Annotated in this window: 44 protein-coding genes and 3 pseudogenes (1 of these 47 running past the window's edge); 35 read left to right on the top strand and 12 right to left on the bottom strand. The window is 53.7% G+C overall.

The window, feature by feature from the left end:
- From gluQRS to thpR, 4 genes are all read right to left on the bottom strand, one after another.
- Positions 1-365 carry the 5' end (the start) of a tRNA glutamyl-Q(34) synthetase GluQRS gene (gluQRS, locus tag ACQ29O_RS05115; protein WP_000132295.1) on the bottom strand. 532 nt of this gene lie to the left of the window's left edge, so 365 of the gene's 897 nt are visible here — the first part of the coding sequence; the start codon lies at positions 363-365; its stop codon lies beyond the left edge, outside the window.
- A gap of 68 nt (positions 366-433) precedes the next feature.
- Complete coding sequence (gene dksA, locus ACQ29O_RS05120) at positions 434-889, bottom strand: RNA polymerase-binding protein DksA (protein ID WP_001155232.1); 456 nt, start codon at positions 887-889, stop codon at positions 434-436.
- Between the two features lie 176 nt (positions 890-1065).
- Positions 1066-1770 (bottom strand): DNA/RNA nuclease SfsA, encoded by a 705-nt coding sequence (sfsA, locus tag ACQ29O_RS05125; RefSeq protein ID WP_253336177.1) that lies wholly within the window; start codon positions 1768-1770, stop codon positions 1066-1068.
- Between the two features lie 16 nt (positions 1771-1786).
- Positions 1787-2317, bottom strand: coding sequence for an RNA 2',3'-cyclic phosphodiesterase (gene thpR, locus ACQ29O_RS05130; protein WP_001294179.1), 531 nt, complete (start codon positions 2315-2317; stop codon positions 1787-1789).
- A gap of 72 nt (positions 2318-2389) precedes the next feature.
- Between thpR and hrpB the strand changes: the two genes are divergently transcribed.
- From hrpB to stfH, 12 genes and pseudogenes are all read left to right on the top strand, one after another.
- Entirely contained in the window at positions 2390-4819 is a 2430-nt protein-coding gene (hrpB, locus tag ACQ29O_RS05135; protein ID WP_024136379.1) for an ATP-dependent helicase HrpB, read from the top strand.
- Between the two features lie 140 nt (positions 4820-4959).
- Positions 4960-7482, top strand: a complete 2523-nt coding sequence (gene mrcB, locus ACQ29O_RS05140; RefSeq protein ID WP_000918133.1) for a bifunctional glycosyl transferase/transpeptidase — start codon at positions 4960-4962, stop codon at positions 7480-7482.
- Positions 7483-7771: 289 nt separating this feature from the next.
- Positions 7772-9961: a ferrichrome porin FhuA gene (gene fhuA, locus ACQ29O_RS05145; protein WP_000113218.1), complete on the top strand. Its 2190-nt coding sequence runs from the start codon at positions 7772-7774 to the stop codon at positions 9959-9961.
- A 48-nt stretch (positions 9962-10009) separates the two neighbouring features.
- Positions 10010-10807, top strand: coding sequence for a Fe3+-hydroxamate ABC transporter ATP-binding protein FhuC (gene fhuC, locus ACQ29O_RS05150; protein WP_001157204.1), 798 nt, complete (start codon positions 10010-10012; stop codon positions 10805-10807).
- On the top strand, positions 10807-11697 hold the full coding sequence (fhuD, locus tag ACQ29O_RS05155; protein WP_001205370.1) for a Fe(3+)-hydroxamate ABC transporter substrate-binding protein FhuD: 891 nt from the start codon (positions 10807-10809) through the stop codon (positions 11695-11697). Before fhuC ends, fhuD begins: the two co-directional genes overlap by 1 nt.
- Before the next feature lie 14 nt (positions 11698-11711).
- Entirely contained in the window at positions 11712-13751 is a 2040-nt protein-coding gene (fhuB, locus tag ACQ29O_RS05160; protein ID WP_102047857.1) for a Fe(3+)-hydroxamate ABC transporter permease FhuB, read from the top strand.
- 1163 nt (positions 13752-14914) lie between these two features.
- A pseudogene (locus ACQ29O_RS05165) lies at positions 14915-17509 on the top strand (outer membrane usher protein); the annotation flags it as partial.
- A 17-nt stretch (positions 17510-17526) separates the two neighbouring features.
- Positions 17527-18279, top strand: a complete 753-nt coding sequence (stfD, locus tag ACQ29O_RS05170; RefSeq protein WP_000982725.1) for a fimbrial chaperone StfD — start codon at positions 17527-17529, stop codon at positions 18277-18279.
- A gap of 18 nt (positions 18280-18297) precedes the next feature.
- Positions 18298-18810, top strand: coding sequence for a fimbrial protein (locus tag ACQ29O_RS05175; RefSeq protein WP_001250313.1), 513 nt, complete (start codon positions 18298-18300; stop codon positions 18808-18810).
- Positions 18807-19283, top strand: a pseudogene (stfF, locus tag ACQ29O_RS05180) (fimbrial minor subunit StfF). The gene ACQ29O_RS05175 and the pseudogene stfF overlap by 4 nt, the downstream one beginning before the upstream one ends.
- Complete coding sequence (locus ACQ29O_RS05185) at positions 19283-19813, top strand: fimbrial protein (protein ID WP_001129311.1); 531 nt, start codon at positions 19283-19285, stop codon at positions 19811-19813. Before stfF ends, ACQ29O_RS05185 begins: the two are co-directional and overlap by 1 nt.
- Positions 19813-20655: pseudogene (gene stfH, locus ACQ29O_RS05190) on the top strand (fimbrial adhesin StfH). Before ACQ29O_RS05185 ends, stfH begins: the two are co-directional and overlap by 1 nt.
- Before the next feature lie 108 nt (positions 20656-20763).
- Here stfH and hemL read toward each other — a convergent pair.
- Positions 20764-22044 (bottom strand): glutamate-1-semialdehyde 2,1-aminomutase, encoded by a 1281-nt coding sequence (gene hemL, locus ACQ29O_RS05195; RefSeq protein ID WP_000045261.1) that lies wholly within the window; start codon positions 22042-22044, stop codon positions 20764-20766.
- A gap of 169 nt (positions 22045-22213) precedes the next feature.
- Here hemL and clcA point away from each other — a divergent pair, with 169 nt between their 5' ends.
- Entirely contained in the window at positions 22214-23635 is a 1422-nt protein-coding gene (gene clcA, locus ACQ29O_RS05200) for a H(+)/Cl(-) exchange transporter ClcA (protein ID WP_000845429.1), read from the top strand.
- Between the two features lie 81 nt (positions 23636-23716).
- Complete coding sequence (gene erpA / locus ACQ29O_RS05205; RefSeq protein ID WP_001278668.1) at positions 23717-24061, top strand: iron-sulfur cluster insertion protein ErpA; 345 nt, start codon at positions 23717-23719, stop codon at positions 24059-24061.
- A 100-nt stretch (positions 24062-24161) separates the two neighbouring features.
- Here the strand turns inward: erpA and ACQ29O_RS05210 are convergent, their stop codons facing one another.
- Genes ACQ29O_RS05210 through mtnN form a run of 3 tightly spaced genes read right to left on the bottom strand, consistent with a single transcriptional unit; the run spans position 24162 to position 26313 of the window.
- Positions 24162-24785, bottom strand: a complete 624-nt coding sequence (locus ACQ29O_RS05210) for a TRIC cation channel family protein (RefSeq protein WP_000964234.1) — start codon at positions 24783-24785, stop codon at positions 24162-24164.
- Positions 24786-24821: 36 nt separating this feature from the next.
- Positions 24822-25622: a vitamin B12 ABC transporter substrate-binding protein BtuF gene (btuF, locus tag ACQ29O_RS05215; RefSeq protein ID WP_001118839.1), complete on the bottom strand. Its 801-nt coding sequence runs from the start codon at positions 25620-25622 to the stop codon at positions 24822-24824.
- Positions 25615-26313, bottom strand: a complete 699-nt coding sequence (gene mtnN / locus ACQ29O_RS05220) for a 5'-methylthioadenosine/S-adenosylhomocysteine nucleosidase (RefSeq protein ID WP_000689824.1) — start codon at positions 26311-26313, stop codon at positions 25615-25617. Before mtnN ends, btuF begins: the two co-directional genes overlap by 8 nt.
- A gap of 84 nt (positions 26314-26397) precedes the next feature.
- On the opposite strand from mtnN, the gene dgt reads away from it, so the two are divergent.
- From dgt to cdaR, 3 genes are all read left to right on the top strand, one after another.
- Positions 26398-27915, top strand: coding sequence for a dGTPase (gene dgt / locus ACQ29O_RS05225; protein ID WP_000146450.1), 1518 nt, complete (start codon positions 26398-26400; stop codon positions 27913-27915).
- A 129-nt stretch (positions 27916-28044) separates the two neighbouring features.
- Positions 28045-29472 (top strand): serine endoprotease DegP, encoded by a 1428-nt coding sequence (gene degP, locus ACQ29O_RS05230; RefSeq protein ID WP_000753958.1) that lies wholly within the window; start codon positions 28045-28047, stop codon positions 29470-29472.
- Positions 29473-29620: 148 nt separating this feature from the next.
- Positions 29621-30778 carry a DNA-binding transcriptional regulator CdaR gene (gene cdaR, locus ACQ29O_RS05235; RefSeq protein WP_024138428.1) on the top strand — a complete coding sequence of 386 codons (1158 nt, stop codon included), beginning with the start codon at positions 29621-29623 and terminating at the stop codon, positions 30776-30778.
- An 88-nt stretch (positions 30779-30866) separates the two neighbouring features.
- Here cdaR and ACQ29O_RS05240 read toward each other — a convergent pair whose 3' ends face one another.
- Positions 30867-31253: a DUF3461 family protein gene (locus ACQ29O_RS05240; protein WP_000272193.1), complete on the bottom strand. Its 387-nt coding sequence runs from the start codon at positions 31251-31253 to the stop codon at positions 30867-30869.
- Between the two features lie 246 nt (positions 31254-31499).
- Between ACQ29O_RS05240 and ACQ29O_RS05245 the strand changes: the two genes are divergently transcribed.
- Complete coding sequence (locus ACQ29O_RS05245; RefSeq protein WP_000017195.1) at positions 31500-32801, top strand: MFS transporter; 1302 nt, start codon at positions 31500-31502, stop codon at positions 32799-32801.
- A 36-nt stretch (positions 32802-32837) separates the two neighbouring features.
- Here ACQ29O_RS05245 and dapD read toward each other — a convergent pair whose 3' ends face one another.
- The 3 genes from dapD to map all read right to left on the bottom strand — a co-directional run bounded on the left by dapD (position 32838) and on the right by map (position 37396).
- A complete protein-coding gene (gene dapD, locus ACQ29O_RS05250; RefSeq protein ID WP_001186670.1) occupies positions 32838-33662 on the bottom strand; it encodes a 2,3,4,5-tetrahydropyridine-2,6-dicarboxylate N-succinyltransferase in 825 nt (274 codons plus the stop codon).
- 29 nt (positions 33663-33691) lie between these two features.
- Positions 33692-36364 carry a bifunctional uridylyltransferase/uridylyl-removing protein GlnD gene (gene glnD, locus ACQ29O_RS05255; RefSeq protein WP_001747058.1) on the bottom strand — a complete coding sequence of 891 codons (2673 nt, stop codon included), beginning with the start codon at positions 36362-36364 and terminating at the stop codon, positions 33692-33694.
- 237 nt (positions 36365-36601) lie between these two features.
- Positions 36602-37396 carry a type I methionyl aminopeptidase gene (gene map / locus ACQ29O_RS05260; protein ID WP_001018214.1) on the bottom strand — a complete coding sequence of 265 codons (795 nt, stop codon included), beginning with the start codon at positions 37394-37396 and terminating at the stop codon, positions 36602-36604.
- Positions 37397-37846: 450 nt separating this feature from the next.
- Between map and rpsB the strand changes: the two genes are divergently transcribed.
- The 17 genes from rpsB (at position 37847) to accA (ending at position 57571) form a co-directional block, all read left to right on the top strand.
- The gene (gene rpsB, locus ACQ29O_RS05265) at positions 37847-38572 is read left to right on the top strand and encodes a 30S ribosomal protein S2 (protein ID WP_020936833.1); all 726 of its coding nucleotides are present in this window, start codon (positions 37847-37849) and stop codon (positions 38570-38572) included.
- Positions 38573-38829: 257 nt separating this feature from the next.
- Complete coding sequence (tsf, locus tag ACQ29O_RS05270; RefSeq protein WP_000808106.1) at positions 38830-39681, top strand: translation elongation factor Ts; 852 nt, start codon at positions 38830-38832, stop codon at positions 39679-39681.
- A 144-nt stretch (positions 39682-39825) separates the two neighbouring features.
- Positions 39826-40551: a UMP kinase gene (gene pyrH / locus ACQ29O_RS05275; RefSeq protein ID WP_000224567.1), complete on the top strand. Its 726-nt coding sequence runs from the start codon at positions 39826-39828 to the stop codon at positions 40549-40551.
- Between the two features lie 146 nt (positions 40552-40697).
- Positions 40698-41255, top strand: a complete 558-nt coding sequence (gene frr / locus ACQ29O_RS05280) for a ribosome recycling factor (protein ID WP_000622423.1) — start codon at positions 40698-40700, stop codon at positions 41253-41255.
- A gap of 141 nt (positions 41256-41396) precedes the next feature.
- Positions 41397-42593 carry a 1-deoxy-D-xylulose-5-phosphate reductoisomerase gene (ispC, locus tag ACQ29O_RS05285; RefSeq protein ID WP_000811897.1) on the top strand — a complete coding sequence of 399 codons (1197 nt, stop codon included), beginning with the start codon at positions 41397-41399 and terminating at the stop codon, positions 42591-42593.
- Between the two features lie 312 nt (positions 42594-42905).
- The gene (gene ispU / locus ACQ29O_RS05290; protein ID WP_000947413.1) at positions 42906-43664 is read left to right on the top strand and encodes a (2E,6E)-farnesyl-diphosphate-specific ditrans,polycis-undecaprenyl-diphosphate synthase; all 759 of its coding nucleotides are present in this window, start codon (positions 42906-42908) and stop codon (positions 43662-43664) included.
- A 12-nt stretch (positions 43665-43676) separates the two neighbouring features.
- Positions 43677-44534, top strand: coding sequence for a phosphatidate cytidylyltransferase (gene cdsA, locus ACQ29O_RS05295; protein ID WP_000922422.1), 858 nt, complete (start codon positions 43677-43679; stop codon positions 44532-44534).
- 11 nt (positions 44535-44545) lie between these two features.
- Positions 44546-45898 carry a sigma E protease regulator RseP gene (gene rseP, locus ACQ29O_RS05300; RefSeq protein ID WP_000949017.1) on the top strand — a complete coding sequence of 451 codons (1353 nt, stop codon included), beginning with the start codon at positions 44546-44548 and terminating at the stop codon, positions 45896-45898.
- A gap of 31 nt (positions 45899-45929) precedes the next feature.
- Entirely contained in the window at positions 45930-48362 is a 2433-nt protein-coding gene (gene bamA, locus ACQ29O_RS05305) for an outer membrane protein assembly factor BamA (protein ID WP_020936834.1), read from the top strand.
- A 122-nt stretch (positions 48363-48484) separates the two neighbouring features.
- Positions 48485-48970, top strand: a complete 486-nt coding sequence (gene skp / locus ACQ29O_RS05310; RefSeq protein WP_000758966.1) for a molecular chaperone Skp — start codon at positions 48485-48487, stop codon at positions 48968-48970.
- Positions 48971-48973: 3 nt separating this feature from the next.
- Entirely contained in the window at positions 48974-49999 is a 1026-nt protein-coding gene (lpxD, locus tag ACQ29O_RS05315) for a UDP-3-O-(3-hydroxymyristoyl)glucosamine N-acyltransferase (RefSeq protein ID WP_001139262.1), read from the top strand.
- A gap of 105 nt (positions 50000-50104) precedes the next feature.
- Positions 50105-50560, top strand: a complete 456-nt coding sequence (gene fabZ / locus ACQ29O_RS05320; protein ID WP_000210741.1) for a 3-hydroxyacyl-ACP dehydratase FabZ — start codon at positions 50105-50107, stop codon at positions 50558-50560.
- 3 nt (positions 50561-50563) lie between these two features.
- Positions 50564-51352, top strand: coding sequence for an acyl-ACP--UDP-N-acetylglucosamine O-acyltransferase (gene lpxA, locus ACQ29O_RS05325; protein WP_000565950.1), 789 nt, complete (start codon positions 50564-50566; stop codon positions 51350-51352).
- The gene (lpxB, locus tag ACQ29O_RS05330) at positions 51352-52500 is read left to right on the top strand and encodes a lipid-A-disaccharide synthase (protein WP_000741216.1); all 1149 of its coding nucleotides are present in this window, start codon (positions 51352-51354) and stop codon (positions 52498-52500) included. The genes lpxA and lpxB overlap by 1 nt, the downstream gene beginning before the upstream one ends.
- Positions 52497-53093, top strand: coding sequence for a ribonuclease HII (gene rnhB / locus ACQ29O_RS05335; protein WP_000569411.1), 597 nt, complete (start codon positions 52497-52499; stop codon positions 53091-53093). Before lpxB ends, rnhB begins: the two co-directional genes overlap by 4 nt.
- A gap of 23 nt (positions 53094-53116) precedes the next feature.
- Positions 53117-56599, top strand: coding sequence for a DNA polymerase III subunit alpha (gene dnaE, locus ACQ29O_RS05340; RefSeq protein WP_001294821.1), 3483 nt, complete (start codon positions 53117-53119; stop codon positions 56597-56599).
- Between the two features lie 12 nt (positions 56600-56611).
- Entirely contained in the window at positions 56612-57571 is a 960-nt protein-coding gene (accA, locus tag ACQ29O_RS05345) for an acetyl-CoA carboxylase carboxyl transferase subunit alpha (protein WP_000055753.1), read from the top strand.
- Positions 57572-57671: the final 100 nt, after the last annotated feature.

Consider the following 57671-nt stretch of genomic DNA (forward strand, 5'->3'; position numbering starts at 1 on the left):
AACGTCCGACAATGGCCGTCGTAAATACCGCCCAGACGTTGAATGCGCGAGCGGGGGCAAGTGCAGTAGTAGCTCAGTCCCTGCTCGTGAAGCCAGGCCAGCGCCTCGCGATAAGCCTCATGACGCTGTGATTGCCATAAGACCTCGCCATCCCAGTGCAGGCCGTAATGTTCCAGCTGGCGCAGAATGGTCGCTGCGGCACCGGGAACTTCACGTGGGGGGTCGATATCCTCGATGCGAACGCGCCAAATTCCGCGTTGCGCACGGGCTTGTAGATAGCTGCCGAGGGCGGCGATTAACGAGCCGAAATGCAGTTCGCCGGATGGCGACGGCGCGAAACGGCCAATATAGTGTGAGTCAGTCATGCTGCGGGCAATAAAGAATAAGGCGGGAAAACTCCCGCCTGTCATAAATAGGGTAGAAACGAACGGGATTAACCCGCCATCTGTTTTTCGCGAATTTCAGCCAGCGTTTTGCAGTCGATGCACAGATCGGCTGTTGGACGCGCTTCCAGGCGGCGGATACCAATCTCCACCCCGCAGGACTCGCAATAACCGAAGTCTTCATCTTCCACTTTCTTCAGCGTCTTCTCGATCTTTTTGATCAGTTTGCGCTCACGGTCACGATTACGTAACTCCAGGCTAAACTCCTCTTCCTGCGCGGCGCGATCGACCGGATCGGGGAAGTTGGCGGCTTCGTCCTGCATGTGCGTCACAGTGCGATCGACTTCATCCCGGAGTTGATTACGCCATGCTTCAAGAATACGCTTGAAGTGCGATAGCTGGGCTTCGTTCATATACTCTTCGCCCGGTTTCTCCTGGTACGGCTCCACCCCAGCGATGGCGAGAATACTCAGGGACGATGTTTTACGGTTTTGCCCTTCTTGCATGTTGCTTCTCCTTAACACGCACTATCGATCCCCATGTTCGGGGGAAAATCAGGTCGCTATAAATAGCAGATGCTTTTCCGGATAGCAATTATCTAAACGTAACACTTGACAACCCTGTGAGGAAAAGCGTATTTACGCACGCGGCCAGAATACTTAATAATCAGGCTGTTATTCCACTACAACGTTATGGGTACTGGTTCGTTCAGTTCCATTTTTTGGGCTGAAAGTTCTGCTTTATAAGCTAAAACTTCCACGCCTTTATTCTGAGCCTCGCTCAATAGCTGCGCGTATTTTATATCGATATGACGTGCGGGTGAAAAACGTGTAATGGCGGAGTGCAGCACCGCGAACACCACCACCGCGCGATGACCTGCCGCCGCAACGCCCATCAACTCCCGAAGATGTTTTTGCCCTCGTTCGGTGATGGCGTCGGGAAAATAACCGTTTTCTTTTTCCGCTAACGTGACCGATTTCACTTCAATATAGCAGTCCGGGCGGAAATCTTCCTGTAACATAAAATCTATACGGCTGCGCTCGGCGCCATATTTGACTTCACTTTTCAGAATATTGTACCCCGCCAGCGCCGGCAGGCGATTCTCCTGAATCGCTTCTTTCGTTAGCTGGTTCGCCCGCAGCGTATTCACGCAAATGAATGCGCCGAATTGCGTTTCAGTCAATTCCCAGGTATGCGGATATTTGCGTTTAGTATTTTCTGATGTCGAATACCAGACGGTATCGCCAGGCGTGGCGCAGCCGGTCATCGCGCCGGTATTAGGACAGTGCAGCGTAAGCGTCGTACCGTCAGGGGTGATCACATCGGCTAAAAAACGTTTATAGCGCTGAATCAGCGTAGCGCGTTGTAAAGGGGGGGAGAATAGCATCGACATTCCTTCATTATTATTCGCCCAGCGTCCAGCGCTGCAGCTCGGCATAGCGGGTACGGCCTTGCCCATACGAAGAGGCGTAAAGCGCAAACGACGTGACCGGAAATGACCAGCAAAAGCCCGGCGGCGGGATAGCCACCGTATGGCTGGCGTCGCGCAGCAGCGTAATATGCGGGCGAAAAGGCTGCGGGCTTTGGTAACAACCGCTGCGGGCGGCCTGCGCGCGCAGCATATTAGCCAACTGCAACAACCCGCGCGGCGGCTGGCGCATCCCCAGCCACACCACGCGTGAACGCAGCCACTGACCGGCGTCATCCAGATGTAGCGTAAAGCCCGGCTGGCGAATTCGTCCGGCCAGTTGCGCAAGAGCGCGCTGCTTATCGCTACTGACGTCGCCTAAAAAGGCCAGCGTCAGGTGTAGGTTCGCCGCTGCGACGGGGCGTCCGTCTTCAGACGCAAAATGGGCGGCGCGCCAGGCGATAATTTGCGCGCGCGCGTCGTCGGGTAAGTCAATCGCAAAAAACAGCCGTTTTGGCTCAGACATAGGGATACTCGGTTATGGATTAACACGATGCTACAATGCGGCGCAAAGAAAGTTAACCCCGTGGAGCCGTTTGTGACGTCATTGCCCGTTGCCGCCGTATTGCCTGAATTGTTGACAGCCCTAAAAACCGCGCCGCAGGTTTTGTTGTCCGCGCCTACCGGGGCGGGGAAATCCACCTGGCTGCCGTTGCAACTCCTGCAACAGGGGCCGGTTGCTGGAAAAATCCTCCTGCTTGAACCGCGTCGTCTGGCGGCGCGTAATGTCGCGCAGCGTCTGGCGGAAGCGTTGAATGAAAAGCCTGGCGAAACGGTAGGTTACCGGATGCGCGCGCAAAGCTGCGTGGGGCCGCGTACCCGGCTGGAAGTGGTGACCGAAGGCGTATTGACCAGAATGATTCAGCGCGATCCCGAATTACGCGGCGTGGGGCTGGTGATACTGGATGAATTTCATGAGCGCAGTTTACAGGCGGATTTAGCGTTAGCGCTGTTGCTGGATATCCAGCAAGGGCTCCGTGACGATCTCAGGCTGTTAATCATGTCTGCGACGCTGGATAACGACAGGCTTTGTCAGCGACTGCCTGATGCGCCGACGATCGTCTCGGAGGGGCGCGCGTTCCCGGTGGAGCGACGTTATCAGCCGCTCGCGACGCATTTGCGTTTTGATGAAGCCGTCGCGATGGCGACAGCGGAACTGTTGCGCAATGAAAACGGTTCGCTGCTGCTATTTTTACCCGGCGTAGGCGAAATACAGCGCGTTCATGAACATCTGGCGTCGCGGGTAGGCAGCGATGTCCTGCTTTGTCCGCTGTATGGCGCATTGTCTCTGGAGGCGCAACGCAAAGCGATTGTTCCGGCACCCGCCGGGATGCGTAAAGTGGTGTTGGCGACTAACATTGCCGAAACCAGTTTGACGATTGAAGGGATTCGTCTGGTCGTCGATAGCGCTCAGGAGCGCGTGGCGCGATTTGACGCGCGAACGGGACTGACGCGGCTGGTTACGCAGCGTATCAGTCAGGCATCAATGACGCAGCGCGCGGGGCGCGCCGGACGACTGGCGCCGGGTATCTGTTTACATCTGCTGGCCAAAGAACAGGCGGAGCGGGCGGCGGCGCAAAGCGATCCGGAAATCTTACACAGCGACCTTTCCGGTTTATTGATGGAGGTGTTGCAGTGGGGATGTCACGATCCGGCATCGCTTTTCTGGCTGGACAGGCCGCCGGAGGTGAATCTTCAGGCCGCCCGCCGTTTATTATTGATGTTAGGCGCGCTGGAGGGCGAGCGGTTAAGCGCGCGGGGCCGGAAAATGGCGGCAACAGGTAACGATCCGCGCCTGGCGGCGATGTTAGTCAACGCCGGCGAGGGCGATAGCGCCGCCACTGCCGCCATGCTCGCGGCCATCCTTGAGGACCCGCCGCGCGGCGGCGGTACGGATTTAAGCGTAGTATTTTCGCGGCGACAGCCGGGCTGGCAGCAGCGTAGCCAGCAGCTTTTAAAACGGCTGCAGGTGCGTAATGGCGAGCCGGATAGCGCGCTTATTATGCCGCTGTTGGCCAGAGCGTTTAGCGACCGCATCGCGCGGCGTCGTGGTCAGGAAGGGCGCTATCAGTTAGCCAATGGTATGGGCGCGATGTTAGATGCGGATGACGCGTTGGGACGTCATGAATGGCTGATCGCGCCGCTGTTACTGCAAGGTAGCGCCTCGCCGGACGCCCGAATATTGTTGGCGCAGCCGCTGGATATCGCCTCGCTGATTCAGGCGTGTCCTGATTTACTGCGCCAGTCCGACACGGTTGAATGGGACGAGGCGCAGGGAACGTTGAAAGCATGGCGCAGAATGCGTATTGGACAGTTGACGGTTAGCGTTCAGCCACTGGCGAAGCCGTCTGAAGAGGAGCTTCATCAGGCGATGCTGAACGGCATCCGCGATAAAGGTCTGTCCGTCCTTAACTGGACGCCGGAAGCGGAGCAGTTCCGTCTGCGTCTGCACTGTGCGGCGAAATGGCTGCCGGAATATGACTGGCCTGCCGTGGATGAGGCGTCGCTGCTGGCGACTCTGGAAAATTGGTTGCTGCCGCACATGACAGGCGTACAGTCGTTACGAGGGCTAAAATCCCTGAATGTTAATCAGGCGTTACGGGGACTGCTTGACTATGCCATGCTGCAACGTCTGGATAGTGAACTGCCTGGGCATTACACTGTGCCGACGGGAAGCCGAATAACGATTCGTTATCATGAAGATAACCCGCCCGCGCTGGCGGTCAGAATGCAGGAAATGTTTGGCGAAGCGAAGACCCCAACCATCGCTCAGGGCCGCGTGCCGCTGGTGCTGGAACTGCTTTCGCCAGCGCAGCGACCGCTACAGATTACGCGCGATTTAAGCGCTTTCTGGCAGGGGGCGTATCGCGAAGTGCAAAAAGAGATGAAGGGCCGTTACCCCAAACATGTCTGGCCGGACGATCCGGCGAATACGGCCCCAACGCGGCGCACGAAGAAGTATTCGTGACGTGTTATACGTTGCCTCCAGGCCAGATAAGGCGTTAATCGCCATCCGGCAAAAGGGTAAATTGAGAGATTTCTTCTTCTGTCGTCTGGCGGAAGAATAGAGAATCGGGCCTTTGCGCCTGTATGTTGCGGAGAAAAAGCATGGCGGGGAATGACCGCGAGCCGATTGGACGTAAGGGGAAACCGTCACGTCCTGTGAAACAAAAGGTGAGCCGTCGTCGGCAGCATGACGACGATTATGATGATGACTATGAGGATGAAGAACCGATGCCGCGTAAAGGTAAGGGCAAAGGGCGTAAGCCTCGTGGCAAGCGCGGCTGGCTGTGGCTATTGCTAAAACTGTTTATCGTTTTTGTGGTGCTGTTCGCCATTTACGGCGTCTATCTGGATCAAAAAATCCGCAGCCGTATCGATGGCAAGGTCTGGCAGCTTCCGGCGGCGGTATATGGCCGGATGGTGAACCTTGAGCCAGACATGCCTGTCAGCAAAAGCGAGATGGTAAAATTGCTGGAAGCGACGCAGTATCGTCTGGTGACGAAGATGACCCGTCCCGGCGAATTTACCGTGCAGGCCAATAGCATTGAGATGATCCGTCGTCCGTTTGACTTCCCGGACAGCAAAGAAGGGCAGGTGCGCGCGCGGCTGACGTTCAGTGACGGGCGTCTGGAAACCATCGTCAATCTGGATAACAACCGCCAGTTTGGCTTCTTCCGTCTCGATCCGCGGCTTATCACCATGCTTTCTTCGCCAAATGGCGAGCAGCGTTTATTCGTCCCGCGAAGCGGTTTCCCGGATCTGCTGGTCGATACGCTGTTGGCGACGGAAGACCGTCATTTCTATGAGCATGATGGCATTAGTCTTTACTCTATCGGGCGTGCGGTACTGGCCAACCTGACGGCGGGACGCACGGTGCAAGGGGCCAGTACGCTGACCCAGCAGCTGGTGAAGAACCTGTTCCTCTCCAGCGAAAGATCATACTGGCGTAAAGCGAATGAAGCCTACATGGCGCTGATCATGGATGCCCGTTACAGTAAAGATCGTATTCTTGAGCTGTACATGAACGAGGTCTACCTCGGTCAAAGCGGGGACAATGAAATTCGCGGTTTTCCGCTGGCGAGCCTGTATTACTTTGGCCGTCCGGTAGAGGAACTGAGCCTCGATCAGCAGGCGTTACTGGTGGGGATGGTAAAAGGGGCGTCGATTTATAACCCGTGGCGTAACCCGAAACTGGCGTTGGAGCGTCGTAACCTGGTGTTACGCCTGTTACAGCAGCAGAAAATCATCGATCAGGAACTCTATGACATGCTGAGCGCGCGTCCGCTTGGCGTACAGCCGCGCGGCGGCGTTATTTCACCGCAGCCAGCGTTTATGCAGATGGTTCGTCAGGAACTGCAGGCGAAGCTGGGGGATAAAATTAAAGATCTCTCCGGCGTGAAGATCTTCACCACCTTTGACTCCGTGGCGCAGGATGCCGCAGAAAAAGCCGTTGTCGAAGGTATTCCGGCGTTGAAGAAGCAGCGTAAATTGAGCGATCTGGAAACCGCGATGGTGGTGGTGGATCGCTTTAGCGGCGAGGTGCGCGCGATGGTTGGCGGGGCGGAGCCGCAGTATGCCGGCTATAACCGTGCCATGCAGGCGCGCCGTTCCATCGGGTCGCTGGCGAAACCGGCGACCTATCTGACCGCGTTAAGTCAGCCGAACTTATACCGTCTGAACACCTGGATTGCCGATGCGCCGATTTCTCTGCGCCAGCCGAATGGTCAGGTCTGGTCGCCGCAGAACGACGATCGTCGCTACAGCGAAAGCGGGAAAGTGATGCTGGTGGATGCGTTAACTCGCTCAATGAACGTACCGACGGTCAATCTGGGGATGGCGTTAGGTTTACCGGCGGTAACCGATACCTGGACGAAGCTCGGCGTGCCGAAAGATCAGCTCAATCCGGTTCCGGCTATGCTGTTAGGAGCGCTGAACCTGACGCCGATCGAAGTGGCGCAGGCGTTCCAGACTATCGCCAGCGGCGGAAATCGCGCGCCGTTATCAGCGCTGCGTTCAGTTATTGCGGAAGATGGTAAAGTGCTGTACCAAAGTTATCCGCAAGCTGAACGCGCCGTACCGGCACAGGCGGCTTACCTGACGCTCTGGACAATGCAGCAGGTCGTCCAGCGTGGTACGGGGCGTCAGCTTGGCGCGAAATATCCGGGTCTGCATCTGGCCGGTAAAACCGGGACGACAAACAACAATGTCGATACCTGGTTTGCCGGTATCGACGGCAGCCAGGTGACTATCACCTGGGTAGGCCGTGATAACAACCAGCCGACGAAATTGTACGGCGCCAGCGGCGCGATGGCGATTTACCAGCGCTATCTGGCGAACCAGACGCCGACGCCTTTAGTTCTGACGCCGCCGGAAGATGTGGTGGATATGGGCGTTGATTACGACGGTAATTTTGTCTGTAGCGGCGGTATGCGCACTCTGCCGGTCTGGACGGACGATCCAAATACGCTGTGCCAGCAGGGCGAGATGATGCAGCAACAGCAGCAGCCGTCAGGCAATCCGTTCGATCAGTCGTCTCAGCCGCAGCAGCCTGCGCAGCAACAGCCGCCGAAAGAAGAGAAGAGCGACGGCGTTGCCGGCTGGATTAAGGAGATGTTCGGCGGCAATTAATCACGGTAATAGTGCCGGGTGGCGCTGTGCTTACCCGGTCTACACCGTTACGACTCCATTATGTGCGACGTAGGCCGAATAAGACGCTTACGTCGCCATCCGGCAAATCCTCCATAAATAACATTTCAGTCTAATTTATTAACCCTTCCTTTTCATCTGGTTGTTTCTTAACCCCTTAGTTTTCGTAGGGCCGCGTATCGCTTGCCATTGCGATGATATTTCGCCTATCATGCTGCAGTTATAATAATTATCGTTTACGTTATCATTCACTTTCATCAGAGATATACCAATGGCGCGTCTTAAAACTGCTCAGCCAAACTCTTCACTGCGTAAAATCGCAGTTGTAGTAGCCACAGCGGTTAGCGGCATGTCTGTCTATGCACAGGCGGCGGTTCAACCGAAAGAAGAAACCATTACCGTAACCGCAGCGCCTGCCGCGCAGGAAAGTGCCTGGGGACCGGCTCCGACCATCGCCGCGAAGCGTTCCGCCACCACCACCAAAACTGATACACCTATCGAAAAAACGCCACAGTCGGTTTCGGTGGTCACTAACGAAGAGATGCAGATGCATCAATTCCAGTCAGTAAAAGAAGCGTTGGGTTACACGCCGGGTGTAACGGTAAGCAGCCGCGGCGCTTCCAATACCTATGACTTCGTGATTATCCGTGGCTTCTCTTCCGTCGGCCTGAGCCAGAACAACTATCTGGATGGCCTGAAATTGCAGGGGAACTTCTACAACGATGCGGTTATTGATCCCTACATGCTTGAGCGTGTTGAGTTGATGCGTGGCCCAACGTCCGTCCTCTACGGTAAGAGCAACCCGGGCGGTATCATTTCGATGGTTAGCAAGCGGCCGACTACTGAGCCGCTGAAAGAAATTCAATTCAAAATGGGGACGGACAATTTGTTCCAGACCGGTTTTGATTTTAGTGATTCCCTGGATGACAACGGTGAGTTCTCATATCGTCTGACGGGGCTGGCGCGTTCGACAAATGAGCAGCAAAAGAGTTCTGAGTCGCAGCGCTATGCGATTGCGCCCTCTTTTACCTGGCGTCCTGATGAGAAAACGAATTTTACGTTCCTTTCTTATTTCCAGAACGAACCAGAGACCGGCTACTACGGCTGGCTGCCGAAAGAGGGAACGGTTGAACCGTTACCGAATGGTAAACGCTTGCCGACAGATTTCAATGAAGGGGCGTCAAACAATACCTATTCTCGTAACGAGAAAATGGTGGGATACAGTTTCGAGCATGGCTTCAACGACACTTTTACCGTGCGCCAGAATTTACGTTTTGTCGAAATGAAAACCGCGCAAAAAAGCGTCTATGGCTCGGGGATTGCGGCGGACGGCCATACGCTTAACCGCGGTACTATCGTTGACAACGAGCGTTTACAGAATTTCAGCGTAGATACACAACTGGAAAGTAAATTCGCGACCGGCGATATTGATCATACGTTGCTGACGGGTGTCGATTTCATGCGTATGCGTAATGATATTAACGCGACGTTTGGTAGCGCGCCGTCAATCGATCTCTATAACAATTACCATCCTGAATACTTTGCTTTCGGCGGCGCTGAGCCGTACCAGATGAACGAAAGTAAACAAACAGGCCTCTATGTTCAGGATCAGGCGGAATGGAATAAGTGGGTATTTACTCTCGGCGGCCGCTATGACTGGTCTAAACAAGCGACAACGGTGCGTCAGAATTCCACTACGCCGACAGAAGGATATATTGAACGTAATGACCACCAGTTCACCTGGCGCGGTGGCGTAAACTACGTATTCGATAATGGAATTTCACCTTACTTCAGCTATAGCCAATCTTTCGAGCCAAGCGCCTTCGATTTGTGGAGCACCCCACGCGTTTCTTACAAGCCGTCAAAAGGCGAGCAATATGAAGCAGGGGTGAAATATGTACCGAAAGACATGCCGGTTGTTGTTACGGGTGCCGTTTATCAGCTGACCAAAACCAATAACCTGACCGCCGATCCAACCAACCCATTAGCGCAGGTGCCGGCAGGCGAAATTCGTGCGCGAGGTGTAGAGCTGGAAGCCAAAGCAGCATTGACGGCTAACATCAATATGACGGCGTCTTACACTTATACTGATGCTGAATACACGAAAGACACTAATCTGAAAGGGAATACGCCAGAGCAGGTGCCTGAACACATGGCGTCGTTGTGGGGCGATTACACCTTCAACGAAGGTCCGTTGTCAGGTTTAACGCTGGGAACAGGCGGTCGTTTTATTGGTTCCAGTTACGGCGATCCGGCTAATAGCTTCAAGGTAGGCAGCGCAGCGGTGATGGATGCGGTCGTCAAGTACGATCTGGCGCGTTTTGGTATGGCGGGCTCCAGCATTGCGGTTAACGTTAATAATCTGCTCGACCGCGAATACGTCGCCAGCTGCTTCCAGACCTACGGCTGTTTCTGGGGCGCAGAACGTCAGGTCGTTGCAACGGCAACCTTCCGTTTCTAATTTCTTTTTGGGCACGGCTTGCCGTGCCCGTTTTACAAGTTGGCTGCGATGCAGGAAAACCACATTCATTCCGATACCACCTTTGCGCTGCGAAGCGTCGCCTTTCGTGTGCCGGGCCGCACGCTTTTACACCCCCTCTCGTTAACGTTTCCCGCAGGTCGCGTCACCGGACTTATTGGTCATAATGGTTCCGGTAAATCCACGCTGTTAAAAATGCTGGGCCGCCATCAGCCGCCTTCCGAAGGGGATATTCTGCTCGACAATCAGCCGCTGGCGAGCTGGAGCAGCAAGGCGTTTGCCCGCAAAGTTGCCTATCTGCCTCAACAATTGCCACAGGCGGAAGGAATGACGGTGCGCGAACTGGTGGCGATTGGCCGCTATCCGTGGCACGGCGCGCTGGGACGCTTTGGCGTCGCGGACCGGGAAAAAGTAGACGAGGCGATTACGCTGGTCGGCTTAAAACCGCTGGCGCATCGTCTGGTAGACAGTCTTTCCGGCGGTGAACGCCAGCGCGCGTGGATTGCCATGCTGGTCGCGCAGGACAGCCGTTGTCTGCTGCTGGATGAGCCGACGTCAGCGCTGGATATCGCCCATCAGGTTGACGTGCTGGCGCTGGTGCATCGTTTAAGCCAACAGCGCGGGCTGACGGTGGTAGCGGTGCTGCACGATATCAACATGGCGGCCCGCTACTGTGATTATTTAGTCGCGCTACGCGGCGGTGAAATGATTGCGCAAGGAACGCCTGCGGAACTGATGCGCAGTGACACGCTGGAACAGATTTACGGTATCCCGATGGGTATCCTTCCGCATCCGGCGGGCGCGGCACCTGTGAGTTTTGTGTATTAATGCGTGATTTATATCCTCTTACTCGCCGCCGTTTATTAACGGCGATGGTGCTCTCGCCGCTGCTGTGGCAAATGAATACGGCGCAGGCTGCCGCTATCGATCCCCGCCGGATTGTGGCGCTGGAGTGGCTGCCGGTTGAGCTGCTGCTGGCGCTCGGTATTACGCCGTATGGCGTGGCGGACGTGCCAAATTATAAGCTGTGGGTTAGCGAACCGCCGTTGCCGGATTCGGTGATTGATGTGGGTCTTCGCACTGAACCCAATCTCGAACTGCTGACGGAGATGAAGCCGTCGTTTATGGTCTGGTCGGCAGGCTACGGACCCTCGCCGGAGAAACTGGCGCGGATCGCGCCGGGGCGCGGGTTCGATTTTAGCGACGGCAAAAAGCCGCTGGCGGTGGCCCGACGCTCGCTGGTTGAACTGGCGCAGACGCTGAATCTGGAAGCTGCGGCAGAAAAACATCTGGCGCAATACGATCGCTTCATCGCCAGCCAGAAGCCGCATTTTATCCGCCGCGGGGGGCGTCCGTTACTGATGACGACGCTTATCGATCCGCGGCATATGCTGGTGCTCGGCCCGAATTGCCTGTTCCAGGAGGTGCTGGACGAGTATGGCATTGTCAATGCCTGGCAGGGTGAAACCAACTTTTGGGGCAGTACGGCGGTTAGCATCGATCGGCTGGCGATGTATAAAGAAGCGGATGTAATCTGCTTCGATCACGGGAATAACACCGATATGAACGCGCTGATGGCAACGCCGCTGTGGCAGGCCATGCCGTTTGTCCGCGCCGGGCGTTTTCATCGGGTGCCCGCCGTTTGGTTCTATGGCGCGACCCTCTCCACGATGCATTTTGTCCGCATCCTGAATAACGTGTTGGGAGGCAAAGCGTGAGCAGAAAACGTGAAATACCGGATGGCGGTGCGAAAAACGCCTTAACCGACCTACGGTTCGGGCGCTTTGTAGGCCGGATAAGGCGAAGCCGCCATCCGGCGTTGCTGTTATTGGCGCTGTTGGTTGCCGCCTGCTGGCTGACATGGGTTAACTTCTCCGTTGCGCTACCGCGCAGTCAGTGGCAACAGGCTATCTGGTCACCAGATATCGACATCATTGAGCAGATGATTTTTCATTACAGCCAGCTGCCAAGACTGGCGATTTCGCTGCTGGTGGGCGCGGGGCTTGGGCTGGTAGGCGTCCTGTTCCAGCAAGTATTACGTAACCCGCTGGCGGAACCGACCACGCTGGGCGTGGCGACCGGCGCGCAATTGGGGATCACGGTGACTACGCTTTGGGCGATTCCCGGCGCGCTGACCACGCAGTTTGCCGCCCTGGCGGGAGCCTGTATCGTCGGCGCGCTGGTGTTCGGCGTGGCGTGGGGCAAACGTCTGTCGCCAGTGACCCTGATCCTCGCCGGGCTGGTGGTTAGCCTCTATTGTGGCGCAATCAACCAGTTACTGGTGATTTTTCACCACGATCAGTTGCAAAGCATGTTTTTATGGAGCACCGGAACGCTAACGCAAACCGACTGGAGCGGCGTGCAGCGTCTGTGGCCGCAGTTGCTGGGCGGCGTGATGCTCACGTTATTGTTGTTACGTCCGATGACGCTGATGGGGCTGGATGACGGCGTTGCGCGTAATCTGGGTCTGGCGCTGTCGTTAGCGCGTCTGGCGGCGCTGTCGCTGGCGATTGTGTTGAGCGCTCTGCTGGTCAACGCGGTGGGCATTATCGGTTTTATCGGCCTGTTTGCGCCGCTGCTGGCGAAAATGCTTGGCGCAAGACGTCTGCTGGCGCGCCTGATGCTGGCGCCGCTCATTGGGGCGCTTATTTTGTGGCTATCCGATCAGATTATCCTTTGGCTAACCCGCGTATGGATGGAGGTTTCCACCGGGTCAGTGACGGCGTTAATCGGCGCGCCGCTGCTCCTGTGGCTGCTGCCGCGGCTTAAAAGCATGAGCGCGCCGGATATGAACGCCAGCGATCGTGTGGCAGCGGAACGTCGGCACGTTCTTGCTTTTGCCGTTGCCGGTGGCGCGCTCCTGCTGCTGGCAACATGGGTCGCCCTCTCTTTTGGTCGCGACGCGCACGGCTGGACGTGGGCGAGCGGAACGCTGCTTGAAGAACTGATGCCGTGGCGCTGGCCGCGGATACTGGCGGCGTTAATGGCGGGCGTCATGCTGGCGGTGGCGGGCTGCATTATTCAGCGTCTGACCGGTAATCCAATGGCCAGCCCGGAAGTGCTGGGGATCAGTTCCGGAGCCGCGTTTGGCGTGGTGTTGATGCTGTTTTTGGTGCCGGGGAATGCTTTCGGTTGGCTACTGCCTGCCGGAAGCCTGGGTGCGGCGGCGACACTGCTGATTATTATGATAGCCGCCGGGCGCGGCGGTTTCTCGCCGCAACGGATGTTGCTGGCGGGGATGGCGATCAGCACCGCGTTTACCATGCTGCTAATGATGCTCCAGGCGAGCGGCGATCCGCGGATGGCGGATGTGTTGACCTGGCTCTCAGGATCTACCTATAACGCCACTGGCGGGCAGGTTACGCGAACCGCGATCGTGATGGTGATTTTGCTGGCCATTGTGCCGTTGTGTCGCCGCTGGTTAACGATTTTGCCTCTGGGCGGCGATGCCGCGCGCGCGGTGGGCATGGCGCTTACGCCATCGCGTATCGCGCTGCTGGCGCTGGCGGCGTGTTTGACGGCAACCGCGACGATGACCATTGGGCCGCTGAGTTTCGTTGGACTGATGGCGCCGCATATTGCGCGGATGCTCGGTTTTCGCCGGACGATGCCGCATATGGTCATCTCGGCGCTGGCAGGGGGCGTTTTACTGGTCTTTGCCGACTGGTGCGGCAGGATGGCGCTATTTCCGTATCAGATCCCGGCGGGACTGCTTTCAAGCTTTATTGGCGCGCCGTACTTTATCTATTTGCTACGTAAACAGAGTCGGTAAAAAAAAGCTGTGCCACATTTATGTCGGGTGGCAGCCATGCTCAACCCGACCTACAAATTACACAATATCAATATGTTGTGGCAATATTTTGTAGACCTAAAAATAGCTGAACGCTATCAGGTGCGAGAGCTGTCCTGTCACGTTTTATCGAGGGAATTCTGCTTTTATTTTCAGCAAGAAGCAGGTGTTATTTCTGTATCGATAAGTCATGTGCTATTTCAGTGGCGCGCCGCTGTCTCCTGAACAGGGTGACTAATTTCAACATATCCAGGCCCGAAACGTTGATGATAAATTGCGGCATGATCTATCCAATAATAAGAATTACCGGTTTCGGTATTAAGCCTTTTTAAATATTAAGATGCGGATGCCGCATCTTTAATGCATCTCGTAAATCAATTTTAATTTAATAATAAATTTTCATTATAAAACTTCGATAATAAAATATTATTTTTTTATCGAAGTAATAAAAAACAACTCTATTAAAATAAATTAATTGCCACGAGTAAACAAAAAAATGTAATTTAGCATTTTTTGTTTTTTTTAATGAAATTTATACCAAAAATAAATGTTACGCGTCATTGCTATATATTCAGTACTGTAATTCTGATCTTTTTTTATTCATTTTGACATGTTTATTGTTTTTTTGGCTCTCCCGTCTTGCTTGCTTTGTTTGTTTTTTGAACGGTAAAAATATTTATTATTTAATTCTGATGATCCTTTAAATAAAAAATACTTGTCTTTGGGTTTTTAATGGAAAATACTTCACCGCGCGTAAGGGATGTTATTTATTAACGTGTTGTTTGCTTCTTTTGAATGTTGCATCGGCAATTTCATAACTCGTCATATAATATATATCTACTAATATAAACATGGGGTATTGAGTATAACTCCGTGTGAATAGCGTAAAAATACTCACCAACTTTTAATAAGGATGAAAAATGAATACAGCAGTAAAAGCTGCGGTTGCTGCCGCACTGGTTATGGGTGTTTCCAGCTTTGCTAATGCTGCGGGCAGTAATACTGGTACGGTTACTTTTACCGGTACTATTGAAGATTCACCGTGTTCAATCGTGGTTGGCGACGAACACCAGACCGTTAACCTGGGCCATATCGGTACCGGTTCTCTGATGGGCGGTAAAGAATCTTCAAAAGTCGATTTCCATATCGGTCCGGAAAATAGCTATGCGGAAGCGCCCATTCAATTTAATACCCGATTTCTTGATGTTAAAGATGATGCCAGCCTGGATCTCTCCCGTTTTTCCCGTAAAGGCTACATTATGCCGGGGAGCTATCATCTCCAGGTGCTGGTCAATCAGAGTCAAATTGCCCAGGATAATGTTATTATGTATTCCGTTGATAATAACGATCCTGATAACACCTATCCCTGTTTATCGCCTGAACTGGTATCGCTGCTGGGGTTAAAACCTGAAATAGCAGATAAAATGATCTGGATAAATGCCGGTCAGTGTCTGCAACCAGATCAACTGGAAGGGATGGAAACCCAAACGGATTTAAGCCAGTCAACGCTGACGGTGATTATTCCGCAGGCCTATCTGGAATACAGCGATGAAGAGTGGGATCCACCCTCCCGCTGGGATGAAGGGATTCCCGGCGTATTATTTGACTACAACGTTAACAGCCAGTGGCGACATGCTGAACATGATGACGGCGATGAGTATGACATCAGCGGCAACGGCACGGTGGGTGCCAACCTCGGCGCGTGGCGTTTGCGCGCGGACTGGCAGGCTAACTATCGTCACGAAAATGACAGCGAAGATAAAGACAACTTTGGCTCCAGTTCCGAACAGAACTGGGACTGGAACCGCTATTACGCCTGGCGGGCGATCCCGCAGCTCCGGGCGCAGCTAACGCTGGGCGAAGGATCGCTGGAATCCGATATTTTCGATGGCTTTAACTATGTTGGCGGCAGCCTTATCACCGACGATCAGATGTTACCGCCTAATCTGCGCGGCTACGCCCCGGATATATCAGGCGTGGCGCGCACCAACGCCAAAGTCACCGTGACCCAGCGCGGGCGGGTGATTTATGAGTCGCAGGTCCCGGCTGGGCCGTTTCGCATTCAGGATATTAATGAAACGGTATCCGGCGATCTACACGTCAAAATTGAAGAACAAAGCGGTCAGGTGCAGGAATATGAAGTCAGCACCGCCTCCATTCCGTTTCTGACCCGTCCCGGCCAGGTGCGCTACAAGTTGGCAGCCGGGCGACCGCAGGACTGGGATCACAATATGGAAGGCGGCTTTTTCACCTCAGCCGAAGCCTCCTGGGGGATCGCTAACGGCTGGTCGCTGTACGGCGGTGCCATCGGTGAGCAGGATTATCAGGCGCTGGCGTTAGGACTGGGGCGCGATCTGGCGCTGCTGGGCGCGTTTTCCGTCGATGTCACCCATTCCCGTGCGACGCTGCCAGAGGGTAGCGCCTACGGCGACGGCACCATTTAGGGTAACTCGTTCCGTGCCAGCTACGCTAAAGATTTTGATGATATAGACAGCCGTCTGACGTTTGCTGGTTATCGCTTTTCCGAAGAAAACTACATGACGATGGACGAGTTTATCGATACGCATAATGACGATAACGATCGTCAGCGCACCGGCCACGATAAAGAGATGTATACCCTGACGTACAGCCAGAACTTTTCGGCAATAAACGTCAACGCCTATATCAACTACACCCATCGCACCTACTGGAGTCAACCTAACCAGGACAGCTATAACCTGACGCTGTCGCACTATTTCGATGTCGGTGAGGTGCGCGGGATCAGTCTGTCGGTGAACGGTTTTCGCAACGAATATGACAATGAGCGTGATGACGGCGTGTACGTCTCGCTCAGTATTCCGTGGGGCAACAACCGCACGCTGAGCTACAACGGCTCCTTTAGCGATGACAACAACAGCAATCAGGTCGGCTATTACGAGCGCATTGACGATCGCAATAACTACCAGATCAACGCTGGCCGCGCGGATAACGGCGTGACTCTCGACGGCTATTACCGTCATCAAGCGAGCTATGCCGACATTGACATCAGTGCGAACTATCAGGAAGGCGACTATACCTCCGGCGGGCTGAACATCCAGGGCGGTGCGACGCTGACTGCTAAAGGCGGGGCGCTGCACCGCACCAGCGTCAACGGCGGCTCGCGGCTGATGGTGGATGTCGGAGATGAAGCGAACGTACCCATCTCCGGCTACAGCACGCCGGTATATACCAACGCGTTTGGTAAAGCCGTCATTGTCGACGTCAACGACTACTACCGCAACCAGGTGAAAATCGACATTACCCAGTTGCCGGAAGACGCGGAAGCAATCCTCTCCATCGCTCAGGCGACCCTGACGGAAGGGGCGATCGGTTATCGCCGCATGGAGGTGCTCAGCGGTAAAAAAGCCATGGCCAGTATCCGCCTGCGCGATGGCGGCACGCCGCCCTTCGGAGCAGAGGTTTACAACAGTCGCCAGCAACAGTTAGGGATCGTAGGTGAAGACGGCAGCGTTTATCTGATCGGCATTAACCCCGGCGAGCGGTTGCAGGTGACATGGGAAGGTAAAACGCAGTGTGAAGCGGCGTTGCCCGATCCGCTGCCGGGCGATCTGTTTAGCGGCCTGTTGCTGCCGTGCATCGGCGACGCTTCATCACCTGAGGCAACGCAGCCCGAAGAGAAACCATTACTCCAGCTTCATACGCAGCGGCGGACGTCTTCGACGCAACCCGAAGCGCTCTCTTCTCGTTATCCAACACATTGATTCAGGAAACCGCATTCATGATGCCATTAAAACGTTATAACCTGGCCGCTGTTTTGCTGCTTTTGCTGGGCGGCTACGGTAGCGCCCAGGCCGCCATCGCGCCCGATCGCACCCGCCTGGTGTTTCGCGGCGAAGATAAATCGATAAGCGTCGATCTGAAAAACGCCAACAGCAAACTGCCCTATCTGGCGCAGTCCTGGGTGGAAGATGAGAAGGGCGTCAAAATCACCTCACCTTTAATCGTCGTCCCACCGGTCCAGCGCATTGAGCCGTCGGCAATCGGACAGGTCAAAATTCAGGGGATGCCGGCGCTGGCGTCGCTCCCCCAGGATCGGGAAACCCTTTTTTATTACAACGTGTGCGAAATTCCGCCGCAAAGCGACAAGCCCAATACGCTGCAAATCGCCCTGCAAACGCGCATCAAAGTTTTTTACCGTCCGCAGGCGCTATCGAAAATCGATATGCAGCATCCCTGGCAATACAAGATCACCCTTCAGCGTCAGGGCAATGGCTATCAGGTGAGCAATCCGACCGGTTACTACGTGGTGTTAAGCAACGCCAGCAACCGCATGGACGGCACACCGGCCAGAGGCTTTAGCCCATTAGTGATTGCACCAAAAAGCAACGTGACGCTGGGAGGGGACGCCAGTGAATTAGGTCACTCGCCTGTGCTGACTTACGTCAACGATTATGGCGCGCGGTTACCGCTGATTTTTAACTGTACTGACAACAGTTGTGCGGTAGATGAAGCAAAAAGCAGAAAGTCGTAACCGACAAGGAGACGCAAGATGAGGCAATGGCGGTTACGGCTGGGCACGGTAACGTGTGCGGCCATGCTGAGTGCGGTCAGTATGCCGCTGGCAGCAGGAAGTAAGACGGTCAACATGACGCTGACGATAGTCGTTAATGCCGCGCCGCCCTGTACTGTGACCGGCGGTGAGGTGGAATTTGGCAATGTGTTGACGACGAAAGTGGACGGGGTGAATTACCGGCAGGCGGTGGGCTATCGCCTGAGCTGTAACGGCAGAGTGAGCGATTACCTGAAGTTACAGATTCAGGGGAATGCGGTGACTATCAATGGCGAGTCGGTATTGCAAACCGATGTCGATGGATTGGGTATCCGACTGCAAACCGCCACGGATGGCGCGCTGATTTCACCCGGCAATACGCAATGGTTGTCATTTCAATACAGCGGCGGCAGCGGTCCGGCCATTGAGGCAATTCCCGTCAAAAATAATGGCGTAACGTTAACAGGTGGCGCGTTTAACGCAGGCGCCACGTTGGTGGTGGATTACCAATGAAAAAAATGGCTTTGATAGTGTTAATAAGCAGCAGTTTTGCCGCGTAGTCGGCTGAGAACCTTAAGTTTCACGGCACATTAATTTCACCGCCGAATTGTACGATTAACAATGATCAGACGATCGACGTTGAGTTCGGTAACCTGCTGATTAATAAAATAGATGGTACGCGTTATGCGCAGAATGTTCCGTATGAAATCACCTGTGATTCAACGGTACGCGATGAGACGATGGCGATGACCCTGACGCTAAGCGGTTCCGTGAGTGATTTTAATCCGGCGGCGGTAAACACCAGCGTGGCGGGGCTGGGGATTGAACTCAGGCAGAACGACCAACCGTTTACGTTGGGGTCCACCATTACTGTAAATGAGCAGTCGGCACCTGTTCTGAAAGCCATACCGGTTAAAAAGAGCGGTGCTTCGCTGAAAGAAGGCGGCTTCGATGCGACGGCAACATTACAGGTGGATTATCAGTAATGGCTAAAAGACAGGCGTTATTACACGGCGCGGCCTGCATCCTCTGTGGGGCGCTGATATTGCCGGTCCCAGCGGCAGATAACCTGCATTTTTCCGGTAGCCTGGTGGCCAGTCCTTGCACGCTCACGATGCAGGGGACGGGGATTGCCGAAGTCGATTTTTCGTCGCTTGACAGTTCTGATTTCACTCCCGACGGCCAGTCTGCTCGTAAGCCTTTGGTGTTTGAACTCACGGATTGCGATTCGGCGCTGAGTAACGGGGGGCAGGTGACTTTCACTGGAACCGAAGCGACCGGAATGCGCGGTATCCTGGCCATCGATAGTCATTCAGGTGCTTTTGGGATCGGGATTGGTATTGAAACGCTATCCGGCGTTCCCGTGGGCATGAACGATGAAGATGGTGCGATATTCACGCTGGTGACGGGGAATAACGCGCTAAACCTGAATGCCTGGGTACAACGCCTTCCTGGCGAGGACCTGATTCCGGGAACGTTCTTCGCAAGCGCACTAGTTACATTTGAGTATTTATGATGAAAATAATACGGACTTTATTTTTGCTGCTGATTGCCGTTTATGGCAGTTCGGTAGTGGCCAAACCCATGCTGAAAGCGACGTTTTCAAGTACCACGCTCTATTACGGCATAGGTCCGAGTACCTTCGATCGCTCGATTCTGCTGAATGTGATGGTGGATACGCATGGCGGAGTATACTATGGCACCTGGTAGCTAGGAGGGGTTTTTAAAAATCGTCCGGTACCCTTACAATCCTGGTCGGGGCCAGAGCCCGCGCCGACGGTTGTGTTACGCGATTTCGATAACAGCGTTGCGCGCTCCAGTTGCCAGAATATGCCAGCGAGTTGGCACGATTGTGGCTCTTTTACCGTGGATATTACGGTACAAAGCGATGACTATGGTTGCCCCTGGCTGGCAACGAGTCGTGTCACTGCTGCTGATGGTATCTCTGGCGAAACGTATTCCCCGCCGGATACGCGCAGCTCAGTTTGCCCGAAAGTTCCCGTTGATACTTTTGATATCTCCTGGGATGCGAACGTTTCGAAACAGAAAACAACCCTCATGCTTGATGCCACCGGTGGCACGGTGAATCGCACGTTACATACCTATTTGATGGAGGGCGGAAAACTTTGCGATGGCAGCAAATTTGACGACCGTGGCGCTTATTGCCGTTTTGTCTCATCGGGTATTACGCTCAATGTGCTGGGCTGCGACCAGTCGAGCGTCACGACCAGCGCCGTTGATCATCCGATAACCGATGTTGAGCTTCATGACATTAATGTAGCGGTGAACACCCGCAACATTGGCTCCGGGCAGTTCACGTCGACCTGTAGCTTTCAGTATATTATTGATGAGCTTTAGGGGGGGCTGGGTGTTTGGCGAAGATTCACGCTAACCTGGTATGAACCAAAAAAAAGCCGGGTGGCGGCTTCGCCTTACCCGGCCTACGTTGTTTCTGGACGTTCTCTTTTACAGTTTCGCAAACACCCGACGCGCGGCGTCGATGGTGTTATTGATATCTTCTTCACTGTGCGCCACGGACATAAAGCCTGCTTCGAACGCGGACGGCGCCAGATATACGCCTTCCTCCAGCATCAGGTGGAAGAAACGCTTAAAGCGTTCCACGTCGCACGCCATCACGTCCTGATAGCAGGTTACGCTCTCAGCGTCGGTGAAGAAAATCCCGAACATGCCGCCGACATGGTTAACCACCAGCGGAATATTCGCGTCTTCGGCAGCTTCCAGCAAACCTTCCGCCAGGCGGGTGGTGAGTTCATCCAGCGTTTCATGAATGCCGGGCTGGGCGACTTCATTCAGGCAGGCGAAACCGGCCGCCATCGCAATCGGGTTGCCGGAAAGGGTGCCCGCCTGGTAAACCGGGCCCGTCGGCGCCAGCGCATCCATTACATCGCGACGACCGCCAAACGCGCCTACCGGCATCCCGCCGCCGATGATTTTACCCAGACAGGTCAGGTCCGGCACGACGCCGTAGTAATCCTGGGCTCCGGCCAGCGCTACGCGAAAACCGGTCATCACTTCGTCGATAATCAGCAGCGCGCCGAACTCATCGCACAAGGCGCGCAGACCTGGCAGAAATTCCGGCAGCGGCGGGACGCAGTTCATATTGCCCGCTACGGGTTCGACGATGATACAGGCGATTTCCTGCGGATATTGTTCAAACGCCGCGCGCACTGACGTCAGATCGTTATAAGTGCAGGTCAGCGTATGTTTCGCGAAATCTGCCGGCACGCCCGGCGAGTTCGGCTGACCGAGCGTCAGCGCGCCAGAACCGGCTTTGACCAGCAGACAGTCTGCGTGGCCGTGGTAGCAGCCTTCGAATTTGATAATCTTATCGCGGCCAGTAAAACCACGCGCCAGGCGAATAGCGCTCATCGTCGCTTCGGTGCCGGAGTTCACCATGCGCACCATGTCCATGGTCGGCACCAGGTTGGTAACCAGTTCCGCCATTTTCACTTCCATTTCGGTTGGCGCGCCGAAGCTTAAACCGCGCTCCGCAGCTTCGATCACCGCATTGCGGATAGCCGGATGGTTATGCCCCAGTACCATTGGTCCCCAGGAACCGACATAGTCGATATACGCTTTGCCATCGACATCATAAAGATAAGCGCCGTCCGCTTTTTCGATAAACAGTGGGGTACCGCCTACGCCAGTGAAGGCGCGAACAGGGGAGTTCACGCCACCGGGGATCAGCTCGCGGGCCGCGCTATAGAGATTTTCAGACTTACTCATGGAAAGATTCCTGGTTCGTAGAAAAAGTGAATACCCGCTATTCTAAGTTATTCAGAGAAGGTTATGAAAGTTTTACGCATTTGAAACAATACGATTTGCAGGGGATTTTCGCGGCGTTGGCGAGTAGAATGCCGATTTTAGATTTGTATTACCAATTAATGATCTTCTGATGAAAACAGACACTTCCACCTTTTTAGCTCAGCAAATTGTGCGTTTACGGCGCAGAGATCAGATTCGCCGGTTAATGCAGCGGGATAAAACGCCGCTGGCCATCCTGTTCATGGCGGCCGTTGTCGGCACGCTTACCGGACTGGTTGGCGTCGCCTTTGAAAAGGCGGTTTCCTGGGTACAAAACATGCGCATTGGCGCGCTGGTTCAGGTCGCGGACCATGCGTTTTTGCTTTGGCCGCTGGCTTTTATCCTTTCGGCGTTACTGGCGATGGTCGGCTACTTTTTGGTGCGAAAATTTGCGCCGGAAGCCGGCGGCTCGGGTATCCCGGAAATTGAAGGCGCGCTGGAGGAACTACGTCCGGTGCGCTGGTGGCGCGTGTTGCCGGTGAAGTTTATCGGCGGGATGGGAACGTTGGGCGCAGGAATGGTATTAGGGCGCGAAGGGCCAACGGTGCAAATCGGGGGCAACCTGGGGCGCATGGTGCTGGATGTTTTTCGTATGCGCAGCGCCGAAGCGCGGCATACGTTGCTGGCGACCGGCGCGGCGGCGGGGCTCTCTGCGGCGTTTAACGCGCCGCTGGCGGGTATCCTGTTTATTATTGAAGAGATGCGCCCGCAGTTTCGCTACAACCTGATTTCGATTAAAGCGGTGTTTACCGGCGTCATCATGTCGAGCATTGTGTTCCGCATATTTAACGGCGAAGCGCCGATTATTGAAGTCGGCAAACTGTCTGATGCGCCGGTTAACACGCTGTGGTTATACCTTATCCTCGGCATTATTTTTGGCTGCGTCGGGCCGGTATTTAATTCGTTGGTGCTGCGTACCCAGGATATGTTTCAGCGCTTTCATGGCGGCGAAATTAAAAAATGGGTGCTTATGGGCGGCGCGATCGGCGGCCTGTGCGGTATTCTGGGGTTGATTGAGCCGGAAGCGGCAGGCGGCGGATTTAACCTTATTCCCATCGCCGCGGCAGGTAATTTTAGCGTCGGGCTACTGCTGTTCATCTTTATTGCCCGGGTTGTCACGACGCTGCTTTGCTTTTCTTCCGGCGCGCCGGGGGGCATTTTCGCCCCGATGCTGGCGCTGGGAACGCTGCTTGGTACGGCCTTCGGTATGGCGGCGGCAGTGCTTTTCCCGCAGTATCACCTGGAGGCCGGTACCTTTGCGATTGCCGGGATGGGGGCGCTGATGGCGGCGTCGGTGCGCGCCCCGCTGACGGGGATTGTGCTGGTGCTGGAGATGACCGATAACTACCAGCTCATTTTGCCAATGATTATCACCTGTCTTGGCGCGACACTATTAGCCCAGTTTTTGGGCGGGAAACCGTTATACTCAACCATCCTGGCGCGCACTCTGGCGAAGCAGGATGCGGAACAGGCGGCGAAAAGCCAGAATGCGCCTGCGGGCGAGAATACTTGAACGAATTACCAGGGTATTAGATAATGACTGCCAATATTGGGTGAAAATTTATCCAATTACCGATGTCGTTTGGAGCAAAATATGAGTGATGACGTAGCGCTGCCGCTGCAGTTTACCGACGCAGCAGCGAATAAAGTAAAAAGTCTTATCGCTGACGAAGATAACCCGAATCTGAAACTGCGCGTATATATCACCGGCGGTGGTTGCAGCGGCTTCCAGTATGGTTTTACCTTTGACGATCAGGTGAACGAAGGGGATATGACCATCGAAAAACAGGGCGTTGGCCTGGTGGTTGACCCGATGAGTTTGCAGTATCTGGTGGGTGGTTCGGTAGATTATACCGAAGGTCTGGAAGGTTCCCGCTTCATTGTAACCAACCCGAATGCGAAAAGTACCTGCGGGTGTGGCTCTTCCTTCAGCATTTGATCGCTGTTCGTTGTGCCGGATGGCGACGCGAGCGTCTTATCCGGCCTACAGGAAAGATGTTCCAGGCCCGATAAGCGTAGCGCCATCGGGCAAAACAATATCAACGTCCGTTTTCATCCAGGGCAAACGTCGGCAATTTCAAATGCCAGCGAATGGCCGCCAGGCGAATGAACAGCGTGACGACCATACCCATCATGCTGGCGCTTTCCAGCGGTACTGAAAACGTATAAAACGCGGTAGCGTGAACAATCCCGCCGATAATACAGGCCGTGGCATAGATTTCGGTGCGTAGGATCATGGGGATCTCGCGTGCCAGAACATCGCGAATAATCCCGCCGCCGACGCCGGTAATCACGCCCATACAGACAGCCACTAATGGCCCCGTTTCAGCGAGGAAGGCTTTATTCACCCCAATGCCGACAAACACCGCCAGCCCGACCGCATCCAGTACCGGCAACATCCATTTCGGCAGACGTCTTGGTTGGCGAACCAGCAGGATGGTCAGCATACTGGTGACCATGGCGACGACCAGGTCGGTAGGATCTTTAACCCAGAATACGGGGCCGTTATCCAGCGCCATATCGCGGATTGTCCCGCCGCCAACGGCAGTAACGACGCCGAGCACCAGGACGCCGAACGGGTCCATACGTAATTTCCCGGCCAGCAACACGCCAGAGATAGCAAATACAGCCGTGCCTACAATATCCAGCCAATAGACGAGCATTGTCGAATCCCCACTGGGAGCCTGGTAAGACAGGCTCTAATTCACCTGTGAAAGCGCATTACAGAGTTGTTTTGCGGCGAGGATAATACGCGGGCTTGCGCGTTCAAACCAGTCGCTGTTAAGCGGAATAACCGGAATTTTTAACAGGTTTCCCCAGTATTGTTCAATTTTGAGAATTTCGCCCGCTTTTCCGGCCACGATAATGGCCTGAGGATGCCTTGCCAGCACCTGCTCACGGCTGACTTGCGGCCACGGCACGCGGCTGTCAGCAAAGACGTTTTCTCCGCCGCAGGTCGTCAAAACCTGATGTTGAATAGACCCTTTACCACTGGTAAACAGAGGATTCATGCCAAACTGAAGAAAGACGCGCTTTTTAGCTTTACCGGCATACTTGGCGTTGAGCGCGGCGTACTCGTTTAGCAATGTCTGCGCTGCCTGCTGAGCCTTTTCCGGCTGCGGGCTCCAGGCGGCCAGTTGACGGAGCGTGTCGGCGATCTGTTCGATGCTTACCGCGTCCACCCACATGACCTTAATACCTAATGACGTCAGTTGGTTTACCTGGCGTTCCGCATTACCGCCGCGCCAGGCGACGACCAGATCCGGCTTCAGCGCCACAATGCGTTCCAGATTCATTCCCTGCCAGGTAGAGACCTGTTCTATTTTTTGCGCTTCGGGCGGGTAGTCGGAATAGCTGCTGACGCCAACGGGCGTAATCCCGGCGGCAAAAGCAAGCTCCGTATTGGCGGGAGAGAGGGTAATGACGCGCGGCGCAGCGTAAAGCCACACCGGGAGCGTAAGCAGCAGGGCGACCAGCGCCCTGAACATTTGCTTAGCCATGCGCCAGTTTCTGTACCAGCGTTTCGACCATCAGAGTCGACTGTTTCGCCGCCACCGCGAGGAATTCGTCAAAGCTGAGGTGCGATTGCTGATCGGCCACGTCAGAAATAGCGCGTACCACCACGAACGGCACGCTGAAGTTATAGCAGACGTGGGCGATAGCGGTGGCTTCCATCTCTACGGCGACCGCGTCGGGGAAGTTATGCCGAATTTTCGCCAGCCCGACGGAACCGTTAATAAACGCGTCGCCGCTAACAATAAGGCCGCGTACCGCGTTCAGATTCAGCTCTCTGATGCAGGATTCCGCGGCGGCGATCAGTTTGTCATCGGCCTTAAATCCGGCCGGACAGCCCGGTAATTGCCCGTATTCATAGCCGAAAGCGGTCACATCAGCGTCGTGGTAACGCGCTTCGTCAGAGACGACGATATCGCCGACCTTCAGCGTGGACGCCAGACCGCCTGCGGAACCGGTATTGATGATCACGTCCGGCTTGCAGTGTTCCAGAAGCAACGTTGCGCCCAGCGCCGCCGCGACTTTACCGATACCGGATTTCAGCAACGCCACTTCGGTGCCGTTCAACTGGCCAGTGTAAATTTCGCAGCCGCCCAGCGTAATCGTCTGACGGTTGTCAATTTTGTCACGCAGCAGCGTAACTTCTTCTTCCATTGCGCCAATGATGCCGATTTTCATAGATTTACTCGCGATAAGTCAGTTTTGGGGGCATAGTTTATCATGCGCTTATGGGGAAGCGCATTTCTCAGGCGGGGAGAGGATATGGCATCGATCGATTTCCGAAATAAAATTAACTGGCATCGTCGTTATCGTTCACCGCAGGGTGTAAAGACGGAACATGAGATCCTGCGGATTTTTGAAAGCGATCGCGGGCGGATTATCAACTCTCCGGCTATACGCCGTTTGCAGCAAAAAACGCAGGTTTTCCCGCTGGAGCGCAATGCCGCGGTGCGTACTCGTCTGACGCATTCGATGGAGGTGCAGCAGGTGGGGCGTTATATCGCGAAAGAGATTTTAAGCCGCCTGAAAGAGCAAAACCGACTGGAGGAGTACGGTCTGGATGCGCTGACCGGTCCCTTTGAAAGTATTGTGGAAATGGCCTGCCTGATGCACGACATCGGTAATCCGCCGTTCGGTCATTTTGGCGAGGCGGCGATCAATGACTGGTTTCGTCAGCGGCTGCATCCGGAAGATGCGGAAAGTCAGCCGCTCACGCATGATCGCTGTGTGGTTTCCTCGCTACGGCTACAGGAAGGCGAAGAAAATCTGAACGATATTCGCCGCAAGGTACGTCAGGATATCTGCCATTTTGAAGGCAATGCACAGGGAATTCGTCTGGTACATACGCTCATGCGGATGAATCTTACCTGGGCGCAGGTTGGCGGAATTTTAAAATATACCCGTCCGGCATGGTGGCGAGGGCCGGTGCCGGATTCCCATCGCTATTTAATGAAGAAACCGGGCTATTATCTTTCTGAAGAGAAGTATATTGCGAGGTTACGTAAAGAACTGCAGTTAGCGCCTTACAGTCGCTTTCCATTAACGTGGATTATGGAAGCCGCAGATGATATTTCTTATTGTGTCGCCGATCTTGAAGACGCGGTAGAGAAAAGAATCTTTAGCGTTGAGCAGCTTTATCACCATTTATATCACGCGTGGGGCCACCATGAGAAGGATTCGCTGTTTGAGCTGGTGGTAGGAAATGCGTGGGAAAAATCACGCGCCAATACATTAAGCCGCAGTACCGAAGATCAGTTTTTTATGTATTTACGGGTAAATACATTAAATAAACTGGTGCCCTATGCCGCTCAGCGTTTTATTGATAATTTGCCGCAGATTTTTGCCGGTACCTTCAATCAGGCGTTGCTGGAAGATGCCAGCGGTTTTAGCCGCCTGCTTGAACTCTATAAGAATGTGGCGGTTGAACATGTGTTTAGCCATCCGGATGTAGAACAGCTTGAACTACAGGGATACCGGGTGATCAGCGGGTTATTAGATATCTATCAGCCGCTATTAAGCCTGTCGCTTAACGACTTTCGCGAGCTGGTGGAAAAAGAACGGTTGAAACGCTTCCCCATAGAATCGCGCTTATTTCAGAAACTTTCTACGCGCCATCGTTTGGCCTACGTGGAAGTCGTCAGTAAATTACCCACGGATTCGGCGGAGTACCCGGTGCTGGAATATTATTATCGCTGTCGGTTGATTCAGGATTATATCAGCGGGATGACTGACCTTTACGCATGGGATGAATATCGGCGTTTGATGGCGGTCGAACAGTAAATGGACTTTTGTAAAGATGGACAATAAATTTTTACTTTTTCCAGAAACTTTATTCCGGAACTTCGCGTTATAAAATGAATCTGACGTACACAGCAATTTTGCGTTACCTGTTAATCGAGATTGAAACACATGAAAAAAACCACATTAGCAATGAGTGCACTGGCTCTGAGTTTAGGTTTGGCATTGTCGCCTCTGTCTGCCACGGCGGCTGAAACGTCCTCTTCAGCAATGACTGCCCAGCAGATGCCAAGCCTGGCACCGATGCTCGAAAAAGTGATGCCATCGGTGGTCAGTATTAATGTAGAAGGTAGCACCACGGTGAATACGCCGCGTATGCCGCGTAATTTCCAGCAGTTCTTTGGCGATGACTCCCCGTTCTGCCAGGACGGTTCTCCGTTCCAGAATTCTCCCTTCTGCCAGGGCGGCGGTAACGGCGGCAACGGCGGTCAACAACAGAAATTCATGGCGCTGGGCTCTGGCGTAATTATTGACGCCGCGAAGGGCTACGTCGTCACCAACAACCACGTGGTTGATAACGCCAGCGTGATTAAAGTACAGCTTAGCGATGGGCGTAAATTCGATGCTAAAGTGGTAGGCAAAGATCCGCGTTCTGATATCGCGCTGATTCAAATTCAGAATCCGAAGAACCTGACGGCGATTAAGCTGGCGGACTCCGACGCGCTGCGCGTGGGGGATTATACCGTCGCTATTGGTAACCCGTTTGGTCTGGGCGAAACGGTGACGTCAGGTATCGTTTCGGCGCTGGGGCGTAGCGGCCTGAACGTAGAAAATTACGAGAACTTTATTCAGACCGACGCCGCGATTAACCGTGGTAACTCCGGCGGCGCGCTGGTGAACCTGAACGGTGAGCTGATCGGTATTAACACCGCGATTCTGGCGCCGGACGGCGGCAACATCGGTATTGGCTTCGCTATCCCCAGTAACATGGTGAAAAACCTGACGTCGCAGATGGTGGAATACGGCCAGGTGAAACGCGGCGAACTGGGGATCATGGGGACTGAGCTGAATTCCGAATTGGCGAAAGCGATGAAAGTCGACGCCCAGCGTGGCGCGTTCGTCAGCCAGGTGATGCCGAATTCGTCCGCAGCGAAAGCGGGTATCAAAGCCGGGGATGTCATTACCTCGCTGAACGGTAAACCGATCAGCAGCTTTGCGGCGCTGCGCGCTCAGGTCGGCACTATGCCGGTCGGCAGCAAAATCAGCCTCGGTCTGCTGCGTGAAGGTAAAGCGATTACGGTTAATCTGGAACTGCAGCAGAGCAGCCAGAGTCAGGTTGATTCCAGCACCATCTTCAGCGGGATTGAAGGCGCTGAAATGAGCAATAAAGGCCAGGATAAAGGCGTTGTGGTGAGCAGCGTGAAAGCGAACTCACCCGCCGCGCAAATTGGCCTCAAAAAAGGCGATGTTATTATCGGCGCTAACCAGCAGCCGGTGAAAAATATCGCCGAGCTGCGTAAGATTCTCGACAGCAAACCGTCGGTGCTGGCGCTGAATATTCAGCGTGGTGATAGTTCTATTTATTTGCTGATGCAGTAATCACCTTTGTCCCCCTTCCGCCATGGAAGGGGGCAACACTTTTCTGTGAAACCCCCCACAACTCCATACTTATTTGCACCGTTTTGTGCATTTGCACAATGTCGAGACCTGTCATCTTCCTTATGCTTGTGCTCTGCTCACAGGAGGGATTTATGGCTGGCATCTTGATACCAAAATGGCGCAGGATATCGTGGCGCGCACTATGCGCATCATCGATACCAATATCAACGTAATGGATGCCCGCGGGCGTATTATCGGCAGCGGCGATCGGGAACGTATTGGTGAATTGCACGAAGGCGCGCTGTTAGTGCTGTCGCAGGGCCGGGTTGTGGATATTGACAACGCCGTGGCGCGACACCTGCACGGGGTGCGTCAGGGGATTAATCTTCCCTTACGTCTTGAGGGCGAAATTGTCGGCGTGATCGGTCTCACCGGCGAACCAGAGCATCTGCGTAAATATGGCGAACTGGTGTGTATGACTGCCGAAATGATGCTGGAACAGTCGCGGTTAATGCACCTTTTGGCGCAGGATAGCCGGTTGCGCGAAGAGCTGGTGATGAACCTGATTCAGGCCGAAGAAAATACGCCGGCGCTGGTGGAATGGGCGCAGCGTTTGGGGATCGATTTGAACCAGCCGCGTGTGGCGGCGGTGGTGGAAGTCGACAGCGGCCAGCTTGGCGTCGATAGCGCAATGGCGGAACTTCAGCAGTTGCAGAATGCGCTTACCACGCCGGAGCGTAACAACCTGATAGCCATTGTTTCCCTCACCGAGATGGTGGTGCTCAAACCCGCCTTAAACTCGTTTGGTCGCTGGGATGCTGAAGATCATCGTAAGCGCGTAGAGCAGCTTATCTCGCGAATGAAAGAGAATGGTCAGCTACGTTTTCGCGTGGCGCTGGGCAATTACTTTACCGGGCCGGGCAGTATTGCACGCTCATACCGCACGGCGCGCACCACGATGATGGTCGGCAAACAGCGGATGCCAGAGAGCCGCAGCTATTTTTATCAGGATTTGATGCTGCCGGTTCTGTTAGATAGCCTGCGTGGCGGCTGGCAGGCCAATGAGCTGGCGCGCCCGCTGGTAAAACTCAAAGCGATGGATAACAACGGGTTATTACGTCGGACGCTGACGGCGTGGTTTCGCCATAATGTCCAGCCGCTGGCGACCTCTAAGGCGCTGTTTATTCATCGTAACACGCTGGAATATCGGCTAAATCGTATTTCGGAACTGACCGGGCTGGATTTGGGAAATTTTGACGATCGGCTGTTGCTGTATGTGGCGCTACAACTGGATGAACAGCGTTAAGCCCGGCGGCGCTACGCTTATCAGGCCTACCGGGATATATCTGTAGGCCGGATAAGGCGTAACACGTCGCCATCCGGCAACACACAGCTTACTTACGGGTAAGCTTGTCCAGATCGGCTTCGATTTCACTGATCTTATTCGCGACGACGCTTTCCAGATGGCGCAAGTCGTCGAGGATCTTACGTTTGAGATCGAGTTCTGAGCGGTCGCGCTGGCAGATTTGGTCCAGCTCGTCAATCACATAGCGTAGGTTAGGGCTAATCTCCTGTACTTCTTTATAACCCTGACCGATGCCATCGGCCACCACCGTTTTACGCTGGCGTGGATACTTAAACTTCACGCTTTTAGCAAAGAATTCACCTCTATCCTTTTGAAAATAGATTTTCAGGATATCGTTATTGGCTTCTTGCCGCAGGCTGTAACGATCGATTTCCTCAGGATTGGTAATGCCCAGACTTTTTAGATTGTCATACATAGCGGTATCCTTCATCACACTATAACTTTTGAATAATTAACGAAAAATTGGTTTTTCGCCACCAATGTATACAAAAAAAGCGTAGTTGATCGCAGAAGACGTCTCGGCAACGTCATGAGCAAAAGGGCGGCGGTTATTGATAGCTTAAGTAATTCAACGCGATATTCCGTTTATAGAGAAAGCGTTTGAGGTCAGTGTGGGAAATTGACCGGAGGTAGTGGTCGATAACCTTGAGAGGCGGAGTCTATGTCCGGAACGTATAATGCTACTATTCGCCGGGTGGTGGTTTCCGCCTGGATAGGAAACTCCATTGAATATTATGATTTTCTATTATACGGCCTGGCAAGCGCGCTGGTATTTGGCCCGCTTTTTTTTCCTGGCGCCAGCCCATTGACTGCAACGTTATCTTCTTTTGCCAGTTTCGGCGTGGGATTTATCTCCCGGCCGCTGGGCGCGCTATTTTTTGGCAACAGGGGAGATACGCTTGGGCGTAAAAACACGTTATTAATCACGTTAGGGGGGATGGGCGCGGTCACGTTTCTCATCGGTTGCCTGCCTTCTTACGCCAGTATTGGCGCGCTGGCGCCTGCTTTACTGGTTATTCTGCGTTTTCTGCAGGGATTTATGGTTGGAGGCGAATGGGGAGGCGCCATGTTGATGGTCGTGGAATATGCTGCTGGAAAGCACCGGGGGCGGTTAAGCGCGCTATCGCAAACAGGAGGACTCACGGGACAATTATTGGCGACAGGCGTATTTATAGTCGTGACCCAATTACCGCAGGAGGCGTTGTTATCGTGGGGATGGCGTATTCCTTTTCTGCTCAGTGCGCTTTTGGTGTTGCCGGGATTATATATGCGTCATCGTCTGGATGAGACACCTGTCTTCCGTGCGTTTAAAAAGCAGCAGGCCATTAATCATAGGCAGCAAAGAGAAGAAAGGCCGGTGGTCAAAGTAGTACGAGAACAATGGCGCAGCATTTTGCTGATTATAATTCTGCGTTTTGCGGAAAGCGTTCCCTTTTTTCTTGCTACCGTCTTCGCGGTTTCCTGGGCGACGACGCAGCTTGGGATTGCCAGCCTGACTATTCTGTACATTGTAATGTTCACCTGTCTGCTGGCGTATCCCATGCACGTGCTATTTGGCATCATGTCGGATCGGCGTGGCTGCCGTCAGGTGTATATTTTCGGCGCGCTTTTTGTCGCGGCAATGGCTTTTCCCTTTTTCTGGCTGCTGGAAAGCCGTTCGCTCATACTGATGACAATGGGCTACGTTTTGCTTATTAACATTGGTCATAATTCACTGAATGCCGTGCAACCTTCTTTTTTCGCCGGACTGTTTCATCCGCCTGTACGCTACAGCGGTTCATCAATTGGCGCTCAGTTGGGGGCGGTTGTGGCAGGGGGATTCACGCCGTTTATCGCTAAAGCGTTAAGCGCAGTCTATGATAACAGTTGGACTTTGGTTGCCGGTTATGTCGTTTTGACTGCGCTGGCTTCGGCGTTTGCGGCAAAGATTGCGCCGGAAACCGTGTTACCGCATTCGCCGTAATGCAAAGGGGGGCTGTCGCCCCCGCTTTTCACTCGCTTAATCAATAGTGCGCAATAATTCGTTAATGCCCACTTTACCACGCGTTTTGGCGTCGACTTTTTTCACGATCACCGCGCAGTACAAACTGTACTTACCGTCTTTTGACGGCAGGTTGCCGGAAACGACCACGGAGCCCGCCGGTACGCGGCCATAGTGAACTTCACCGGTTTCGCGATCGTATATTTTGGTGCTCTGGCCGAGGTATACCCCCATGGAAATGACGGAACCTTCTTCGACAATGACGCCTTCCACGACTTCAGAACGCGCGCCAATAAAGCAGTTGTCTTCAATGATGGTCGGGTTAGCCTGCAGCGGCTCCAGTACGCCGCCGATACCCACGCCGCCGGAAAGGTGAACATTTTTACCAATCTGCGCACAGGAACCCACCGTCGCCCAGGTGTCAACCATGGTGCCTTCGTCAACGTAGGCGCCGATGTTAACGTAAGACGGCATCAACACGGTGTTGCGGGCGATAAATGCGCCCTGACGAACGGCCGCAGGCGGAACGACGCGGAAGCCTTCTTTCTGAAAACGCGCTTCGTCGTAATCAGCGAATTTCATCGGGACTTTATCGAAGTAGCGGCTTTCCGCACCGTCGATAACCTGGTTATCGTTAATACGGAAAGAGAGCAGAACCGCTTTCTTCAACCACTGGTGAGTGACCCACTGACCGTCGATTTTTTCTGCGACACGCAGCGCGCCGGAATCAAGTAGAGAAATGACCTGTTTTACCGCCTCTCGGGTCACGGTATCTACATTAGCCGGCGTAATATCGGCGCGGCGCTCAAAAGCGGTCTCAATAACGTTCTGTAACTGCTGCATTGTTAAACTCTTTCATATAAATAAACACACTACCCTTTATCGTTTGGATTGAGGGCCGCTGTCAACCGTTGTTGCACCTCAAGTTGCAGCACATTATTAAGTGCGCGCCGATCCGCTGTGGCGATTATGAATAAATCTTCTACTCGTTCACCAATGGTTGTAATTCGGGCGCCATGAAGCGAAATTCCCAGATCGGCAAAAATTTGTCCGACCCTGGCCAGCAGACCAGGCTGATCGAGCGCGATCAATTCCATGAATGATTTTCTGTCGGTATGGGTGGGCAAAAAATTGACTTCCGTTTCGACCGTAAAGTGCCGTAACTTTGCCGGTTGCCGACGCGGCTGCGGCGGCTGCCAGCTACGCTGCGTAATGGTCTGTTCAAGACCGGTGCGAATGACTTCATGGCGATCCGCCGCCAGCGGGCTGCCGTCTGGTTCCAGAACGATAAACGTATCCATTGCCATGCCGTCGCGAGTGGTAAAGATCTGCGCGTCATGGACGCTTAAATTACGCCTGTCCAGCTCGGCGCAGACGGCGGCAAACAGATAGGGTCTGTCCGGACTCCAGATAAAAATTTCGGTTCCGCCGCGCGTGGCCTGCGGACTAAGCAACACTAACGGTTGGCGCAGATCGTGCTGCAATAAATGGCGTGCGTGCCAGGCGAGCTGATTTGGACTATGACGAACAAAATAGTTAGCGCGACAGCGGGTCCAGATTTTGTGCAGCGCGGCTTCATCAATATTGTCCATTCGCAGCAGCGCCAGCGCCTGAAGCTGATGGTGACGCACGCGCTCACGCATATCCGGCGTATTTTGCATTCCGCGCCTGAGTTGTTTTTCCGTGGCGAAGTACAGCTCGCGTAGCAGGCTCTGCTTCCAGCTATTCCACAAGGTTTCGTTGGTCGCGCAGATGTCCGCGACGGTCAGGCAGACCAGAAAACGCAGCCGTGTTTCGGTTTGCACCTCTTCGGCAAACTGCTTAATGACTTCCGGATCCTGGATGTCGCGGCGCTGGGCGGTGACTGACATTAGCAGGTGTTGGCGCACCAGCCAGGCGACCAGTTGCGTTTCGCGTGAGTTCAAACCGTGCAGTTCGGCGAAGGTGAGTACATCCTGCGCGCCCAGTACCGAATGGTCGCCGCCGCGTCCTTTCGCAATATCGTGGAACAGCGCGGCGATCAGGATCAGTTCCGGATGGGGAAGCCGCGGCCAGAGATCGACGCATAGCGGATGGCGCTGGCGTGTCTCTTCTTTCGCAAAGCTCTCCAGTTTGAGCATTACGCGGATGGTGTGTTCATCCACCGTGTATGCGTGGAACAGGTCAAACTGCATTTGTCCGACGATGTGTGACCACTGCGGCATATAAGCCCACAGTACGCTGTGGCGATGCATGGGCAGCAGGCCGCGGCTGACCGCGCCGGGATGGCGCAGCATACTAAGAAACAGAGTGCGCGCCTCCGGGATGTAACACAGCGGTTGGCTCAGGTGGCGGCGGGCGTGGCGCAAATGGCGTAACGTCGTAGAGTAGATGCCGGTGATCGCGCTATTGCGCACCATCATATAAAACATCCGCAGGATCGCTTGCGGTTCGCGGATAAACAGCGTGTCGTCACGCAGATCAATAAGCGTGCCGCGCAGTTGAAACTCATCGTCAACAGGACGCGGTTTTTCATCCGCAGGCAGCGCCAGAATCGCCTCGTCAAATAGCTGAAGCAGCATCTGATTAAGTTCGCTCACCCGGCGCGTAACCCGGAAGTAGTCTTTCATCATCCGCTCAACCGGATCATTGCCCTCGCCGCTGTAGTTAAGGCGTTGAGCGACGCTTAACTGGCGGTCGAACAGCAGGCGGTTATCGTAGCGGCTGACCACCAGATGTAGCGCAAAGCGAATGCGCCACAGGATATGCAGGCACTCGTTGAGCTCCGCGCGCTCAGCGGGGGTTAAAAAGCCGAATCCCACCATCTCATCGAGCGAGGTAGCGCCGAAGTGACGTCGGGCGACCCACTGTAACGTATGGATATCGCGCAGGCCGCCGGGGCTGCTTTTAATATCCGGCTCCAGATTATAGCTGGTACCGTGATAGCGCTGGTGGCGCTGGTTCTGCTCTTCTACTTTGGCGGCGTAAAATTTGTCGGACGGCCAAAAACCTTCGCTGAAAATATGTTTTTGTAGTGCCAGAAACAGAGCGACATCACCGATCAGCAGGCGCGTTTCGATGAGGTTTGTCGCAACGGTTAAATCAGACAGACCTTCCAGCAGACACTCTTCCAGCGTACGTACGCTATGCCCGACATCCAGCTTGACGTCCCATAATAAAGCCAGCAGCTCGCCGACCTTTTGCGCCTGTTCATCGGGTAGCTTTTTGCGTCTTAAAATGAGCAGATCAATATCGGAAAGCGGATGCAGTTCGCCGCGTCCATAGCCGCCGACGGCGACCAGCGCCAGATCGGCAATCTGACCGAAACCGGCCTCAATCCACAGGCGTTGCAATAACTGGTCGATAAATTCGGTTCGGGCTTCAATAAGCTGTTCAGCACAAATGCCGCTGTCAAATGCCTCTCCCAGCCAGTGTTGAAAGATGTCGATGCGGGCTTTGATACCGGCGACGGTCAGTTCAGCGCGCGGCCAGACGCCAGGGTTTTGCGGCTGGTCAGGGAGGGTGGGGAGTGCGGTATTCGCGTGCTGTTCAGGAAGAGTATTCATATGCGCCACCCATTAAAAAGCCGGATAATGGCGTGAACGCCTTATCCGGCCTACGTATTTACTCTTCATCCTTCAAGTTGCTTCTACGTTGGCTGCGCTCGTTCACTCCAGTCACGTACTTATGTACGCTCCTGAAGATTCACTCTCTTGCCGCCTTGAGGCAACTCGAATGATTTTGAGTAAAGGTGTAATTTGTAGGCCTGATAAGATGCGAAGGCATCGCCATCAGGCAAAACATTATTCGTCGTGTGTGATGATCGCCGGGATGGTGTCATCTTTACGCAGCGTCAGAATTTCACAGCCGTTTTCCGTTACCACAATAGTATGCTCGTACTGAGCAGACAAGCTGCGGTCTTTGGTTTTTACCGTCCAGCCGTCTTTCATGGTGCGGATACGGTAATCCCCGGCGTTCAGCATCGGTTCAATGGTAAAGGTCATGCCAGGCTGCAACACGACGCCGCCATCGTCTGCATCATAATGCAGCACCTGCGGTTCTTCATGGAAGCCGCGACCAATACCGTGTCCGCAGTATTCACGTACCACGGAGAAACCTTCGCCTTCGGCATATTTCTGGATGGCGGCGCCAATGGTGCGCAGGCGGATGCCCGGTTTCACCATTTTGATGCCCAGATACAGGCTCTCTTGCGTGACGCGGCACAGACGCTCGCCCAGAATGGTCGGTTTGCCGACGATAAACATCTTTGAGGTATCGCCGTGGAATTCATCTTTAATCACGGTCACGTCGATGTTGACGATATCACCATCTTTCAGATGTTTAGCGTCATCTGGAATGCCGTGGCACACCACTTCATTAATAGAGATACAGACGGATTTCGGATAACCGTGGTAGCCGAGGCAGGCGGAGATCGCGTGTTGTTCGTTAACGATGTAATCGTTACAGATACGGTCCAGTTCGCCGGTGGTGACGCCCGGTTTGATATACGGTTCGATCATTTCCAGCACTTCGGCTGCCAGACGGCCCGCGACGCGCATTTTTTCGATGTCTTCAGATGTCTTGATAGAGATAGCCATGAATTCTGTCCATCAGTGCCGATGATTTCGGCAATAATTGTGTAAGTGCTGACAATGGTATCAGTCAGGGGTGTACCCTGCCAAATTGAGAATCATTCTGAACCTCGCCTTTCGTGCCACAGGTGTGTTGGCGACATTTTTTCACCCCAGTCACTGACTGGCCGTAAGCTCCAGGGGATTCAAAAATTTGCCGCCTGCCTGTAACACGAAATTCATCGTTCAATTCAGCACTGAGTGCCAACAATTATTGGTGTCGGTGGCGTATTTGTGGTATAAAGCGCGCCGGACTTCCGATCCATTCGAAGACTACACACGATGGACGGGAGCGACAAATCTCACTTTGTGTAACAACACACACGTATCGGCACATATTCCGGGGTGCCCTTTGGGGTCGGTAATATGGGATACGTGGAGGCATAACCCCAACTTAATCTATAGAGGTTTTAAATCATGGCAGCTGTTTCCATGCGCGACATGCTCAAGGCTGGTGTTCACTTTGGTCACCAGACCCGTTACTGGAACCCGAAAATGAAGCCTTTCATCTTCGGCGCGCGTAACAAAGTTCACATCATCAACCTTGAGAAAACTGTACCGATGTTCAACGAAGCTCTGGCTGAACTGAACAAGATCTCTGCTCGTAAAGGTAAAATCCTTTTCGTTGGTACTAAACGCGCTGCAAGCGAAGCGGTGAAAGAAGCTGCTAACAGCTGCGACCAGTTCTTCGTGAACCATCGCTGGCTGGGCGGTATGCTGACTAACTGGAAAACAGTTCGTCAGTCCATCAAACGTCTGAAAGACCTGGAAACTCAGTCTCAGGACGGTACTTTCGAAAAGCTGACCAAGAAAGAAGCGCTGATGCGTACTCGTGAGCTTGAGAAACTGGAAAACAGCCTGGGCGGTATCAAAGACATGGGCGGTCTGCCGGACGCTCTGTTCGTTATCGATGCTGACCACGAGCACATTGCTATCAAAGAAGCGAACAACCTGGGTATCCCGGTATTTGCTATCGTTGATACCAACTCTGATCCGGACGGCGTTGACTTCGTTATCCCGGGTAACGATGACGCAATCCGTGCTGTTAGCCTGTACCTGGGCGCTGTCGCTGCAACCGTTTGTGAAGGCCGTTCTCAGGATCTGGCTTCCCAGGCGGAAGAAAGCTTCGTAGAAGCCGAGTAATAAGGCTTGATAACTCCCTAAAATAGTTCGAGTTGCAGGAAGGCGGCAAGCTCGAGAATTCCCGGGAGCTTACATCAGTAAGTGACCGGGATGAGCGAGTGAAGGCAACGCGCCTGCGGCTCGAAATATGAAGGGGAGAGCCCTTATAGACCAGGTAGTATCACGTTTGGTTAGGGGGCCTGTATATGGCCCCCTTTTTCACTTTTATATCTGTGCGGTTTGATGCCGGGCAGATCAAATCTTTCGAGGATTTTAGAATGGCTGAAATTACCGCATCCCTGGTAAAAGAGCTGCGTGAGCGTACCGGCGCAGGCATGATGGATTGCAAAAAAGCGCTGACTGAAGCGAATGGCGACATTGAGCTGGCAATCGAAAACATGCGTAAGTCCGGCGCTATCAAAGCGGCGAAAAAAGCAGGCAACGTGGCTGCTGACGGCGTAATCAAAACCAAAATCGACGGCAACGTCGCTTTCATTCTGGAAGTTAACTGCCAGACTGACTTCGTGGCTAAAGATGCTGGCTTCCAGGCATTTGCTGACAAAGTGCTGGACGCCGCTGTTGCTGGCAAAATCACTGACGTAGAAGTTCTGAAAGCACAGTTCGAAGAAGAGCGCGTTGCTCTGGTAGCGAAAATTGGCGAGAACATCAACATTCGTCGCGTCGCTTCCCTGGAAGGCGACGTTCTGGGTTCTTACCAGCACGGTGCGCGCATCGGCGTTCTGGTTGCCGCTAAAGGCGCTGACGAAGAGCTGGTTAAACAGCTGGCGATGCACGTTGCGGCAAGCAAGCCGGAATTCGTTAAGCCGGAAGACGTGTCTGCTGACGTGGTAGAGAAAGAGTACCAGGTACAGCTGGACATCGCGATGCAGTCCGGTAAGCCGAAAGAAATCGCAGAGAAAATGGTTGAAGGCCGCATGAAGAAATTCACCGGCGAAGTTTCTCTGACTGGTCAGCCTTTCGTCATGGAACCGAGCAAATCTGTTGGCCAACTGCTGAAAGAGCACAACGCTGACGTGACTGGCTTCATCCGCTTTGAAGTGGGCGAAGGCATTGAGAAAGTCGAGACTGACTTTGCAGCAGAAGTTGCTGCGATGTCTAAGCAGTCCTGATTTTCCTGAGGAGCCGCCTGAGGGCGGCTTCTTTTTGCGCCTCTATTGTAAAATCAGCCGACGCCTGGCGTCTGCGCTGAAATGCGACGTACAATGTCGCCGGAATTAACTCATATCAATCGTTGACAGTCTCAGGAAAGAAACATGGCTACCAATGCAAAACCCGTCTATAAACGCATTCTGCTTAAATTAAGCGGCGAAGCTCTGCAGGGTACGGAAGGCTTCGGTATTGATGCAAGCATACTGGATCGTATGGCTCAGGAGATCAAAGAACTGGTTGAACTGGGTATTCAGGTTGGTGTGGTGATTGGCGGTGGTAACCTGTTCCGTGGCGCGGGTCTGGCAAAAGCGGGGATGAACCGCGTTGTGGGCGACCACATGGGCATGTTGGCCACCGTCATGAACGGCCTGGCAATGCGTGATGCGCTTCACCGCGCCTATGTGAACGCCCGCCTGATGTCGGCAATTCCTTTAAACGGCGTGTGCGACAACTACAGTTGGGCCGAGGCGATTAGCCTGCTGCGTAATAACCGTGTTGTGATTCTGTCTGCAGGTACGGGTAACCCGTTCTTCACTACCGACTCTGCGGCCTGTCTGCGCGGGATCGAAATTGAAGCGGATGTCGTACTGAAAGCGACCAAAGTGGATGGCGTATTCACTGCCGATCCGGCAAAAGATCCTTCCGCGACCATGTACGATCAGCTGACCTACAGCGAAGTGCTGGATAAAGAGCTGAAAGTGATGGATCTGGCGGCGTTCACGCTGGCTCGTGACCACAAACTGCCGATTCGTGTTTTCAACATGAACAAACCAGGCGCGCTGCGTCGTGTGGTGATGGGCGAAAAAGAAGGGACGTTAATCACGGAATAATTCCCGTGAGCGCCAAATACGGGTAAGATTCTGTTCTATTGACGGGTCTTATTACCTGGCAGAAATTAAACGAGACTATACTTAGCACATCTTTGTATTGTGTGACCGTCTGGTCTGACTGAGACTAGTTTTCAAGGATTCGTAACGTGATTAGCGATATCAGAAAAGATGCTGAAGTACGCATGGAAAAATGCGTTGAAGCGTTCAAAACCCAGATCAGCAAAGTGCGCACGGGTCGTGCTTCTCCCAGCCTGCTGGATGGTATTGTCGTAGAATACTATGGCACTCCGACCCCGCTGCGCCAGTTGGCAAGCGTAACGGTAGAAGACTCCCGTACCTTAAAAATTAACGTGTTTGACCGTTCTATGGGGCCAGCCGTTGAAAAAGCGATCATGGCGTCAGACCTCGGTTTGAATCCAAGCTCTGCGGGCACCGACATTCGCGTTCCGCTGCCGCCGCTGACCGAAGAACGTCGTAAAGATCTGACGAAAATTGTCCGTGGCGAAGCGGAGCAGGCGCGTGTCGCCGTTCGTAACGTCCGCCGTGATGCGAACGATAAAGTAAAAGCTCTGCTGAAAGATAAAGCGATCAGTGAAGATGACGATCGTCGCTCTCAGGAAGAAGTACAGAAAATGACCGACGCGGCAATTAAGAAAGTGGATGCGGCGTTGGCAGATAAAGAAGCAGAACTGATGCAGTTCTGATTGATCTGTACGCAGATATAAACTCATTCCACCGCTAAACCTGGCGGATGAGTGGTGTACAAAGCGCCGCGCAGAAGACATTATCAGGTCTCCTGTGCGGCGTTTTGCTTTTTATTCCGTTTCAACACTTCTGGACGTTTCATGAAGCAATTAACCATTCTGGGCTCGACCGGCTCTATTGGTTGCAGCACACTGGACGTGGTGCGCCATAATCCTGATAGCTTCCGCGTTATCGCGCTGGTGGCGGGTAAAAATGTTGCCCGCATGGCGGAGCAGTGCCTGGAGTTCTCGCCGCGTTATGCCGTGATGGACGATACGTCGAGCGCAGAACAGCTCAAAATAATGCTTCAGCAGCATGGCAGCCGCACCGAGGTTCTGAGCGGTCAGCAGGCTGCCTGTGAGATGGCGGCGCTTGATGAGGTCGGGCATGTGATGGCGGCCATTGTGGGCGCGGCTGGTTTACTGCCGACCCTGGCGGCGATTCGCGCAGGAAAGACGATTCTGCTGGCGAATAAAGAATCGCTGGTGACCTGCGGGCGGCTGTTTATGGACGAAGTAAAACGCAGCAACGCCCGGCTTTTACCCGTCGATAGCGAACATAACGCGATTTTTCAGAGTTTGCCGCAATCTATTCAGCATAATCTGGGATACGCTGACCTTGAGCAAAATGGCGTAACGTCGATTTTGCTTACCGGGTCTGGTGGCCCGTTTCGTGAAACGCCAATGTGCGATCTGGCAGCGATGACGCCGGATCAGGCATGTCGTCATCCGAACTGGTCGATGGGGCGAAAAATCTCCGTCGACTCCGCCACCATGATGAATAAAGGTCTGGAATACATTGAAGCGCGTTGGTTATTTAATGCCAGCGCACGTCAGATGGAAGTGTTGATCCATCCGCAATCGGTCATTCATTCGATGGTGCGTTATCAGGACGGCAGCGTCCTGGCGCAGTTTGGAGAACCTGACATGCGTACGCCTATTGCGCATACGATGGCATGGCCGAATCGCGTCACGTCCGGCGCGCAGCCGCTTGATTTTTGCAAACTCAGCGCGCTGACGTTTAGCGCGCCAGATTATCAGCGTTATCCGTGCCTGAAGCTGGCGATGGAGGCGTTTGAGCAAGGTCAGGCGGCAACGACGGCGCTCAATGCGGCAAACGAAATCACCGTTGCCGCGTTTCTGGCGCAACAGATTCGTTTTACCGATATCGCCGGGCTCAATTTAGCGGTGCTGGAGAGGATGGATTTACACGAACCGGCAAGCGTTGATGACGTATTGCAGGTTGACGCCATCGCGCGTGAAGTAGCCAGAAAACAAGTGATACGGCTCTCACGCTGACGATTATCCCGCGACAGAAGATCGTGCTATTTGTTAGCGTTGGGCTTCGGTGATATAGTCTGCGCCACCTGATCGCAGGTTTTTGGCTTTTTTCGGTCAGGTTAGCCGTGGTTTTACACGGCTTTTTTGTGGATACACAAAATCATTCAGGACGCATCGGGACGGCAGGCGGATACGTTCCCGGCGTGCGCAGACAGCGCACGACAGGGGCGATGACGCGCAGTCATCCGCGAAGCGGAGCGAAGAGAATGTGTATAAAGGCTTCAGTATTCCTGAGTACCGCTAAATCCTTTCAGGGACAAAAAACGCGTTATGTTGTCTGCAACTCAACCAGTAAGCGAAAATTTGCCAGCACATGGCTGCCGTCATGTTGCCATAATTATGGATGGCAATGGTCGCTGGGCGAAAAAGCAAGGGAAGATCCGGGCCTTTGGGCATAAAGCCGGGGCGAAGTCCGTCCGGCGAGCGGTCTCTTTTGCTGCCAATAACGGTATTGATGCGTTAACGCTGTATGCCTTTAGTAGTGAAAACTGGAACCGACCGGCGCAGGAAGTGAGCGCGTTAATGGAGCTGTTTGTGTGGGCGCTGGATAGCGAAGTCAAAAGCCTGCACCGCCATAACGTTCGCCTGCGTATTATCGGCGATATCAGCCGATTCAACTCACGTTTACAAGAACGTATTCGCAAATCAGAAGCGCTTACCGCCCATAATACGGGTCTAACGCTGAATATCGCTGCGAATTACGGCGGACGTTGGGATATTGTCCAGGGAGTCCGACAACTGGCGGAACAGGTGCAGGCTGGAGTGCTGCGCCCCGATCAGATTGATGAAGAGAGACTAGGCCAGCAAATCTGTATGCATGAGCTGGCGCCTGTGGATTTAGTAATTAGGACTGGGGGAGAGCATCGCATTAGTAACTTTTTGCTTTGGCAAATTGCCTATGCCGAACTTTACTTTACGGATGTTCTTTGGCCCGATTTCGATGAACAAGACTTTGAAGGTGCGCTGCATGCCTTTGCTAATCGAGAGCGTCGTTTCGGCGGTACCGAGCCTGGTGATGACAAAGCCTGATGGGGGTCGCTTTTGCTGAAGTATCGCCTGATTTCTGCTTTTGTGTTAATACCCGCGGTCATCGCTGCGCTTTTTTTATTGCCGCCGGTGGGGTTCGCCATTATTACGCTGGTTGTCTGTATGCTGGCCGCGTGGGAATGGGGGCAGTTAAGCGGTTTCGCCGCGCGTTCACAGCGGGTTTGGCTGGCGGTGCTGTGTGGTCTGTTATTGGCGCTGATGCTATTTTTGTTGCCTGAGTATCATCACAACATTCGTCAACCGCTGGTTGAGATGTCGCTTTGGGCATCGTTAGGATGGTGGGTTGTCGCGCTACTGCTGGTGCTATTTTATCCCGGTTCGGCGGCAATCTGGCGCAACTCAAAAACATTGCGTCTCATTTTCGGTTTGTTAACTATTGTGCCATTTTTCTGGGGCATGCTGGCGCTGCGCGCCTGGCACTATGACGAGAATCATTACAGTGGCGCAATATGGCTACTCTATGTCATGATCCTGGTCTGGGGAGCGGACTCTGGCGCGTATATGTTTGGTAAATTATTTGGCAAACATAAGCTGGCGCCGAAGGTTTCCCCGGGTAAAACCTGGCAAGGGTTTATCGGCGGGCTTGCTACGGCTGCCGTGATCTCATGGGGTTACGGTATGTGGGCGAATCTGAATGTTGCGCCTGTTATCTTGCTGATTTGCTCTGTAGTGGCGGCTCTGGCTTCTGTACTGGGCGACCTCACCGAGAGTATGTTTAAGCGCGAAGCAGGAATTAAGGATAGCGGCCACTTGATTCCAGGCCATGGCGGCATTCTGGACCGAATTGACAGCCTGACGGCTGCCGTACCGGTCTTTGCTTGCCTGTTGTTACTGGTGTTCAGGACGCTCTAACGGAAGGTTTTATGCTGAGTATTCTCTGGAATCTGGCTGCATTCATCATCGCACTGGGCGTGCTGATCACTGTGCATGAATTTGGTCATTTCTGGGTTGCCCGGCGCTGTGGTGTGCGAGTTGAGCGCTTTTCCATCGGTTTTGGCAAAGCGCTCTGGCGTCGTACCGATCGGTACGGCACCGAGTATGTCATCGCCCTGATCCCGCTGGGCGGCTACGTCAAAATGCTGGATGAGCGCGCCGAACCGGTAGCGCCGGAATTGCGTCGTCACGCCTTCAATAACAAAACGGTGGGCCAGCGCGCCGCAATTATTGCCGCAGGTCCGGTTGCGAACTTCATTTTTGCTATCTTTGCTTACTGGCTGGTCTTTATCATCGGCGTCCCTGGCGTTCGTCCGGTCATTGGCGAAATAACGCCCAACTCGATTGCTGCGCAGGCGCAAATTGCGCCTGGTACGGAACTTAAAGCCGTTGATGGTATCGAAACCCCTGATTGGGATGCCGTGCGTTTACAACTGGTGTCCAAAATTGGCGATCAGCAGACGACGGTGAGCGTCGCGCCGTTTGGTAGCGACCAGCGGCAGGATAAAACGCTTGATTTACGTCACTGGGCATTTGAGCCTGATAAGCAAGATCCTGTATCTTCTTTAGGGATTCGGCCCCGCGGGCCACAGATTGAACCGGTACTGTCAGAAGTGCAGGCGAATTCCGCAGCCAGTAAAGCGGGTTTGCAAGCGGGCGACAGGATCGTTAAAGTCGATGGTCAGCCGTTAACGCAGTGGATGAAATTCGTGACGTTTGTACGCGATAATCCCGGTAAGCCGTTAGCGTTAGAGATTGAAAGGCAGGGGAGCGCCTTGTCGTTGACGTTAACGCCGGATACGAAATCGGTTAACGGAAAGGCGGAAGGGTTTGCAGGCGTGGTGCCTAAAATTATTCCTCTGCCGGAAGAGTACAAGACTATACGCCAGTATGGGCCTTTTAGCGCCATCCTCGAAGCCACGGATAAGACGTGGCAGTTGATGAAGCTGACGGTCAGTATGCTGGGTAAATTGATAACCGGTGATGTGAAACTGAACAACCTCAGTGGGCCGATTTCTATCGCTCAGGGGGCTGGGATGTCAGCGGAGTTCGGGGTGATTTATTACCTGATGTTCCTTGCGCTAATCAGCGTGAACTTAGGGATAATTAACCTGTTTCCGCTGCCCGTTCTTGACGGGGGTCATCTGCTGTTCCTGGCGATTGAAAAGCTTAAGGGCGGGCCGGTATCCGAGCGGGTTCAAGACTTTAGTTATCGCATTGGCTCGATTTTGCTGGTGTTGTTAATGGGGCTTGCACTTTTCAATGATTTCTCTCGGTTGTAAGAGAGTTAGTTAGGAAGAACGCATAATAACGATGGCGATGAAAAAGTTGCTCATAGCGTCGCTGCTGTTCAGCAGCGCCACCGTATACGGTGCTGAAGGGTTCGTAGTGAAGGACATTCATTTCGAAGGCCTGCAGCGAGTCGCCGTTGGTGCGGCTCTCCTCAGTATGCCGGTGCGCACAGGCGACACGGTTAATGATGAAGATATCAGTAACACCATTCGCGCTCTGTTCGCCACCGGCAACTTTGAGGACGTCCGCGTCCTGCGCGATGGTAATACCCTTCTGGTTCAGGTAAAAGAACGTCCGACCATTGCCAGCATCACTTTCTCCGGGAACAAGTCGGTGAAAGATGACATGCTCAAGCAAAACCTCGAAGCGTCTGGCGTACGTGTTGGCGAGTCTCTGGATCGCACCACGCTGTCTGATATCGAAAAAGGTCTGGAAGACTTTTACTATAGCGTAGGTAAATACAGCGCCAGCGTTAAGGCGGTCGTCACGCCGCTGCCGCGCAACCGTGTTGATCTTAAACTGGTGTTCCAGGAGGGCGTATCGGCGAAGATCCAACAGATCAACATCGTCGGTAACCATGCCTTTAGCACCGAAGAACTCATTTCTCATTTCCAGTTGCGTGACGAAGTGCCGTGGTGGAACGTCGTCGGCGATCGTAAATACCAGAAACAGAAGCTGGCGGGCGACCTTGAAACCTTGCGCAGCTACTATCTGGATCGCGGCTACGCGCGTTTCAATATTGACTCCACGCAAGTGAGTCTGACGCCGGATAAGAAAGGGATCTACATCACCGTCAATATCACCGAAGGCGATCAGTACAAGCTTTCCGGGGTTCAGGTGAGCGGTAACCTGGCCGGACATTCCGCTGAAATTGAGAAACTGACGAAAATTGAACCGGGCGAGCTCTATAACGGCACCAAAGTGACCAAAATGGAAGATGACATCAAAAAGCTTCTGGGTCGCTATGGTTACGCCTATCCGCGCGTGCAGTCACAGCCTGAAATTAACGATGCTGACAAAACCGTAAAACTGCGCGTAAACGTCGATGCGGGCAACCGTTTCTACGTGCGTAAGATCCGCTTTGAAGGCAACGACACCTCAAAAGATTCCGTTCTGCGCCGTGAAATGCGCCAGATGGAAGGGGCGTGGCTGGGCAGCGACCTGGTTGACCAGGGGAAAGAGCGTCTGAACCGTCTCGGCTTCTTTGAAACCGTCGACACCGACACGCAGCGCGTTCCGGGTAGCCCGGATCAGGTTGATGTGGTGTACAAGGTGAAAGAGCGCAACACCGGTAGCTTTAACTTCGGTATCGGTTACGGTACAGAAAGCGGCGTTAGCTTCCAGGCCGGCGTTCAGCAGGACAACTGGTTAGGTACTGGTTATTCCGTGGGGATTAACGGCACCAAAAACGACTACCAGACCTACAGCGAACTGTCCGTTACTAACCCATACTTTACCGTTGACGGCGTGAGCCTCGGTGGTCGTATCTTCTATAACGACTTCCAGGCGGACGATGCGGATCTATCCGACTATACCAACAAGAGTTACGGTACGGATGTGACGCTTGGCTTCCCCATCAACGAGTACAACACGTTGCGTGCTGGTTTAGGGTATGTGCATAACTCCCTGTCCAATATGGAACCGCAGGTTGCAATGTGGCGTTATCTGGCATCAATGGGTCAGTATCCGTGTACTAATGATCAGGATAATAGTTTTAGCACTGATGACTTCACCTTTAACTACGGCTGGACCTACAACAAACTAGACCGTGGTTACTTCCCGACGGAAGGTACGCGTATCAACCTGACGGGTAAGGTGACGATTCCGGGATCGGATAACGAATACTATAAAGCGACGTTGGATACCGCGACCTATGTACCGATCGATAACGATCATAAGTGGGTCATTCTGGGCCGTACCCGCTTTGGTTATGGCGATGGTTTAGGCGGTAAAGAAATGCCGTTCTATGAGAACTTCTATGCCGGTGGTTCCAGTACCGTTCGTGGCTTCCAGTCCAATACCATTGGTCCTAAGGCGGTCTATTATCCCTATAACCCTAAAAATTACGATGCTGATGAAGACTACGATTGCGCGACGCAGGACGGCGCAAAAGATATGTGTAAGTCGGATGATGCGGTAGGGGGTAACGCGATGGCGGTCGCCAGCCTGGAATTTATCACGCCGACGCCGTTTATCAGCGAGAAATATGCTAATTCTGTCCGTACTTCTTTCTTCTGGGATATGGGGACCGTCTGGGATACTAACTGGGATTCCAGCCAGTATTCTGGTTATCCGGACTACAGCGATCCGAGCAACATCCGTATGTCCGCGGGTATCGCATTACAATGGATGTCCCCATTGGGGCCGTTGGTCTTCTCCTACGCCCAGCCGTTTAAAAAGTACGATGGAGACAAAGCCGAGCAGTTCCAGTTTAACATTGGTAAAACCTGGTAATTGTTCACTGCAAAGGAATGCATTGGTAGTGTAGCGATGACTTTTGGCGATGCCCCCAGGGATCGCCAGGCCACGCAAAGAGCTGTACCTTCGGGTGCAAATGGGATGGTAAGGAGTTTATTGTGAAAAAGTGGTTATTAGCTGCAGGTCTTGGTTTGGCGATGGTAACGTCCGCACAGGCTGCTGACAAAATTGCAATCGTCAACATGGGTAATCTGTTCCAACAGGTTGCGCAGAAGACGGGTGTATCCAATACACTGGAAAACGAATTTAAAGGCCGTGCGGCTGAACTGCAAAAAATGGAAACCGATCTGCAATCTAAAATGCAGCGTCTGCAATCCATGAAAGCAGGTAGCGATCGTACTAAGCTGGAAAAAGACGTGATGTCTCAGCGCCAGACTTTCGCGCAAAAAGCGCAGGCTTTTGAGAAAGATCGCGCTCGTCGTTCCAACGAAGAACGCAACAAACTGGTGACTCGTATCCAGACTGCGGTGAAAAAAGTGGCTAACGACCAGAGTATCGATCTGGTGGTAGACGCAAACACCGTTGCTTACAACAGCAGCGATGTGAAAGACATCACCGCTGACGTACTGAAACAGGTTAAATAAGTAATGCCTTCAATTCGACTGGCTGACTTAGCAGAACAGTTGGATGCAGAATTACACGGTGATGGCGATATCGTCATCACCGGCGTTGCGTCCATGCAATCTGCAACAACAGGCCACATTACGTTTATGGTGAATCCTAAGTACCGTGAACACTTAGGTTTATGCCAGGCTTCTGCGGTTGTCATGACGCAGGACGATCTTCCTTTTGCTAAGAGTGCGGCGCTGGTAGTTAAAAATCCCTACCTGACCTACGCGCGCATGGCGCAAATTTTAGATACTACGCCGCAGCCCGCGCAGAATATCGCGCCAAGCGCCGTGATTGATGCGACGGCAACGCTGGGTAGCAATGTTTCAGTCGGCGCGAATGCGGTGATTGAATCTGGCGTACAACTGGGCGATAACGTGGTTATCGGCGCAGGCTGTTTCGTCGGAAAAAATAGCAAAATCGGGGCGGGTTCACGCTTGTGGGCGAACGTAACGATTTACCACGACATTCAGATCGGTGAGAATTGCCTGATCCAGTCCAGTACGGTGATCGGCGCGGACGGTTTTGGCTACGCTAACGCTCGTGGCAACTGGGTGAAGATCCCACAACTGGGCCGGGTCATTATTGGCGATCGTGTCGAGATCGGCGCTTGTACCACCATTGACCGTGGCGCGTTGGATGATACTGTTATTGGCAATGGCGTGATTATTGATAATCAGTGCCAGATTGCACATAACGTCGTGATTGGCGACAATACGGCAGTTGCCGGTGGCGTCATTATGGCGGGTAGCCTGAAGATTGGCCGTTACTGCATGATTGGCGGCGCCAGCGTGATCAATGGGCATATGGAAATATGCGACAAAGTCACGGTAACTGGCATGGGTATGGTGATGCGTCCCATCACGGAACCGGGCGTCTACTCCTCAGGCATTCCGCTGCAACCCAACAAAGTATGGCGTAAAACTGCTGCACTGGTGATGAACATTGATGATATGAGCAAGCGTCTCAAAGCGATTGAGCGCAAGGTTAATCAACAAGACTAACGTTCCGCCTTGTAGTTGCCATTCTTTTCCAGCCTGTCACATTCATACGATTGCGGCAGGCCGTGTTATTATTGCCTTTTTGTATATTTGGACAGGAAGAGTATTTTGACTACTAACACTCATACTCTGCAGATTGAAGAGATTTTAGAGCTTCTGCCGCACCGTTTTCCGTTTTTACTGGTCGATCGCGTGCTGGACTTTGAAGAAGGTCGTTTTCTGCGTGCGGTGAAAAATGTCTCCGTCAACGAGCCGTTTTTCCAGGGGCATTTCCCGGGCAAACCGATTTTGCCAGGCGTGCTGATTCTGGAAGCGATGGCGCAGGCAACCGGTATTCTGGCGTTTAAAAGCGTTGGTAAACTGGAACCTGGCGAACTGTATTATTTCGCGGGTATTGATGAAGCGCGCTTTAAGCGTCCGGTGGTGCCAGGCGATCAGATGATCATGGAAGTCACTTTCGAGAAAACGCGCCGTGGCCTGACCCGCTTTAAAGGGGTTGCGCTGGTCGACGGTAAAGTCGTGTGCGAAGCAACCATGATGTGTGCTCGTAGCCGGGAGGCCTGATTCGTGATTGATAAATCCGCCTTTATTCATCCTACCGCCATTGTGGAAGATGGCGCTGTAATTGGCGCTAATGCCCACATTGGTCCCTTTTGTATTGTTGGGCCGCAGGTCGAAATTGGTGAGGGAACCGTACTGAAGTCTCATGTGGTCGTAAATGGTCAAACCAAAATCGGCCGCGACAACGAGATTTATCAGTTTGCCTCCATCGGTGAAGTGAACCAGGATCTGAAATATGCGGGTGAGCCGACCCGTGTGGAAATTGGCGATCGTAACCGCATCCGCGAAAGCGTCACCATTCATCGTGGTACAGTGCAGGGCGGTGGGTTGACGAAGGTGGGTAGCGATAACCTGCTGATGATCAATGCGCATGTCGCACATGATTGTACGGTAGGTAATCGCTGTATCCTCGCCAACAACGCCACGCTGGCGGGGCACGTATCAGTCGATGATTTTGCGATCATCGGCGGTATGACGGCAGTTCATCAATTCTGCATTATCGGTGCGCATGTGATGGTCGGCGGCTGCTCCGGCGTGGCGCAGGATGTCCCTCCGTATGTGATTGCGCAGGGTAACCATGCGACGCCGTTCGGGGTAAATATCGAAGGGCTGAAGCGTCGCGGCTTTAGCCGTGAAGGGCTGGTGGCGATTCGTAATGCCTACAAACTGTTGTACCGCAGTGGTAAAACGCTCGACGAAGCGAAGCTGGAAATCGCTGAACTTGCTGAAAAGCATCCGGAAGTGAAGGCGTTTACCGAGTTCTTTGAGCGTTCAACGCGTGGTCCGATTCGTTAATGGCGGCACAGCGTCCTTTAACGATTGCCCTGGTCGCCGGTGAAACGTCCGGCGATATTCTTGGCGCAGGCTTAATTCGTGCGCTGAAAGCGCGCGTACCCAACGCCCGTTTTGTGGGCGTTGCGGGGCCGCGTATGCAGGCCGAAGGGTGTGAAGCCTGGTACGAGATGGAAGAGCTGGCGGTCATGGGCATTGTTGAAGTGCTCGGACGTTTACGCCGTTTGTTGCATATCCGCGCCGATCTGACCCGCCGTTTTACCGAACTCAAGCCCGATGTCTTTGTCGGGATTGATGCCCCTGATTTCAATATTACCCTCGAAGGTAATCTGAAAAAACAAGGGATTAAGACCATTCATTATGTCAGCCCGTCCGTTTGGGCCTGGCGACAGAAACGCGTTTTCAAAATAGGCAGATCCACCCATATGGTGTTGGCTTTTCTGCCTTTCGAAAAAGCGTTTTACGATAAATTTAACGTCCCGTGCCGCTTTATCGGTCACACCATGGCGGATGCCATGCCGCTGGACCCGGATAAAAATGCGGCGCGCGACGTGCTGGGTATCCCGCATGACGCCCATTGTCTGGCGCTACTGCCAGGCAGCCGTGGCGCGGAAGTGGAAATGCTCAGCGCCGATTTCCTGAAAACCGCACAATTGCTGCGACAGCGCTATCCCGATCTGGAAGTGGTAGTGCCGCTGGTGAACGCGAAACGCCGCGAGCAGTTTGAAAAAATTAAAGCGGAGGTTGCGCCGGATCTCGCCGTTCATTTGCTGGACGGCATGGCGCGCGAGGCGATGATCGCCAGCGACGCGGCTCTGCTGGCCTCGGGTACGGCGGCACTGGAGTGTATGCTGGCAAAATGCCCGATGGTAGTGGGATATCGTATGAAGCCCTTCACTTTCTGGCTGGCGAAACGTCTGGTGAAAACGGAGTATGTGTCTTTGCCTAACCTGCTGGCGGGAAGAGAATTAGTCAAAGAGCTGTTGCAGGAAGAGTGCGAACCGCAAAAACTCGCCGAAGCGCTGTTGCCGCTACTGGCGAACGGTAAAACCAGCCATGCGATGCACGACACCTTCCGTGAGCTGCATCAGCAGATCCGCTGTAATGCCGATGAGCAGGCGGCAGATGCCGTCCTGGAGTTAGCACAATGATCGAATTTGTTTATCCACACACCCATTTAGTGGCGGGTGTGGATGAAGTGGGCCGTGGCCCGCTGGTGGGCGCCGTAGTGACCGCCGCCGTGATCCTCGATCCGGCGCGTCCGATCGTCGGTCTGAATGATTCCAAAAAATTGTCTGAAAAGCGTCGTCTGTCATTGTATGACGAGATTAAAGAAAAGGCGTTAAGCTGGAGTCTGGGACGCGCGGAAGCGCATGAAATTGATGAGCTGAATATTTTGCACGCCACCATGCTCGCCATGCAGCGCGCTGTCGCTGGTCTGCATATTGCGCCAGAATATGTGCTGATCGACGGCAATCGCTGTCCGGCGCTGCCTGTGCCGTCAATGGCCGTGGTGAAAGGCGACAGCCGCGTGGCGGAGATTAGCGCGGCGTCTATTCTGGCGAAAGTCACCCGCGACGCAGAAATGGCGGCGCTGGATATCGTTTTTCCTCAGTATGGCTTTGCGCAGCACAAAGGCTATCCAACCGCTTTTCATCTGGAAAAGCTGGCCCAGTATGGCGCGACGGCGCACCACCGACGCAGTTTTGCGCCTGTTAAACGCGCTCTGGGACTTGTGTCCTGACTCTTGTATCGAGAAATCTGAAGATGTCTGAACCACGTTTCGTTCACCTGCGGGTGCACAGCGACTACTCTATGATCGATGGGCTGGCGAAGACCGGGCCGCTGGTGAAAAAGGCGGCCTCATTAGGTATGCCTGCGCTGGCGATCACCGATTTTACCAACCTCTGCGGTCTGGTGAAGTTCTACGGAGCGGGTCATGGCGCGGGCATTAAACCTATCGTCGGGGCGGACTTTAACGTTCACAACGAACTGCTGGGAGATGAGCTGACTCATCTGACGGTACTGGCGGCGAATAATACGGGATACCAGAACCTGACGTTGCTGATCTCGAAAGCGTATCAGCGCGGCTACGGCGCGGCAGGCCCGATTATCGAGCGCGACTGGTTGGTAGAGCTTAAAGAAGGTTTGATTCTGATTTCCGGCGGACGCATGGGCGACGTAGGCCGCTGTCTGCTACGCGGCAACCAGGCGCTGGTGGAGGAGTGCGTTGCTTTCTATGAAACGCATTTTCCCGATCGCTACTTCCTGGAACTGATCCGTACCGGCAGACAGGACGAAGAGACCTATCTCCATGCTGCGGTTGAACTGGCTGAGGCACGTGGTTTGCCGGTTGTCGCGACAAACGATGTCCGTTTCCTTGAAAGCGATGATTTTGACGCCCATGAGATTCGTGTCGCGATCCACGACGGTTTCACGCTCGACGATCCTAAACGTCCACGCAATTATTCACCGCAGCAGTATATGCGCAGTGAAGAAGAAATGTGCGAGCTGTTCTCCGATATTCCGGAGGCGCTGGAAAATACGGTGGAGATTGCCAAACGCTGCAACGTAACGGTGCGTCTGGGTGAATATTTCCTGCCACAGTTCCCGACCGGCGATATGACCACCGAAGATTATCTGGTCAAAAAATCGAAAGAGGGGCTGGAAGAGCGTCTGGCTTTCCTGTTTCCGGACGAAGAAGAGCGCAAAAAGCGTCGCCCGGAATATGACGAGCGTCTGGATATTGAACTACAGGTTATCAACCAGATGGGGTTCCCTGGCTACTTCCTCATCGTGATGGAGTTTATCCAGTGGTCAAAAGATAACGGCGTGCCGGTAGGGCCGGGACGTGGTTCCGGGGCTGGTTCGCTGGTGGCCTACGCGCTGAAAATTACCGACCTTGATCCGCTGGAATTTGACCTGCTGTTCGAACGTTTCCTGAACCCGGAACGTGTCTCGATGCCTGACTTCGACGTTGACTTCTGTATGGAGAAACGCGACCAGGTGATTGAGCACGTCGCAGACATGTACGGGCGTGATGCGGTATCGCAGATTATCACCTTCGGTACGATGGCGGCGAAAGCCGTTATCCGCGATGTGGGCCGCGTTCTGGGGCATCCGTACGGTTTTGTCGATCGTATCTCGAAGCTGGTGCCGCCCGATCCGGGCATGACGCTGGCAAAAGCCTTTGAAGCGGAACCGCAACTGCCGGAAATTTACGAGGCGGATGAAGAGGTCAGAGCGCTGATCGATATGGCGCGTAAGCTCGAAGGCGTCACGCGTAACGCCGGTAAGCACGCTGGCGGCGTGGTCATCGCGCCGACCAAAATTACCGACTTTGCGCCGCTGTACTGCGATGAAGAGGGCAAGCATCCGGTTACCCAGTTTGATAAAAGCGACGTGGAATATGCCGGGCTGGTGAAGTTCGACTTCCTCGGTTTGCGTACGCTGACCATCATCAACTGGGCGCTGGAGATGATCAACAAGCGGCGCGAGAAAAACGGCGAGCCGCCGCTGGATATCGCCGCCATTCCGCTGGACGATAAAAAAAGCTTCGACATGCTGCAGCGCTCGGAAACCACGGCGGTCTTCCAGCTTGAATCGCGCGGCATGAAAGATCTGATCAAACGTCTGCAGCCGGACTGCTTTGAAGATATGATCGCACTGGTGGCCCTGTTCCGTCCCGGCCCGTTGCAGTCAGGGATGGTAGATAACTTTATCGACCGTAAGCACGGTCGTGAAGAACTCTCTTACCCGGACGTTCAGTGGCAGCATGAAAGCCTGAAGCCGGTACTGGAGCCGACCTACGGCATCATTCTGTATCAGGAACAGGTGATGCAGATTGCCCAGGTACTTTCCGGGTATACTCTCGGCGGCGCGGATATGCTGCGTCGTGCGATGGGTAAGAAAAAGCCGGAGGAGATGGCCAAACAGCGTTCCGTTTTTGAAGAGGGCGCGAAAAAGAACGGTATCGACGGCGAACTGGCGATGAAAATCTTTGACCTGGTGGAGAAATTCGCCGGTTACGGGTTTAACAAATCGCACTCCGCCGCTTATGCGCTGGTTTCTTACCAGACGCTATGGCTAAAGGCGCACTATCCGGCTGAATTTATGGCGGCGGTGATGACTGCCGATATGGATAACACCGAGAAGGTCGTCGGCCTGGTGGACGAGTGCTGGCGGATGGGACTGAAAATTCTACCGCCGGATATTAACTCCGGATTGTACCATTTCCACGTTAATGATGAGGGCGAGATCGTCTACGGCATCGGCGCGATCAAAGGCGTCGGCGAAGGGCCGATCGAAGCGATCATCGACGCGCGTAATCAGGGCGGCTATTTCCGCGAGCTGTTTGATCTGTGCGCGCGGACCGACACCAAAAAGCTCAACCGCCGGGTGCTGGAAAAGCTGATCATGTCCGGGGCGTTCGACCGCCTGGGGCCGCACCGCGCCGCGCTGATGAACTCATTGGGCGATGCGCTGAAAGCCGCCGACCAGCACGCTAAAGCGGAAGCTATCGGTCAGGCGGATATGTTCGGCGTGCTGGCGGAAGAGCCGGAGCAAATCGAACAATCCTATGCCAGCTGCCAGCCGTGGCCGGAGCAGGTGGTGTTAGATGGGGAACGTGAAACGTTGGGGCTGTACCTGACGGGCCACCCCATCAATCAGTATTTAAAAGAAATTGAGCGCTATGTCGGCGGGGTAAGGCTCAAAGACATGCATCCGACAGAACGTGGTAAAGTCACCACGGCTGCGGGGCTCGTGATTGCCGCAAGGGTTATGGTCACCAAGCGCGGCAATCGTATCGGCATCTGTACGCTGGATGACCGTTCCGGGCGTCTGGAAGTGATGTTATTTACCGACGCGCTGGATAAATACCAGCAGTTGCTGGAAAAAGACCGCATACTTATCGTCAGCGGACAGGTCAGCTTTGATGACTTCAGCGGGGGGCTTAAAATGACCGCCCGCGAAGTGATGGATATTGACGAAGCTCGCGAAAAATACGCTCGCGGGCTTGCTATCTCGCTGACGGACAGGCAAATTGATGACCAGCTTTTAAACCGACTCCGTCAGTCTCTGGAACCCCACCGCTCGGGGACCATTCCAGTACATCTCTACTATCAGAGGGCGGATGCGCGTGCGCGGCTGCGTTTTGGCGCAACGTGGCGTGTCTCTCCGAGCGATCGTTTACTTAACGATCTGCGTGGCCTCATTGGTTCGGAGCAGGTGGAACTGGAGTTTGACTAATACAGGAATACTATGAGTCTGAATTTCCTTGATTTTGAACAGCCGATAGCAGAGCTGGAAGCGAAAATCGATTCTCTGACTGCGGTAAGCCGCCAGGATGAGAAACTGGATATTAATATCGATGAAGAAGTCCATCGCCTGCGCGAAAAAAGCGTAGAACTGACGCGCAAAATCTTCGCCGATCTCGGCGCATGGCAGGTAGCCCAACTGGCGCGCCATCCGCAGCGTCCGTACACCCTGGATTATGTCCGTCTGGCGTTTGATGAGTTTGATGAGCTGGCGGGCGATCGCGCCTATGCTGATGACAAAGCCATCGTCGGCGGTATCGCGCGTCTGGAAGGGCGGCCGGTGATGATCATTGGTCATCAGAAAGGTCGTGAAACCAAAGAAAAAATTCGTCGTAACTTTGGCATGCCAGCGCCGGAAGGCTACCGCAAAGCGCTGCGCCTGATGGAAATGGCTGAACGCTTCAACATGCCGATTATCACCTTCATCGACACCCCGGGCGCTTACCCTGGCGTGGGCGCGGAAGAGCGTGGTCAGTCTGAAGCTATCGCCCGCAACCTGCGTGAGATGTCTCGTCTGAACGTACCTGTCATCTGCACCGTGATTGGCGAAGGCGGCTCCGGCGGCGCATTGGCGATTGGCGTGGGTGATAAAGTGAATATGCTGCAATACAGCACCTATTCCGTTATCTCCCCGGAAGGTTGCGCCTCTATTTTGTGGAAGAGCGCCGACAAAGCGCCATTGGCTGCTGAAGCGATGGGCATCATCGCGCCGCGTCTGAAAGAGCTGAAGCTAATCGATTCCATCATTCCGGAGCCGCTGGGCGGCGCGCACCGTAATCCGGAAGCGATGGCGGCATCGCTAAAAGCGCAGCTGCTGGAAGATTTAGCCGATCTCGATGTGTTAAGCACCGATGATTTAAAAAACCGTCGTTACCAGCGTTTGATGAGCTACGGTTACGCCTAATCATTTACCTCATTTTTCCCCAAGAGGCCGGATAATCCGGCCTCTTTTTTTTGGTCGAGGAAAAATGAGACGCCGATGAGTTGATGTGATTAAACGCAAC

It is taken from the genome of Salmonella sp. GDC200615, from assembly GCF_050574145.1.
GTDB lineage: Bacteria > Pseudomonadota > Gammaproteobacteria > Enterobacterales > Enterobacteriaceae > Salmonella > Salmonella enterica.

What these genes read in the sequence shown, in the direction of transcription:
- dksA (WP_001155232.1), bottom strand. Translation starts at nt 889, where the DNA reads ATGCAAGAAGGGCAAAACCGTAAAACATCGTCCCTGAGTATTCTCGCC.
- sfsA (WP_253336177.1), bottom strand. Translation starts at nt 1,770, where the DNA reads ATGCTATTCTCCCCCCCTTTACAACGCGCTACGCTGATTCAGCGCTAT.
- thpR (WP_001294179.1), bottom strand. Translation starts at nt 2,317, where the DNA reads ATGTCTGAGCCAAAACGGCTGTTTTTTGCGATTGACTTACCCGACGAC.
- mrcB (WP_000918133.1), top strand. Translation starts at nt 4,960, where the DNA reads ATGGCGGGGAATGACCGCGAGCCGATTGGACGTAAGGGGAAACCGTCA.
- fhuA (WP_000113218.1), top strand. Translation starts at nt 7,772, where the DNA reads ATGGCGCGTCTTAAAACTGCTCAGCCAAACTCTTCACTGCGTAAAATC.
- fhuC (WP_001157204.1), top strand. Translation starts at nt 10,010, where the DNA reads ATGCAGGAAAACCACATTCATTCCGATACCACCTTTGCGCTGCGAAGC.
- fhuD (WP_001205370.1), top strand. Translation starts at nt 10,807, where the DNA reads ATGCGTGATTTATATCCTCTTACTCGCCGCCGTTTATTAACGGCGATG.
- stfD (WP_000982725.1), top strand. Translation starts at nt 17,527, where the DNA reads ATGATGCCATTAAAACGTTATAACCTGGCCGCTGTTTTGCTGCTTTTG.
- ACQ29O_RS05175 (WP_001250313.1), top strand. Translation starts at nt 18,298, where the DNA reads ATGAGGCAATGGCGGTTACGGCTGGGCACGGTAACGTGTGCGGCCATG.
- ACQ29O_RS05185 (WP_001129311.1), top strand. Translation starts at nt 19,283, where the DNA reads ATGGCTAAAAGACAGGCGTTATTACACGGCGCGGCCTGCATCCTCTGT.
- hemL (WP_000045261.1), bottom strand. Translation starts at nt 22,044, where the DNA reads ATGAGTAAGTCTGAAAATCTCTATAGCGCGGCCCGCGAGCTGATCCCC.
- clcA (WP_000845429.1), top strand. Translation starts at nt 22,214, where the DNA reads ATGAAAACAGACACTTCCACCTTTTTAGCTCAGCAAATTGTGCGTTTA.
- erpA (WP_001278668.1), top strand. Translation starts at nt 23,717, where the DNA reads ATGAGTGATGACGTAGCGCTGCCGCTGCAGTTTACCGACGCAGCAGCG.
- ACQ29O_RS05210 (WP_000964234.1), bottom strand. Translation starts at nt 24,785, where the DNA reads ATGCTCGTCTATTGGCTGGATATTGTAGGCACGGCTGTATTTGCTATC.
- btuF (WP_001118839.1), bottom strand. Translation starts at nt 25,622, where the DNA reads ATGGCTAAGCAAATGTTCAGGGCGCTGGTCGCCCTGCTGCTTACGCTC.
- mtnN (WP_000689824.1), bottom strand. Translation starts at nt 26,313, where the DNA reads ATGAAAATCGGCATCATTGGCGCAATGGAAGAAGAAGTTACGCTGCTG.
- dgt (WP_000146450.1), top strand. Translation starts at nt 26,398, where the DNA reads ATGGCATCGATCGATTTCCGAAATAAAATTAACTGGCATCGTCGTTAT.
- degP (WP_000753958.1), top strand. Translation starts at nt 28,045, where the DNA reads ATGAAAAAAACCACATTAGCAATGAGTGCACTGGCTCTGAGTTTAGGT.
- ACQ29O_RS05240 (WP_000272193.1), bottom strand. Translation starts at nt 31,253, where the DNA reads ATGTATGACAATCTAAAAAGTCTGGGCATTACCAATCCTGAGGAAATC.
- ACQ29O_RS05245 (WP_000017195.1), top strand. Translation starts at nt 31,500, where the DNA reads ATGTCCGGAACGTATAATGCTACTATTCGCCGGGTGGTGGTTTCCGCC.
- dapD (WP_001186670.1), bottom strand. Translation starts at nt 33,662, where the DNA reads ATGCAGCAGTTACAGAACGTTATTGAGACCGCTTTTGAGCGCCGCGCC.
- glnD (WP_001747058.1), bottom strand. Translation starts at nt 36,364, where the DNA reads ATGAATACTCTTCCTGAACAGCACGCGAATACCGCACTCCCCACCCTC.
- map (WP_001018214.1), bottom strand. Translation starts at nt 37,396, where the DNA reads ATGGCTATCTCTATCAAGACATCTGAAGACATCGAAAAAATGCGCGTC.
- rpsB (WP_020936833.1), top strand. Translation starts at nt 37,847, where the DNA reads ATGGCAGCTGTTTCCATGCGCGACATGCTCAAGGCTGGTGTTCACTTT.
- tsf (WP_000808106.1), top strand. Translation starts at nt 38,830, where the DNA reads ATGGCTGAAATTACCGCATCCCTGGTAAAAGAGCTGCGTGAGCGTACC.
- pyrH (WP_000224567.1), top strand. Translation starts at nt 39,826, where the DNA reads ATGGCTACCAATGCAAAACCCGTCTATAAACGCATTCTGCTTAAATTA.
- ispC (WP_000811897.1), top strand. Translation starts at nt 41,397, where the DNA reads ATGAAGCAATTAACCATTCTGGGCTCGACCGGCTCTATTGGTTGCAGC.
- ispU (WP_000947413.1), top strand. Translation starts at nt 42,906, where the DNA reads ATGTTGTCTGCAACTCAACCAGTAAGCGAAAATTTGCCAGCACATGGC.
- rseP (WP_000949017.1), top strand. Translation starts at nt 44,546, where the DNA reads ATGCTGAGTATTCTCTGGAATCTGGCTGCATTCATCATCGCACTGGGC.
- bamA (WP_020936834.1), top strand. Translation starts at nt 45,930, where the DNA reads ATGGCGATGAAAAAGTTGCTCATAGCGTCGCTGCTGTTCAGCAGCGCC.
- lpxD (WP_001139262.1), top strand. Translation starts at nt 48,974, where the DNA reads ATGCCTTCAATTCGACTGGCTGACTTAGCAGAACAGTTGGATGCAGAA.
- lpxB (WP_000741216.1), top strand. Translation starts at nt 51,352, where the DNA reads ATGGCGGCACAGCGTCCTTTAACGATTGCCCTGGTCGCCGGTGAAACG.
- rnhB (WP_000569411.1), top strand. Translation starts at nt 52,497, where the DNA reads ATGATCGAATTTGTTTATCCACACACCCATTTAGTGGCGGGTGTGGAT.
- dnaE (WP_001294821.1), top strand. Translation starts at nt 53,117, where the DNA reads ATGTCTGAACCACGTTTCGTTCACCTGCGGGTGCACAGCGACTACTCT.
- accA (WP_000055753.1), top strand. Translation starts at nt 56,612, where the DNA reads ATGAGTCTGAATTTCCTTGATTTTGAACAGCCGATAGCAGAGCTGGAA.